We start from the raw sequence: 57250 nt of genomic DNA, 5'->3' as shown, positions 1-57250 counted from the left end.
TCTTGGCCGCGGCGGTCGCCCCCGCCAGCACGACATTGACCAGACTTTCGCCGACGATCAGCCCCGAGGCCAGAATCACCCCCAGCCGTCGCACCAGCGCGGCCTGTCCCGGATTTTTGGCGCGCCGGTCGGCATGGGCTTCATACAGATGCCCGGCCACCGCGCCGATGATCACGATGCTGATCGTGCCTGGCGGGATATAGCCGCCAAACGCAATGGCCAGCGGCGGCAGGCGCAACGCCCAGCGCCGTTCAAGCAGCGTGTCGAGCGCGATGAACCCGACGCCCAGCAAGGCGCCGCTGCCCAGCAGCGACCAGTCGAGCGTGCCACCGATGAATTGCCCCGCCAGCGTGGCGATCAGCACCGCCTGCGGCGCGGCCAGCGCCTTTGGCCCCGCGCCCGCCACCCCGGCATAGCCATAGGCATGGCCCAGCAGCACCATGATCGGCGGAATCACCAGCGACCCCGCGATTACCCCGATGATCAGCGCCACTTGCTGCCGCCACGGGGTTGCCCCGACCAGCTCGCCGGTCTTCAGATCCTGCAGGTTGTCGTTGGCGATCGTCGCCACGCCCAGCACAAAGCCCGCCACCAGCAGCGACAGCGCGATCAGCGCGGGCCGCGCCTCGATCCCCAGCCAGGGTTCGACAGTGATCGACAGCAGCCCCGCCGAACAGATCACGCCGATGATCGCCAGGCTCGATACCGGGCTGTTCGAAGACCCGATCAGCCCGGCCATATAGCCGCAGATCGCCGCCACCATCAGCCCGGTCACCGCGACAAACACGATCCCCGCCACCATCAGCGGCAGTTCCAGCGGCGCCAACGGCGTCCCGGCGATAAAACCATGGATCAGCACGCCGATCGGCACCAGCAACAACACGACCAGCGCGCCGATCCAGCCGAACGACAGATCCTGTTCGGTGCGTTCGAGCGTTTCGCCCGCACGCCGCCGGGTCTGCGCAGCAATCGCCGAAACCACCCCGCCCGCCACCGGCTTTGCCAGCCGTACCAACGTCCACAGCGCGCTGACCGCCAGCGCGGCGGCGAACACAAAGCGGACTTTGTGCCGCCACACATCCATCGCCAGATCGGCAGCGGGCAGATTGGCCGGGTGGAGGATGGTCATCACCGGCACGGCCACGCCCCAGGCCATGACCAGCCCGGTCAGCATAGCCATGCCCGCCGCCAGCCCGATCAGATGCCCCGCGCCGAACAGCGCCAGTTGCATGTTGATCGTCATGCCCGTCGCCGCCGCGCCAAACCGGGCATACCCGGCCACTTCCGAGGCTAGCAGGCGCGTGCCCACCAGTAGCGCCATGATGGCAGACGCGATCGATCCCGTGATCACCGCGCGCAGGCCCAGCCGCGCCTCGGCGGCATCATCGCCGCCTTCGCGTGTCGCCTCGCCGGCGCGCAGCACTTCGGCCGCCGCAACGCCCTCGGGATAGGGCAAGTCCGACCCCGTCACCAGGCTGCGCCGCAGCGGGATCGAATAGACCACCCCCAGCACTCCGCCCGAGGCGCAGATCCAGAACGACGGCCAGAACGGAATATCGACCCAATGCCCGATCATCAGAAACGTCGGCAGGATGAACACCAGGCACGACAGCGTCCCCGCCGACGAAGCGATCGTCTGGACGATGTTGTTTTCCAGAATGCCCGAACTGCGAAAGGGCCGGAGCACCGCCATCGAGATCACCGCCGCCGGGATAGACGACGAAAACGTCAGCCCCGATTGCAGGCACAGATAGATATTGGCGGCGGTGAACACCACGCAGATCAATCCGCCCAGAATGACCCCGCGAAACGACAGTTCGACCGGCTTCGACGCCCCCGCCACCGGTCAGAACCCCAGATCGGCGGCAACACGGTCGAGCGCGGCCGACACCGCCACCAGCAGATCGTCGACTTGCGCGGCGGTGATGATCATCGGCGGGCAGAACGCGATCGCATCGACCACCGCGCGACAGATCACCCCGTTGTCCTGCAGCGCCTTGTTGACCATGCCGCCAAGCTGGCCCGGCACTTCGAGCGCACGCTTGGCGGCTTTGTCGGTGACCAGTTCGATCGCCGCGATCATGCCCACCCCGCGCACTTCGCCAACCAGCGGATGATCGGCCAGCGCGGCCAGCCCGGCGCGCAGCCGCGCGCCCTGCAAGGCGCAATTGGCAACCAGGCCGTCTTCCTCGATGATGCGCAGGCATTCGAGGCTGACCGCAGTCGCCACCGGATGCCCGGCGGCGGTAAACCCATGGCCCAGCGTGCCAATCCGCGCGCTCTCATCCATCACCGGCCCCAGCACGCGCTCATTGGCGATCAGCGCGGCGATCGGCATGTACGAGGATGACAGTTGTTTCGACACGATCATGATGTCGGGCCGGATGCCATAAGTCTCGCACCCGAACATCGTGCCGGTGCGGCCAAACCCGTTGATCACTTCATCGGCGACCAGCAGGATGTCATATTTGGCCAGCACCGCCTGGATCTTGTCCCAATAAGTCGCGGGCGGCACCACGACCCCGCCTGCACCCATCACCGGTTCACCCCAGAAGGCGGCAATCGTGTCGGGCCCTTCGGCCTGGATCAGCGCGTCCAGTTCTTCGGCGCGGCGAGTGGCGAACTGTTCCTCGGTTTCGCCGGGCAGCGCATCGCGCCAGTAATGCGGGCTGCCGGTGTGCAGCACGCCCTCGATCGGCAGATCGAACGACCGGTGGTTGTTGGGCAATCCGGTCAGGCTGGCCGCGGCGAGCGTGACCCCGTGATAGGCGCGCTGGCGCGAAATCAGCTTTTTCTTGTCCGGCTTGCCCAGCGCATTTGAACGGTACCAGATCAGCTTGATCGCGCTGTCGTTGGCTTCGGAGCCGGAATTGGTGAAAAACGCCTTGCTCATCCCGCCGGGCGTGAGGTGCGATGTCATCGTCACCAGCTTTTCGGCCAGATCGATCGCGGGGCCGTGCGATTTGTGGGTGAACGTGTGGTAAAACGGCAGCTTTTGCATCTGTGCCACGGCGGCATCGATCAGGCGTTGTTCGTTGAACCCCACGCCCACGCTCCACAGTCCGGACATCGCCTCGATATAGCGTTTGCCCTCGCTGTCGAAGACATAGATGCCCTCGCCGCGCTCGATCACCAGCGGCCCGGTCGCTTCGTGCAACCGGGCGTTGGTATAGCTGTGCAGGTGAAAACGGATGTCACGGGCTTCGGCCGAGTTCGGCGCGCAATCGATGGTTTCGGTCATGCGCGCCAACATGGGGAAATTGGCGCGCGATGGCTATGCCCTATTTTTCACCCGCGCGGTCGGCCCACAGCGGGCGGTGCAGTTCGAACAGATCGGTTGCGCGGGCATAGAACCCGCTGCCGTGGACACGGCCCACCAGATGCATCGCCGGGGTGTCGATGCGACGCGACGCGGGGTTGTAGAATTCGTCCTGCACATGAAAATGCAGCACCTGGCCGATCACCAGCGTGGTCGCGCCAATATCCTCGGCCTGATAGACCCGGCATTCCATCGCCACCGGGGCGGTGGCAATACGCGGCGGTGCAATCGCCAGTGAGGGCGTGGTGGCCAGGTCCGCCAGCGCAATTTCATCGACGCCGGGCGGGGCATCGATGCAGGTCAGGTTCATTGCCGGGGCGTCGGCCTCGCACACCAGATTGACCACGAATTCGCCCGTTTCCAGCACGTTGGCGGCGCTGTCTTTGTGCGTGCCATCGGCGCGGCGCATCATGCCGATCACCAGGATCGGCGGATCGGCGCCCATCATATTGAAAAAGCTGTAGGGCGCGGCATTGCGCACGCCCGTTGCCGACTGGCTGGTGACCCAGGCAATCGGGCGCGGGGTAATGGCAGAGGCCATCAGGCGATAGCGATCGGTGGCCGAAACCTGGCTGAAATCGAAATGCATGCATGATATCTAGGAACGCGGGGCTGCGATGTCATCCCCGCCGCGCCGCCCAATCGGGCCAGCCAGACGAAAGGACCCGATGCGACGTCTTGCCACGATCATCGCGCTGCTGCTGGCAACACCAGTGGCCCATGCCGCCACCGCGCCCGATTGGCGCGCCGGATTGCAGGACTTTGCCACCAGCCATTTCCGCCATCCGGCCTGGGGCTGGCAGCACAGCCGCCGCGACTATGCGCTGGCGCGCGAACTGGCCCGTGAAGATGGCGTCGCGATCGACGACGACGTGCTGTTTGCCACCGCGTGGATCCACGACATCGCCGCGTTCGTGCCGTGGGAGGACAAGGACCCGCACCACGACCATAGCGATGTCGGCGCCGACAAACTGGGCGATGTGCTGCTGCGACTGGGTTTTCCCGCCACCAAGATCGAGGCGGTGCGGGCGGCCACCCGCACGCACATGTTCTATCGCAAGGCGGTCGGGCCCGAGGCGGTCTATCTCCACGATGCCGACGCGCTCGACTGGCTGGGCGCGATCGGCGTGGCGCGGATCATCGCCACGGTGGAACACGGCAACCCGCCGACCACCCCGCCCGATCCCGATGCCGCACCCGATCTGCCCGCCGCCGTGGCGCAGATCGAACAGAATCTGAAAGATGTGCCGCCGGGTGTCCAGTCGCCTGCCGCGCGCGCACGCGTGCCCGCACTGGTCGCCGAAGCGCGCGCGTTTCTGGCCCGGCTGCGGACTGAATCCGAAGGCGGCGCGGCGCTCTAACCGCGCCCGCGGTACGACGCGACGCCCTGATCGGGCACCCACAGCCCTTCGGGCGCGGTGCCCGATTGCCAGAACACGTCGATCGGGATGCCGCCGCGTGGATACCAGTATCCGCCGATGCGCAGCCAGCGCGGCGCCATTTCGGCAAACAGCCGCTCGCCGATGCCCACGGTCACGTCTTCGTGGAAACCCGCATGGTTGCGAAACGCGCCGAGAAACAGCTTGAGCGACTTGGATTCGACGATCGTCGCGCCCGGCGCGTAATCGATCACCAGGTGGGCGAAATCGGGCTGCCCCGTCACGGGACACAAAGAGGTGAATTCGGGCGCGGCAAAACGCACCAGATAGAGCGCGCCAGTGCGCGGATTGGGCACATAATCGAGCACCGCCGCCTCTGGCGAGGCGGGCAAGGCGCTGGGTTGACCCAGATGCAGGGGGTTCAATTCGGGCATGATGGATCCTTTCGCGCTGTCGCCCATGCCGATTGTGGGGCATTCCGGCAAGCGGCCAGGGGTGAAACTGCCTCGACGGTTGCCATACGAGCGTTTAAGAGTCGGACTCGAAACGCGCGAAAGGGCGCGTTTCGAAGTCGGCACCGGCCCGCTCCCCCACCCGACCACCCACAGGGTACTATCGTAGGGTGGTCGGGTGGGGGAGCGGGCCGGTGCCGACTTCCCGACACGGTAGTGTCGGGTCAGACGCTGAACTGACGGCACAAAATACGGGTCGACGCAGACAGGAGCAACAGGACAGATGGATTCGCTGGTTACCACCGCATGGCTTGCCAACGAACTGGGCGCGAGCGACTTGCGCGTGGTCGATGCGACCGCGTTTCTGCCCGAACATGGCCGCGATGCCGGCGCCGAATACGAAGCGGGGCATATTCCCGGCGCAGTGTTCATGAATCTGGACGAACTGGTCGACAGCCAGGCACCCTTTGCCAACACGCTGCCCTCGGCGGAAAAATTTGCCAGCCGCATGCAAAGCCTGGGGCTTGGCGATGGCAGCCGGATCGTCGTCTATGATGACAGCCCGATCCATTCCTCAACCCGCGCCTGGTTCATGCTGACGCTGTTTGGCGCGCAGAATGTCGCGCTGCTCGACGGCGGCATCACCAAGTGGAAAGCCGAAGGGCGCCCCCTGGCACAGGGCCGCGAGCATCTGCGCCACCGCCATTTCACCGTGTGGAGCGACGACCGCCAGCTCCGCAACAAGGATCAGGTGCTGGCCAACATCACCAGCCAGGCCGAACAACTGGTCGATGCGCGCGCCGCCGCGCGGTTTTCCGGCGACATGCCCGAAACCCGCCCGGGCCTCGCCAGCGGCCATATCCCGGGCGCGCGCAACCTGCCCTATGCCAGCCTGTTTGCCGCCGACGGCACCTGGAAAGCGTCCGGTGAGCTGCGCGCCGCGTTTGCCGCCGCCGGGATCGATCTCGATCAGCCGCTGATCGCCAGTTGCGGATCGGGGATGACTGCCAATGTCGTGCTGTTTGCCGCCCATCTGCTCGGCAAGGACGATATTGCGCTTTACGATGGCAGTTGGGCGGAATGGGGCGCCGATGCCACCCTGCCGATAGAAACCGGCCCGGCCAGGTAACCCCGCCCCGCCTGGCCGCCTGCTATTTGCGATGGCCGACGCAATAGTACCCGCCGCCGGGAAACGCCGCGCCATCGGCACCTTCGGCCCGGGTGTGATACCCTTCCGGACGGAACCGTTTCTTGTCGGTATCAAGGCTGGCACAGACTGTTCGCGCGTGCGCTTCATCGCCGGGCCGTATCGGGCCGAAACTGCCGACATGTTTCCAGACCGGGATATGGTCCTTGTTGACCACCAGACGTGGGGGAATGCCGCCTTCGCTGCTCCCCGGATGCGCCACACAGGCGCACATCGCGGCAAGTGGCAACAAAGACAGCACGTATTTGCCAGTCATAACGACTCCTGAAACTGCGAGATCATTTTATACAGGCGGCATTTGGAGATATATTTTCGACATATATCAAACACACAGAAACGATCGCGATGTAGTATCGCGATCGATTAAAGCCGCCACTGTGCGCTGCGTCCGGTTTCATGCCATCACTCGACACCGGGCGGGTCAAGGCGCACCGGTGCACCTTGGGATCAGTCGAGCAACCGAACGAAACAATATTTACGGCGACTTGCCCGTATCGGCCACCGACACGACCGCCGCCGTCAACGCGGCGAGGCCGAAAAGATAGGCAAGGATGCTCGTTTCTTCCGCAACGCCTGCACCAGCGAAGCCTCCACCAATTCCCGGCTCTGCCGCAACCGACGGCACACTCAAAGCAAGTGTAGATGCAATCGCAATTGCCACGACATTTCTTGATAATCGCACCGAGACCTCCGTAGAATCGATTTAAATTTAATATAATACAACACAATATTTCGCCGATGACAATTTCGAAAATTGCAAATACCAGTTAATTTTTCATCGTCATATAAGTACACATTTCAGCCATACACTGCATAAAATTATAAATGCTCAATCCAAAATCCGAGTTAAGACAAGCTTTACTCTGCCAACCCGTCATTCCGCCACATCCTGTCGGCACATCGTCGTCCACGCCCCCTTGCCAATCCCCGCGCCGCGCCCGCCTCGACACGCAGCGCGCAACAACAGGCGCGACGCAATCCCGCCAAACCGCCGCACGCGCGGTTGTCTTTGCGCGCCAATCCTGCTTTGCACGGGGCCATGGACGGCAACGATGACAGCACACTGGGCCCCGGCACACGCCTGACCGCGGCGGGACGACGCGCGGAATGGACCGGAACACCGGGGCATCCCGGCGCCGTGGTCAACCCGCCGGTATGGCGCGCCAGCACGCACCTCTATCCCGATATGGCCGCCTTGCGCGCGCATCCCGCCAATGCCGACGGCCTGTTCTATTACGGGCGGCGGGGCGCACCGACGCAATGGGCGCTGGCCGATGCGCTGACCGCGCTGGAACCCGGCGCGGCAGGAACGGTGCTCTATCCTTCGGGGGTGGCGGCGATTGCCGGGGTGCTGCTGACCGTGCTGCGGCCGGGCGACGTGCTGTTGATGACCGACAACGCCTATGAACCCAGCCGCGTGATGGGGCGCGGGTTGCTGCACGATCTGGGCATCGAAACGCGGTGGTTCGACCCGACCGATCCGGCCAGCCTGACCGCGGCGCTGTGCCCGCGCGCGCGCGCCGTGCTGATCGAAACGCCGGGCAGCCTGACCTTTGAGATGACCGATGTGCCGCGTGTGGTCGAAGTGGCCCGTGCGCACGGACTGGTCAGCGTGATCGACAACACCTGGGCCAGTCCGCTGGGTTTTGCCGCGCTGCCCCACGGGGTCGACATCACCATCATGAGCCTGACCAAGCATGTCGGGGGCCATTCCGATGTGATGATGGGATCGGCCAGCGCGGGTGCCGACTGGTACCGCAAATTGCGGCTGCGTGCACAGGGTCTGGGCATCGTGGTCTCGCCCGACGATGCCGCGCTGATGCTGCGCGGGTTGCGCACGATGGATCTGCGCCTGCAACGCACCATGGCATCGGCACTGGGGCTGGCGCAATGGCTGGCCAGGCGGCCAGAGGTTGCCCATGTGCTGTGTCCGATGCTGCCCGGCGCGCCGGGGCACGATCTGTGGGTGCGCGATTTCACCGGTGGGTGCGGGCTGTTCAGCTTTGTGCTCAAGGGCGGCAGCAGTGCGGCACGCGATGCGCTGATCGACGCGCTGGCGCTGTTCGGCATCGGCTATAGCTGGGGCGGGTTCGAAAGCCTGGCCACACCGGTCGATCCCGCGCCGATCCGCACCGCCGGTGCCTGGCCGCCGGCACATTGGGACGCGGCCGACCGGTTCGGCGTGCGACTTGCTGTGGGGCTGGAAGACGCCGCCGACCTGATCGCCGATCTCGACCGCGCGCTGGCGGTGTGGCGCAACGCCAGCGGGACAGCGGCATGACCGGCACACCCCACCCGATCGCCGTGCCGGTCCATGCGGTGAAGGCGCATTTTCACGCGGTAAACGCGCAATTGCACGACTGGTTCGATACGCTCGACGATATCAGCATCGATGTCGGCAAATACCACATCTCGCTGGCCACCGCGTTGTGGATGGTGACCGTGGTACTGTTCGCGCTAATCAGCGCGCGCGTGGCCGGCAGTGTCGCGCGGCGGCTGTTGCGGCGGATCAAGGGGCTCGATTCGGCGCAGACTTCGCTGGGCGACAAGATGATCACGCTGGCGGTGTGGACGTTCGCCTTTTTCGCGACGATCGACACGCTGGGGATCAGCCTGACCGCGTTCACGGTGTTTTCGGGCGCCTTCGGGCTGGCCATCGGGTTCGGCCTGCAGACGACGGCCGGCAACCTGATCGCCGGGATCATCCTGCTGCTCGACCGGTCGATCAAGCCGGGCGACGTTGTCGCGGTGACCAGCGGCAGCACAACGACGATGGGCGTGGTCAACAAGATCGGTATCCGCGCAATATCGGTGACCACGCTCGACAACCGCGAATACCTGATCCCCAACCAGAACCTGATGACCAGCCAGGTCGAAAACTGGTCCTATTCGTCGCGCCGGGTGGCAGTGTCGATCCCGATCAGCGTCGCCTATGGCAGCGATATCGACATGGTCGAAGCGCTGCTGCTCGAAGCGGCGGCGGCCGTGCCGCGCGTGCTGGCCGATCCGCCGCCCAGTGTGGCACTGGTCACGCTGGGGCCCAGCGCGATCGACTGGTCGATCAGTTGCTGGATCAACGATCCCGAAAACGGCATCGGCGGCATTCGCTCGGAGGTGCTGAAAAACACCTGGCACTTGTTCCGCGAACGCGGTGTGGAAATCCCCTTCCCGCAACAGGATGTGCACTTGCGCGATTCCGACGGAATCAGGCGATTGGCGCGCGCGTTGTTGCAACAACCGGATGAAGCGCCGGATACTGCGGAACGCTAAAGCTGTTCTAGCCGGGGCGATAGGCATTCTCGCTGGCGAGTACGGGGGCGAGCCCCCATCTGCCGCTGCATGACCCAGCACCCCGCCCATTCCGGAATCGCGCCTGTCGGCACCGTCCATCTGGTCGGTGCGGGCCCCGGCGATCCCGATTTGTTGACGCTGCGCGCGGCGCGGCTGATCGGCAGTGCGCGCGTGATCGTGCACGACGGGCTGGTCGATCCGGCCATTCTGGCGCTGGCGCGCGATGATGCGCGGCTGATCTCGGTCGCCAAGAGCCGCGCTCGCCACACCATGGCGCAGGACGATATCAACGCGCTGCTGGTGCGCGAGGCACTGGCGGGGCACGATCTGGTGCGGCTGAAAGGCGGCGATCCGTTCGTGTTCGGGCGCGGCGGCGAAGAGGCAGAGGCGTGCCGCGCCGCCGGTGTGCCGGTGACCGTGGTGCCGGGGATCAGCGCGGCCATGGGCGCGGCGGCGGCGTCGGGCATTGCGCTGACCCACCGCGATGCGGCCTCCACCGTGTCGTTCGTCGCCGGACAGTGCAAGGGGTTGAGCGATCAGGACTGGACCGGGCTGGCCGGCAAAGGCCGCACGCTGGTGATCTATATGGGCCTGGCGACGGCGGCGGCGATCACCGACAAGCTGATCGCCGATGGCCTGTCGCCCGAAGTTCCGGTGGCGGTGATCGAAAACGCCACCCGGCCCGGCATGCGCGTGTTGCGCGGGGTGCTGGCCGGGCTCGACACGATCGTGTCACGGCACCGGGTCAAAAGCCCGGCGCTGATCATCATCGGCGAAGTGGCCGCGCGCGAGCACGCGGGCCAGCTTGCCCATATTGCGGAGAGCGTGCTGTGAGCGCTGAGCGTTTCAAGATTCTGACCGGCAACGACCTGCTGACCGGCGATGTAACCTGGTGGACCGGCAGCAACTGGTCACGCCATGTCAACGATGCGGCAGCGCTGGGCGAGGATGCCGCCACGATCATCGCCGTCGAAGAGGCCGCGCGCCGCGTGGTCAGCGCCTATGTGATCGATGCCACCCGCGATGCCGAGGGCGTGCGGCCTGCGCATATCAAGGACCGTGTGCGGGCGGTTGGCCCGACCGTGCGCCTCGATCTGTCGCTGCGCGCCGATGACCCGGCCGCAACCACCTGGATTGCCTGATTTAACGCACGAAAGATCCCGCGATGTACCAGTACGATACCCATGATCAGGCAATGGTCGATGCCCGTGTTGCCGAATTCACCGACCAGGTGACGCGGCGGCTGGACGGTACGCTGAGTGAGGAGCAGTTTCGCCCGCTGCGGCTGAAGAACGGGCTCTATCTGCAATTGCACGCCTATATGCTGCGCGTGGCGGTGCCCTATGGCACGCTCAATTCGCGGCAGATGCGCGTGCTGGGCAATATCGCCGACACATACGACCGGGGCTATGGTCATTTCACCACCCGGCAGAACATCCAGTACAACTGGATCAAGCTGTCGGACACACCCGCGATCCTGGCCGATCTGGCGGGGGTTGGCATGCATGCAATCCAGACCAGCGGCAATTGCATCCGCAACACCACCGCCGACCACTTTGCCGGGGCCGCCGCCGACGAAGTGGCCGATCCGCGCCCTTATGCTGAACTGTTGCGGCAATGGTCGACGTTCCACCCCGAATTCGATTACCTGCCGCGCAAGTTCAAGGTGGCGATCATCGGCAGCGAGACCGACCGCGCCGCGATGAAATTGCACGATATCGGCATCCAGGTGGTGAAGAACGCGGCGGGCGAGGAAGGCCTGCGCATCCATGTCGGTGGCGGCATGGGCCGCACGCCGATGATCGCCCCGGTGATCCGCGAATGGCTGTCGCCGTTGCAGATGGTCAGCTATCTCGAAGCCTGCCTGCGCGTTTACAACCGCTATGGCCGCCGCGACAACAAGTACAAGGCGCGCATCAAGATCCTGGTCCACGAAATCGGCGCGGATGAATACCGCCGCCAGGTCGAGGACGAATTCGCGCATATCCTGACGCTGGGCCTCGAACCGCCCGCCGCCGAGCTGGACCGCATCAAGGCGCAGTTTGCCGACCCCGCATTCGACCCCGCCGCGCCCGACGCGATCGATCGCAGCGATCCCGATTTTGCGCTGTGGGTCGATCAGAACGTGCACGCGCACAAGGCGTCCGGTTATGGCATTGTCACCATCAGCCTGAAGCCGGTCGGCGGCATTCCCGGCGATGCCAGCGCCGACCAGATCCGCCTGATGGCCGACCTGGCGCGCGATTACAGTTTTGACGAATTGCGCGTGACCCATGCCCAGAACATCGTCCTGCCGCATGTCCGCAAAGCCGATCTTTATGCCGTGTGGCAACAGCTTGACGCGGCGGGCCTGGCCACGCCCAACCTCGACCTGATCGGCGATATCATCGCCTGCCCGGGGCTCGATTATTGCAGCCTGGCCAATGCGCGCTCGATCCCGCTGGCGCAGAAGATTTCGCAGCGGTTCGCCGATGTCGAACGCCAGCGCGATCTGGGCGAGCTGAAGCTGAAGATTTCGGGCTGCATCAATGCCTGCGGCCATCACCATGCCGGGCACATCGGCGTGCTGGGGGTCGATCGCAAGGGCGTCGAAAACTATCAGTTGCTGTTCGGCGGCTCCGAAGGTGCGGATACCTCGATCGGCTCGATCATCGGCCCCGGCTTCAGCGAAGACGGCATTGTCGATGCGATCGAACGCGCGACCGGCGTCTATCTGGCCCGGCGCGAGGCGGGCGAACGTTTTCTCGACACCTGGCGCCGTATCGGCAACGCCCCGTTCAAGGACGCAATCTATGGCTGAAACCCTGATCCGGCTGCGCGATGACGCGGCCAGCACAGCCCCCGTGGTGGCGTTTGCCGATCTGTCCGAGGCCGGCAACACCGCCGCCGTGCGCCTGTCGCCGGGCGACGATGCGCGCGCACTGTTGCCATTGCTGGACCAGTTGACGCTGATCGAGGTGGAATTTCCCGCCTATACCGATGGGCGCGGCTATTCGGCGGCAAGCATCCTGCGCGAATATGGCTATACCGGCGAACTGCGCGCGGTGGGCGATGTGCTGGTCGACCAGATCAGCCATTACCGCCGCGTCGGGTTCGACGCCTTTGCGCCCAATCAGCCGATCACGCGCGAAGCGGTGGACAAGGCGATCGCCACCTGGCCCGAAGTCTATCAGCGCACGGTCGACGGGCGTGCGCCGATCTGGGCCGCCAGACATGGCTGACACCGTGCGCCCGGCGAACGTCCGGCGGGTCGATCGCATCGACACCGCGCCGCGTTTCAGCAGCGCCGATGCGATCCGCCTGAACAACCTGTTCCGGGGCACCGACACGCACGACATGCTGCGCACGGTGATCCGCGACGGGCTGGCCGGTGACATCGCGGTGGTGTCGAGCTTTGGCGCGGAAAGCGCGGTGCTGTTGCATCTGGTGGCCGAAGTCGATCCCGCGCTGCCGGTGCTGTTTCTCGACACTTTGAAGCATTTTCCCGAAACCCTGGCCTATCGCGACACGCTGGTGGCGCGGCTGGGGCTGACCGGGGTGCGCGTGCTGACCCCCGATGCCGAGGTGCTGGCCAAAAAGGACGACAAGGGCCTGCGCTGGTCATGGGACCCGGACGGGTGCTGCGAGATCCGCAAGGTCGTGCCGCTGGCGCGCGCGATGGCCGGGTTCGATGCCTCGATCACCGGGCGCAAGGGCTTTCAATCGAGCACCCGCGCCGGCTTGCCGCGCTTTGAAATCGACCAGAGTGACGCCGAGGGCCGGTTGAAGATCAACCCGCTGGCCAACTGGACCCACGACCAGATCGAGGCGTGGTTCGACACCCATGACCTGCCCCGCCATCCGCTGGTCGCACGCGGCTATCCCTCGATCGGCTGCGCCCCGTGCACCAGCAAAGTCGCCCCGGGCGAAGACCCGCGTTCGGGCCGCTGGAAGGGCTGGGACAAGACCGAATGCGGCATCCATGTGCCGGGACAGAACGACGACGACCTGCCGCCGGGGTACGAACCGGCGTTCTGAGCGGGCGTCAGGCGCGAAAGGCCAGCCCCATTTCCTTGAGCAGGCGGCGGTACATCATCGCGCTCATGTCGGCGGGCAGATGCGCCTCGGCCGCAGGGTCGAGCGGCAACAGCACGGGTTGCTGGGTTTCGACCACCATGCGGTCTTCCTCGAACACCCGCGCGTTGAACGCGTGCACATCCTCGACCGGGATATCGTGGTCGAAATTGCGCGCGATCGGCGCAAACATGCGCGTCTGGCCGACCGCAACGGGTGACGCGGCGTTCATGATCACCAGCCGCGCGTCGTGCGGAAAATGGATTTCCAGCGTCGCGGTAAACGGCGGGGTGCAGCGGAAATGGCGCAGCCAGCGGAACCCTGCGGGCCCGGTGTGCGCCGCCCCCGCCGGATAGTTGCCCACCGTGCTCCAGTATTCGGCGTCAAAGCCATAATCGGTGCGGCGCGGGCGATAGGCCGGAACCGCCTGATTTGCAGGATCGGCAAATGTGGCGGTGTGGATAAAGGCAAAGTGCGCGACATCGAGAAAACCCTCGACCTGGCGCCCGGCAAAGCCCGCGATATCGACCGGCGGACAATTGATCTGCTGAAACCCCGGCTCGTCCCAATGCGGCATGGCGGGAATATCGGTCCCCGCCGAAGGATCAAGGCAGGTCCATACCAGGCCATAGCGCACTTGCGCGGGATAGGCGCGCAGATCGAATTGCGCCGGGATCGCCCGGTCCGGATGCGCCGGGATATGCACGCAGCGCCCGCCCGCGCCGAACCGCAGCCCGTGGTACGGGCACACCACGCCATCTTCGGCCATTGTCCCCTGCCCCAGCGGCACGCCGCGATGCGGGCAGAATTCGCTGGCCACCACCACCGCCGCGCCCACGCGATAGACCACCAGCCGCTGATCGAGCAGCCGTACCGCCAGCGGCCCCTTGTCCAGATCGCTGGCCAGCGCGACCGGATACCAGTGTTGCGCCAGAATTGCGCGATCGTCGGGATCGAACGTTGCTTCATGCGACACCACCAGCGGGGCGCCGGTGTGGAGAGGGGTAACAGGGGCGTTCATGCGGCGGTTTCTCTGGCAGGAGGCGATGCATGCACTGTCTCCCACCCTGCCCCATGCGCGCAAACGCAATGAATTGCAGACGACGTTGCAAAAAATCGGTCGGGCGGGTGCCAACGTCAAATTCGCGCCATTTGATCTCTGCCAATGTGATAAGGCCGACGCACGGTCCATACCGTCACCATTCCACCGGAAGGGGATAAGGGCATGACAAAGTTGCTGATCGGCCTGCTCGGCGCCGCCGCGCTGGTCGCGGGCGTACCGGCCCAGGCGCAAATGCATGAGGGCAATCGCGGCGGCGGGTCGCACGCGCCCGGTGGTGGCGCGCCCCGCGGCGCACCGGGGGGCGGCGCGCCACGCGGCGTACCCGGTGGCGGCGCGGAACGCGGTGGGGCCCCGCGCGGCGCCCCTGGCGCTGGTGCGGAACGTGGCGCACCGGGCGGTTTTCGCGACCCGGCCCGCCCGTCCGGCCCCGATGCGGCGCGTGGCATGGCGCATGGCCCCGAATTTCACGGCCGCGCGTTCGGTTCGCTGTCTGCCGACGAGCGCGCGCATTGGGCGGGCGGCGAATGGCGCCATGTGATGCACGGCGGGGTCTATGGCTGGTGGTGGTTTCTCGACGACGACTGGTATTTCTATCCCGACGCGATCTACCCCTATCCCACCTATATCGCCCCGCTGTTGAGCGTGCAGGAAACCCCCGAACCGCCACCACAGACACCCTATTGGTACTATTGCGCCAATCCGGTCGGCTATTACCCCTATGTACCGGCCTGCCCGATCGGCTGGCAGACGGTGCCAGCGGTACCCGACGATGCCCCGCCCGGCGCACCGCCGCCGCCACCGCCGCCGGGACCGCCCGCGCCGGACCAATAATGCGCGCAAGCGTATGAGTGCGCCCAATTTCTTATAGGTCGCAGCGCCCTGACGGCTTGTGCCGCCGGGGCGTTTGCGTATGGATCGGCGGCGATGTCCCAGCCCGCCACCCTGTCCCGGATTGCCGCCGTCGTGCCGGGCAGCGCGTTGCACCACCGGCTGGTCATGGCGCTGGTCAGTGCGGCGCTGTTCATGGAAATCCTCGACGGCACGATCATCACCACCGCGCTGCCGGCCATGGCGCACACGTTCGGCACCACGCCGGTCGCGCTCGATATCGGCGTGTCGGCCTATCTGCTGACAGTCGGGGTGTTTGTCCCGGCCAGCAGTTGGGTGGCCGACCGGTTTGGCGCCCGGCACGTGTTTGCCGCCGCGATCGCGCTGTTCACGCTGGCCTCGGCGCTGTGCGGCATGGCCACCGGGCCGACCATGTTCGTGCTGCTCCGCATCGTGCAGGGCATGGCGGGCGCGCTGATGGTGCCGGTCGGGCGGCTGGTGGTGATGCGGCTGACCGCGCGCGACAAACTGGTCGAAACGCTGGCCGCGCTGATCTGGCCCGCGCTGATCGCCCCGGTGATCGGCCCGCCCCTGGGCGGACTGATCACGCAACTGTTTGGCTGGCGCTGGATATTCTATTTCAACCTGCCGTTGGGGGTGATCGCGCTGGGCGCGTGCCTGTGGCTGATCCCCGATGTGCGCGAAACTGCCCGCCGGTTCGACTGGGCGGGGTTTGCCTATTGCAGCACCGGCCTGTTCGCGCTGCAACTGGGGCTCGAACGCGCCCCGCGGCATGCCGATCCGGTGGCACTGGGGCTGACGCTGGGCGGCACGATCCTGGTGGTGGCGCTGGTGCGCCATTTGCTGCGCGTTCGCCATCCGCTTATCGATCTGGGCGCGTGGCGGGTCACCACGTTTCGCGTGGCGTCGCGCGGCGGGTCGCTGACGCGGATCGCGGTCAATGCCGGGCCGTTCCTGCTGCCGCTGATGTTGCAGGCGGGCTATGGCTTCAGCGCCTTTCACGCCGGGCTGTTCGTGCTGACACTGTTTGTCGGCGATTTCACCATGAAGGGGTTTGTTACCCGCATCCTGCGCCGGTTTGGCCATCGCCCGGTGCTGGTGGTCAACGGGTTTGCCTGTGCGCTCAGCCTGGCCGCGATGGCGCTGATCACCCCGGCCCTGCCGCTGCCGCTGGTAGTGGTGATCCTGGTCGCGCACGGACTGGTGCGCAGCCTGGAATTCACCAGCCTGACGACGCTGGCATTTGCCGATATCGACCGCGACGCGATGGGCGATGCCAGCGGGCTTTACAACACCGCCATGCTGCTGTCGGGGGCCGCCGGGATCACGCTGGCGGCAACCGCGGTCCATGCCGGTGGCGCACTGATCCGGTTGGTTCCCCACCTGCCGCTGGCGGGGCCCGGCGGCGATTACCGGGTGGCGTTCCTGCTGGTTGCGGTGGTGGCGCTGCTGGGCCAGATTGATGCGCTGCGCCTGCCGCGCGGTGCGGGTGATACGCTCACCACATGATCACTTTGGTTTAGCACCGCCCGTATCGATCGATCCTCCGGTGTCATGCGTAACGCGGCGCAAGGTCGATCCTTACCAGTCCGGTTTAGGCAGCATTGCCCATAGGGCACCTGCCAGCAACCGATGCCGGGCGCATCAAGATCGCAAAGACCAGCACCAGATGGCGAGTTCGGCGCATCGTTTTCTCCGCTTTTTCGCCGCGACCAGCGATGACGACACGTCCAAGCCGGTCGCGACGGATCAAGTTTTGCCGCCGCTGACCGCGATCGAGCGTGCGCACCAGCGACTGATCGCCGAAATCGCCGAATTCCTGACTTCGTGTCGCCTGGCCGCGACCACCCACAACCTGCTGATCGCGCATTCGGCGTTCAGCGGCGAAGACCCGCAACTGGCGCGCGCGATCGGGCAACGGCGGCTGTCGGGCCAGACCATCACGCAAGACTGGCTCGACCAGCAGACCACCCTCGAAGATCAGGAAAGCGCGATCCGCACGCTGATCACCCAGCTTGAGGATTCGCTCGACCGCTTTGCCACCACGGCCCACGATGCCCGGGCCAGTGCCGCCACGTGCAACGCCGCGCTGGCCAGCCAGGTCGATCGCGCAGCGGCCCTGCCCGACAGCGTCACTCTGGCCGATGTGCTGGGCCTGGCGCACACCATTCTCGACCACACGCGCAAACTTGAAAGCGACATTCGCGCCAGCGAGCAGGAAATGCGCGGCCTGCGCGAACGGCTGGCGCGTGCGCAGCGCGATGCGGAGGTCGATTATCTGACCGGCCTGCCCAACCGGCGCGCGTTCGAATCCGTGCTCGACCGCCACTATCGCGAGGCCCAGGCCGAAGTTGACAGCCTGTGCGTGGCGTTCTGCGACATCGACAATTTCAAGCGCGTCAACGACAACCACGGCCACGAAACCGGCGACCGGGTGATCAAGGCGGTCGCCGAAGCACTCGACCGGCTGAGCAACCAGCATTGCCATGTCGCCCGTCATGGCGGCGAGGAATTCGTGCTGCTGTTTCGCGGGCTGACCAAGACACAAGTGCGCGAAAAGCTTGACTGCGTGCGCGAAACCTTTGCCGCGCGGCGGTTTGTCAATCGCCAGACCGACGATCCGATCGGCCAGGTGACATTCTCGGGCGGTGTCGCCGACGTGTTTGCCTATACCAACCCGCGCGAAGCGCTGCGCGCGGCCGACGAGGCGCTCTATCTGGCCAAGGCACAAGGCCGCAACGCGGTGATGGCCGCGCCCTGAGAGTGGATCAAAGCATCAGTGTCGCAATCTGGCACATGTCGCCAGAACAGATGCAAAAACATGGTTTATAATTTGACAACAAATCACGCTGGCGCATGGTTCAACCATGGAAACGCGCCTCCTCCTTCCCGTTGTCGTCATCAGCCTGTTGGCAGGTCCGGCGCTGGCACAAGATAACGCCTGTTTTTGCAACAGATCCGGCGACAACACGGTCACCGAAAAAGTCATCACCAGGACTGTGGTGATCGATGACTGCGATTCGGAACCGTCTTGCCGGATTCATGACGGGGGCCACCATCCGTGGCACCCACATCCCTGGCACCCGATCTGGCACCGCCCGGTGGCACCGGTCCACAATCCCGGCAAAGTGATCGACGACAACACCAACCGCCAGATCAGCACGGCGGGCGGCGCGGTCGTCAACATCTACAACACCCCGACCGCGGCCCCCACGCCCGCATCGCCCACGCCCGCGCCGCCTACGCCAGCGCCACCCACGCCTGCAAATCCGTCACCCACTCCCCCCGGACCGAACCCCCAGCCCACCGCATCGCCGGTGGTTCCGGGCACCAACGATATCGTCGTGCTGAACCAGCGCGTCGACGGGTTGACCGTGTGGCTGGCCAATCTGGGCTGGCTGGCCGCGCTGCTGGCGCTGTTGATCGCGATCGGCATCCTGCTGCTGGCGCTGTGGGCCCTGCGCGGATCGCGCCGGGAAACCCATAGCTCGACGACCCATTCCGACGACGTGACCGCCGATCTTGCAGCCCGACTGCGGCAAAGGGACGGCGATTTCGAACGTCTGGCGGAAGAAGTGGCGCTGTTGCGGCGCGGCGGGGCGAACGAGCGCGAAACGCTGGTGCGCACCACGACAGAGCACGATCACACCGCAGCGGGGCACGTGATCGAAGACGCAGGCGTGGCGGTGGCCGCCGCAGCCGCCGGGGCGACGCTGGCGCGCGGCGACCACCCGCGTGAAGCGGCGCGCGACCGGTTTACACGCGATCGCGATCTGGACCACGTGCGCGAGGAAATGACGCGCCTGCGCCTCGAACTGGAACGCCAGCGCGTGGCAAGCACGCCGGTGCACCGGGCGCGCCATGATCATGCCACTGTCGAAACCGCGCCGGTCGTCGAAGACCTGGGCGTGGTTGCAGCGACCACGGTGGTCGAGACAGTGGTTCCGGCGCAGCCCGCACATCACCCGCGCACCCACACGACGCATCCCGCAATCGATGAGACCGACTGGTCGATCCGCCACTATCGCGTGGTGATCGACCAGGCGCGCACCACCCGGCATGACCGCGCCCAGGCCCGTCACGATATCATCCATTACAGCGACCTTATGCTGGCCCGCTATCCCGACGATGCCGAAGCGGTCTGCTATGCGCGCGTCAACAAGGCCGAGGCGCTGGCCGAGGCGGGCCATTACGTCACCGCGCTGGCCGAATGCGAAACGGTGATCGCGCAGCATGCCGCAACCACCTCGCTCGACGTGCGTGCGCACCTGGCGCAGGCCCATTTCGTCAAGGCGACGATCCACGCCCATCGCAAGGATGTGGCGCGGTGCATCACCGCACTTGATGAATGGGCACGCCTGCACGGCAAATTCGACCATCGCAAGGTGGTCGAGGATGACCGTTTCAAGGACATCCTGACCGTTACCGAATTCCAGGTCTATCTGGCGGGCAAAGTCGGCTGAATTATTTCAGCCAGCCCATATCCTTGTACCACGCCGCCGTGGCGTGCAGCCCGATGTCGGTGGCGATCTCGGGCTGCCACAGATCAGCGGGAGGCTGCATGCCCTGGCTGACGGTCCAGTCCGGGTGGCACATGTAGTTGACCCGGTCGAGTGTCAGCTTGGCGCGGTCCTTGCGCCAACTGCGATCGGCCCGCGCCACCCATTCAAGCACCCGGCGGGGCAGTGACAGTGCCAGCGGGCGCTTGCCCACCGCCATGCCGATCGCGCGCGCCATCTCGACATGGCTCCAGCCGCCCGGACGCCCGTCGTCTGGTTCGAACGTCTGGCTGGTCACTGCCTCGCCACCGGGGATCAGCGCCAGCAACAGCCGCGCCAGATCGCCGACATGGATCAGCGAGGCGCGCCCGGCCGGGGGCAATGGCACCACGCCCTTGCGCGCCAGGCGAAACAGTTCGAACATTTCGGTATCGCGCGGGCCATAGACACCCGGCGGGCGCACGATCGTCCAGTCGAGGCTCGACGCCGCGACGATCCGTTCGCCCCGCCGCTTTGACGCGCCATAGACCGACAAGTCGGGCGCGCGCGCGGTCAGCGAGGAAACATGGACAAACCGGTTGACCCCGGCGGTCAGCGCAGCGTTCACCACGTTCAGCGTGCCACGCACGTTGCCCGCTTCGAACCCTGCCGGATCGGGGCTGTTGACCACCCCTGCGATGTGGATCACCACGCTCGACCGCGTGACCAGCCGCCGCAGCGCGCGTTCGTCATCGAGATCGCCCTGCACCCATTCGACCCCGGCGCGCGGTTCCTGCCGCCGCCGCGTCAGCGCGCGCACATCGAGGCCGAGCGCCACCGCCGCATCGAGCACCGCCTGCCCGACAAATCCTGTCGCCCCGGTAATCGCCAGCAAGTCCGACGGGCGCCGTGCGGCCATCAGACGAGCACCAGATGGTCGCGGTGGATCAGCGCCGAACGTGGCGCATAGCCCAGAATATCGGCATGGTCGCGGCTGTTGTGCCCGGCCAGTGCGGCGCATTCGCCCGCATCGTATTCGGTCAGTCCGCGCGCCAGCACTTCACCCGCAGGCCCCAGCACGGCAATCGCATCGCCGCGCATGAAAGTGCCCTCCACCCGCACCACCCCGGCGGCCAGCAGGCTGGCCCCCTGGGACAGCGCGCGGGCGGCACCGGCATCGACATGGACCGTGCCGCGCATCCGCATGCGCCCGCCCAGCCAGGCCTTGCGCGCGGCCTTGCGCGGGCGGGCCAGGAAAACCGTGCCGTTGCCACTGGCCAGCGCACTGCCGATCGGACGATCGGGGCGCCCATCGATGATCGCCAGCGCCATGCCCGCCATCCCGGCAATCTCTGCCGCCTGCAATTTGGATGTCATGCCGCCCGATCCCAGTCCGGACGAAGAACCGGCGGTGGCCATGGCGTGAATGTCGGGGGTTACCCGGCGCACCACCGGGATGCGGGTCGCACCCGGCTGGCGCGGATCGCGGTCGTACAGACCGTCGATGTCCGACAGCAACAGCACCGCGCTCGCCTCGGCCGCCTGCGCCACGCGCGCGGCCAACCGGTCGTTGTCGCCAAAGCGGATTTCTTCGGTCGCAACGGTGTCGTTTTCATTGATCACCGGCACTGCCCCGCGCGCCAGCAGCGTGCCCAACGTCGCGGTAACATTGAGCCAGCGCCGCCGGTCTTCCAGATCATCGAGCGTCAGCAGCACCTGGGCGGCGGTGGCGCCATAGCCGGCCAGCAGTTCGGCCCACAGCCCGGCCAGCGCGATCTGGCCGACCGCCGCCGCCGCCTGCGCATCAGCCAGCGATCCGCGCCCGCCTTTGGCCAGGCCCAGCCGCCGCGCGCCCAGCGCGATCGCGCCCGACGAAACCACGATCACATCCTGCCCGCGCGCACGCGCCTCCGCCAGTTCCCCGACCAGCGCGCTCAGCCAGCCGCGGCGCGGTTCGCCATCCGCGCCGACCAGCAAGGCCGAGCCAACTTTGACGACAAGCCGGGGGGTGAGCGCCGGATCGGCGAGATGGGCAAGCTGCGCGATAGTCATGATCGGGCTGCGCTTAAGCCAAATGCCCGGTCAGGTGAAGCGTCTTGCCACGAACCGAAACCTTTGCGGTTCAATACGGCGACCAGGGGGTGTGATCAGCATCATCTTCCACTTCGCCCGCCGGGCGTTCGGTCGCGGTCGCTGCGGGCAGATGTTCGAGCACCGCATCGAGCAGCGCGTCCATGCCTTTGCCGGTTGCCCCCGAAATCGGGAAGACCTGGTCTGCCCCGGCGGCGATGAGTTCGGCGGCAAACGCGCGCACCAGTTCGCCATCGACCAGATCGATCTTGTTGAGCGCGATCAGGCGCGGTTTTTCATCGAGCCCGGCGCCATAGTTGGCCAGTTCCTCGGCCACCACCTGCATCGCCTCGGCAGGGTCGGTGCCGTTGATGTCGACCAGATGAATCAGCACGCGGCAGCGTTCGATATGACCCAGGAACCGGTCGCCGATGCCGGCGCCTTCGGCTGCGCCCGCGATCAGGCCGGGAATGTCGGCCAGCACGAATTCGCGATGCTTGTGCCGCACCACGCCAAGCTGAGGCCGGGTGGTGGTAAAGGCATATGCGCCCACTTTGGCGCGCGCATTGGTGATCTGGTTGATGAACGTCGATTTGCCGGCATTGGGCAATCCGACCAGCCCCGCATCGGCCAGCAGTTTCAACCGCAGCCACACCCACAGTTCCTGCCCCGGCCAGCCCGGACCCGACTGACGCGGCGCACGGTTGGTCGACGATTTGAAGCTGGCATTGCCGCGCCCGCCATCGCCCCCGCGCAACAGCACCACGCGCTGGCCCACTTCGACCAGATCGAGCAGCACCGTCTCGCGATCATCGTCGAGCACCTGGGTACCCACCGGCACTTTGATCACCAGATCTTCGCCGCCCGCGCCAAAGCGGTTCTTGCCCGCCCCGCCGCCGCCGCGTTGCGCCTTGAAATGCTGGGTATAGCGGAAATCGATCAGCGTGTTCAGCCCGGCCACTGCCTCGAACACGATATCGCCGCCCTTGCCGCCGTTGCCGCCGTCGGGACCACCGTATTCTTCGTATTTTTCGCGCCGAAAGCTGACCGCGCCGCCGCCCCCGGTGCCCGAGCTGATGAAAATCTTGGCCTGATCGAGAAAATGCATTGCCGTTGTCCGCCAATCCGGCCCAAAAAACCCGAGGTTCCCTGCGCAAATGGCAAGAGCCCGCCTCCTGAGCATGGACTCGCTCGCGGAACACCGCGACCGGATCCAGACACAAGATGCAGGCTGGTTCATGATCAGCATGGCATACGGGATATCCCGCCCATGCAACCGTCTACATCGAAACGCTGGTGGAGCCGAGGGGGATCGAACCCCTGACCTCGTCATTGCGAACGACGCGCTCTCCCATCTGAGCTACGGCCCCGTTCCAGTGTTTCGCCGGTCGTTGCCGATGGCCCCGTCAAGGGTCACCCGCACCATCCGGGAGGCGCGCCCTTAGCGCACCCCCGGCCCGCTTGCCAAGCCCCCCCGATCAATATTTTGCACCGTTGGCTGCGTCAGGGCGTGCCCGACGGGACCGCCGGCGGCACTGGGGGTGGCGGCGGCTGCTGCGCCAGCGGCTCGACACTCACGCGGCCGACGCGGCCATACTTTTCTTCCCACGCCGCCAGCGCGTTGCGATACTGGTCATAACGATCGTAGAAATCGTCAAAGACTTTCTCGATCACCGGCACTTTGGCCTCGGCAAAGGCGCCCAGATCTTCGGGTGCCACATTGTCGCCTTCGGTCAGGATCTGATCGACGACATCGCAAAACGCCTGCTTGGTCGGCGGCAGGGCGTAATGGTTGTAGAGCACGGTCAGATAATCGTCGCGCAGCGTTTCACCGCCACGGCCATACTTTTCGCGAAAGGCGTGATCCATGCCGCCATAGACCGTTTTCAGAACTTTGGCATTGCGCACCAGAAACGCGCGATAATGCGGCAGGATCGCGGCATTGGCAGGGTTCAGGCAATCGAGCGCGGCAACCGTATAGGCCGATCGCAAGTTCCACACCAACTGGTTGACCGAAACCTTGCGATTGACGGATTCGCGCTGACCGTCGGCCTGCACTTCGGGCGTGATCATGTTGGGCGCGGCGCCGTCGGGGGGCGTCGGGCGCGGCGGGATCACCACCACAGGCGGCGGCGGCGGGGGTGGCGGCGGCGGGGGCGGGGGTACTTTGTGTGCACAAGATGCCAGCAACATCGCCAGCATGGCGCCCGCCAGCAGGCCCCGGCGGCGGCGCAGCGCACAGCCTGCCGCCCCGGCGATTTGCGGGTGCATCACCTCAAGATTGTTCACGGGCTGTCGCACTCCTTGAAATTGCCCTCATTATCAGACGGCTGAACGCGTTTGTCATACGGGTTCGTTGCGCGCCTGTTCACCATATGCCCGCGTCTTGCACAATGCAAAACACCCGGCAGGATGGTGATCCCGCCGGGTGTGTGTCGTTTGCGATAACCCGATCGCCGAATTCCGCGCAACGGACCGATCAGCGACGATCGCCCATGAAGCGCAACAGCATCAGGAACATGTTGATGAAATCAAGGTAGAGGTTCAGCGCACCCATGATTACCGCTTTGCCCGCCATCGCGGTCCCGGCGACATAGCCGTACTGTTCCTTCAGCTTCTGCGTGTCATACGCGGTCAGCCCGGCAAAAATCAGCACGCCCAGGAAGCTGATGCCCCACGACAGGCCCGGCGAATGCAGGAACATATTGATCAGCGAGGCGATCAGGATGCCGAACAGGCCCATGATCAGGAACGTGCCCATGCCCGACAGGCTTTTCTGCGTGGTATAGCCGAACAGGCTGAGCCCGGCGAAGGCGCCCGCCGTGGCAAAGAACGTCACCGCGATCGAGGCCCCGGTATAGACCAGGAAAATCGACGAGAGCGACAGGCCCATCATCACGCTGAACGCCCAGAACAGCCCCTGCATCGCAGAAGTCGACAAGCGGTTGATGCCAAAGCTCATCACCATCACGAACGCCAGCGGCGCCAGCGCGATGATCCAGCGCAGCGGTGTCATCAGCACCGCTTCGGCCATGCCCGATGCGGCAAACCCCAGCGCAACAATGCCCGACAGCAGCACGCCCGAGGCCATATAGTTGTAAATCGACAGCATGTGACGGCGCAGACCCGCGTCGTAGACATTGCTACGGCCCCAGGTGCCCGACACACTCGACGACGCGCCGAAGCCCGCCTGCGAGGGCTGAGGGTCGTTCCAGTTTGCCATGTGCAACAGCCTTTCGTGTCAAGGGCCGCAAATCGGGCCCACGTCTGCAATATCGTCCCGGTTGCGCCCGCTTTCAAGCGAAACCGGCGAATATTGTGATGCCCCGCCCCGCATTGCGGATGCCTGAACGCTATTTTTACTTAGCGCCCATCTGGCGGATTGCTTCGGCGGTCATTTCCGCGTTGCGATCGCGTGCGGCGCGCAAGGTGTCGATCATCAGGTGGACCAGACGATCGTCGGCATCGAGCACGTTGAGGCCCGCGCGGGTGACGCCGCCCGGGCTGGCCACGCGATTGGCCAGTTCCCCGGGATCATGGGGCGATACCGCGGCCAGTTGCGCCGCGCCTTCGACCATTGCCAGCGCCAGCCGGTCGGCCTGGTCACGCGGCAGGCCCAGCGCCGCCGCGCTGGCCGCGAGCGCATCGATGAACCGATAGACAAACGCCGGGCCCGATCCCGCCAGCGCGGTCACCAGATCCATCGCGGCCTCGTCGGCCAGCCATTCGCCCTGCCCCAGTGGCGCCATCAGCGCATCGGTGGTGGCACGTCCCGCGCCGGTGGCATCGCCAAACAGCGCAATCGGCGATTTGCCGATCGCCGCAGCCAGGTTGGGCATCACCCGGACGATGGCGCCCGCGCCCGCCAATGTTGCGCGCAAGGTGGCCAGATCGACCCCGGCCAGGATCGACAGCACCAGCGTGTCGGCACCAATGTGCGGCACCACCGCCGGTGCCGCCTGGGCCAGTTGCTGCGGCTTGAACCCCAGCACGACAACATCGGCAGGTGCCTCGCCGACCGGCGCCGCGCCCAGCAGGCGCACGCCTACGGGAGCGGAGGCCAGATAGGGGTCGATCACAGTGAAATCGGCCGGATCGATACCGCCCGCCAGCCATCCGGTCAGCATTGCGCCGCCCATATTGCCGCAACCGAACTGAAAAATGCGCAATGCCCGGCCCTGCCTTATGCTTCGCCCACGGCATCGACCAGCGCGCTGGCCAGGGCATCGGCCGGGCTTTTGTCGCCCCACAGTATGAACTGGAACGCCGGATAGAACCGGTCACATTCGTCCACAGCCGCCTCGATCGCCGATTGGGCCTGGCCCAGGCTGAGCAGGCCTTCATCGCCAAGCATGAGCCCGTGGCGATAGAGCAGCACGCCGCCGTTCGACCACATGTCGAAGTGCCCGACCCATACTTGTTCGTTGATCAGCGCCATCACTTCCCAGACTTGCGGACGCTTGTCGTCGGGTACGCGGATATCGGGCAGACACAGCATCTGCAGCACGTGGTCTTCTTCGCGCCAGATGCAGCGGATCTGGTAATTGGCCCAGGAGCCCTGGATTTCGCCATGAATTTCATCGTCGGAAACGAATTCGAACGGCCAGCCGCGCGCCTCGAACAGCGACGCGAGCATGTCGACCGGCGCGGCATCGTCGCGTTCAGCATTGTCTTGGGCAGTCCGCATCATCGGCTCTCCAGTACACAGGTCAGGCCCCGGCAGGCAAGACCCCCGGCCCCGCCCATCACCGCAACCAACCCCGCCGTCGCTTGCCACCGACCTTTCGCGAAGGGATCGACGCTCGGCAATGACAAGCGTCCCACCCCTTTGCGCATAACTCCATAAGCCTGTGCAAAACCTGTGGACATGGGGGTCAAGATCGCATGACCGCGCAATACGGTCCATTCCCTATCCGCTGTGTCGCACGTCTTTTTGACAATTCGCGTTACGGCAACGGCAGGCTGTCGACGGCCTGCCCGGCCGGGCTGGTCCATTCAAAGCCCGACACCCCGTCCTTGCGCAATTCGGCAATGAAATCCTGCGCATCGGCATCGCTGTCGAACGGTCCGGTCAACAGGCGGAAATTGCTGTGCCACGGCGTCAGATAGGGTTTGTGGCCCTTGAGCTTGCGCGCCTTGTGCACCAGCGAGCGCCATTCGGCGGGCATCTTGTCGCGATCGGACCCGGTCAGCACTTCGACCCAGATGCGGCTGGCATAGCGCGCATGCTTGCCGCCCTTGGCCCCGGCCTTTTCGCTGCCTTTTTCGCTTTCGGTGGCCTTATCATGACCTTTGCCCTTGGCCTTGGCCTTGGCGGTCTTGGCATCGTCGTCGCTGTCGCTGTCGCGCGAAACGCCGCCCGGGCCGTCGGGTCGTTCGCCATGGGTGACGGGTGCGCAGGTTTCGCTGTCGGCGCTGTCCTTGTGGCCTTTGCCGTGATGGCCCGCCTTGGCCTTGGCCGCACGGCTGCGTTCCGCCTTGGCTGCGGCGGCCTTCGCCTTGCGCCCCTTGCCGGTGGTTACCGGTTTGCACGGTTCGAGCGCGGCTTCGGCATCGTCGTCCTTGGCGGCCTTGGTGTCTTTGGCGGCCTTGCCGTGAGCGGACTTGCCCTTCGTGTCCTTGCCGCCCCTGGTTTTGCTGGCCTGGGTGTCGTCGTCCTCGTCATCGGTGGCCTTGCCCTTGCCCGCCTTGGCGTGCGCAGCCTTGCCCTTGACGTCCTTTTCCTTGGATTCCTTCTCTTTGGAATCCTTGTCCTTCACGACTGCCGGATGGTCGGACGCAGCATCGCCATGCGCGGCCTTTTCGGCATGGGCTCTGGTGTGTGGCGCCGCGACAGGCTCGGGCCTTGCGGGCACCGGTCGGTCGGGAATTGGCTCGACCACCGGATGGCTGGTCGGCACGGGTTGGGGCACGGTGGCCACGGCCGAGGCGGGCAGTGCAACCGTGGCGATCCCCGAACCGTCGGGTACGGGCGCCGCTGGCGGCGGTGCGGCCATGGCCAGCGGGATGGACGGTGGCGGCGTACCGACCGTGTTGGGGGCAACGCGCCCGGCACCACCATGATGGCCCGACGGCATATCGAGCCGCGACAGCACGGTCGGCTGCGGCACCAGCGGCGACAGCGGCGGCGCCGTATCGGGCGTGGTGGTGCGACTGGCCACGGGCACGTTCGGCGGCCCGGCATAGGCCAGCGCAGTCGGCGGTGGCGGGGGTGGCGGCAGCACGATATCGGGCTGGGCAGGCGCCTGCACGGGCGTTGCGGCCGGCGCGGCGGGAACATCGTGCCCCTTGCGACGGCGCGCGCGCGCGCTGTCCGATACTGGCGCGGCCTGTGCCAAGGCCTGCGGCGGCGCGGCGGGCGTCAGCGGCACGCGCGGATGCGCGGCGGCATAGGCGACCACGCGCGGATCGTCGCGACCAATGTCTGCCGCGCGCGGAAAACGCCCGAGGCTGGCCACCGCGGCCTGTTGTGCCGGGGTCAATTGCGCCATGAAACGCAGATAGGGATCGATTGCAGAGGCCAGATCGGGCGGCATTGTCGCGCGGGTGACCGACACCGCATCGTCCACGCGTCCGGCAATTGCCAGCACGAACACATGCGCCCGCCACGCCGGACGATCCTGCCGCTGAAGCAGCGGCAACAGCGCGAGTTCCGCCCCGCGCCGGTCGCCGCCGATGGCCAGGCTGATCGCCTGGCGCCGGGTCGCCTCGTCGCGCGCGCCGGCATCGTTGCTGCGCGCCAGCACGATACGGTATTGCGCCACCGCATTGGCGTTGTCGCCCACCAGATCGAAGGCCAGTCCACGGTCGAGCGCAAACGTGGCCGCATCGCCGCCTACCTGTTCGGCGGCGGCATACCAGCGCAGCGCTTCGACCGGATCGTCAAGATGCAACCGCGCCCCGGCAATTGCCGCCTTCACCGTCGCATTGGCAGGCGCGATCTGGTCGGCGCGGGTGAAAAAGCCCAGCGCCGCCTCGTTATCGCCCAGCGCGATCGCCGCATTGCCGGCATCGACCAGCGCATCGATGTTGCGCGGGTCCTTGGCCAGCCGCACCAGCGCGGCATTGAGCGCCTTGCCGGCGCTCGGAGCGGTCGGTTCGACCACCGGACGCGACACGCTGGGCGGCGCATCGTCATCGTCGGACACCGGTGGTGGCGGTGCGGCCCGGGCAGGCACACACAGGATCATCATGCCCGCCAGCACGGCCGGAGACATCAGGGCGGAGAACTTGGAAGCGAACCGAATCATTGTCCGCTTCCCTAACGAGAAAGAACCATAGTGGCGCCATCATGCGATGGATGATGGCGCCAGCCGGATGAACCGCAGCGAAGGGCATCAAAGCCCCCCGCCTGGACCTTACTGATTGTTCTGTCGCCCGAGAAAACGCGGAATATTGAGCGCCTTGCCGTCTTCGTCGGCGGCTTCATCCTCGGCCGGACGCGCGCCGCGCGACAAGTTCGCCATGCGTTCGAACAGCGTCGAATTGCCGGCCGCCGGGCGGGCCGGTGCGGGCGCTTCCGGTGCCGGATCGATCGCACGGCCAAACCGGGGCAGGCCTGCAGGTGGCTGTTGCGGAACTTCGCTGAGATCGAGCGTCAGGTCGAGCGGCTCTTCCTCGGGCACTGGCGGGGCGTAGCTGACCACCGGTTCGGGCTCGGGCTCGGCCACCGGCGCGGTTTCAAAGCGCGGCGGCGCGGGCTGGGCCGCTGGTGGTTCGGGCGTAGCGACCGGGGCCTGCGGCGCGCGCGGGGCGATCCCGACCGGCGCGGTCTGCCCGCCACCGGGGAAAGCCGGGCCGCGCGAGCCGCCGATCGTGGCCGGGCGAGAGGCGATTTCCGCCTGTTCGTTGGTCTGTTCGATGCCGGTGGCGACCACCGAAACGCGGATCTTGCCATCGAGATCGGGGTTGAACGCCGAACCCCAGATGATGTTGGCGTTGGGATCGACCAGTTCGCGGATATGGTTGGCCGCTTCGTCGACTTCGAGCAGCTTCATGTCGTCGCCGCCGATGATCGAGATGATCACGCCCTTGGCGCCCTGCATCGACACGCCATCGAGCAAGGGGTTGGCAATCGCGCGTTCGGCGGCTTCGAGTGCGCGGTTGGGGCCTTCGCCTTCGCCGGTGCCCATCATCGCCTTGCCCATTTCGCCCATCACCGAACGCACGTCGGCAAAGTCGAGATTGATCAGGCCCGGCATCACCATCAGATCGGTGATCGACCGCACGCCCTGTTGCAGCACTTCGTCGGCCAGCCCGAACGCTTCCTTGAAGGTGGTTTCGGCCTTGGCCACCAGAAACAGGTTCTGGTTGGGAATGACGATCAGCGTGTCGACATGCTTTTGCAGCTCGGTAATGCCGGATTCGGCGGCGCGCATGCGACGCGCACCCTCGAACAGAAACGGCTTGGTCACCACGCCCACCGTCAGCACGCCCTTGCGGCGCGCCGCTTCGGCAATCACCGGGGCCGCGCCAGTGCCGGTGCCTCCGCCCATCCCGGCGGCGATGAACACCATATGCACGCCTTCGAGCGCGCGTTCGAGTTCGGCCAGGGTTTCCTCGGCGGCGGCACGCCCCACTTCGGGGCGCGCGCCTGCGCCCAGCCCCTGGGTGATGGCGGGCCCGAGCTGGATGCGCGTATCGGCAATCGAATTGTTAAGCGCCTGGGCGTCGGTGTTGACCACCACGAAATCGACGCCTTCGATCCCCGCGCCGATCATGTTGGCAATGGCGTTGCCACCCGCGCCGCCAACCCCGATCACCGTGATGCGGGGCCGCAGCTCATCGATCGACGGCGGTCCGATGTTGATGCTCATGTCGGTCTCCCGGTACGGTTCAGGGTAACGCCCTGCAAAATTCCACTAGTCACGTATGACAGCTTTGGCACGGATCGATTCGTCGAATCAGGGTCAAACACGGCTTTTCCACAGTTGCAGTGCCTGTTTGTGGCCAAACCGTGTCGATTTCGGGCCCTGCCCCCGCCATCGGCGCGCCTGTCGGCGGATGATAGCGCATTTTCAGTCAAAAATATTCTCGCAAGGCGCGCCAGATTCGCGCCACCAGCGCAAAACCGCGATATTCGCCCTCGGGTTTCCACTTGGGGCCGATCGCACGGATATCGACCGGCTCGGCCGCCGCATAGAGCAGCAGGCCGACCAGTGTCGACGAACTGGGCGTGGCATTGCCGGGCGGCAGGCCCAGCATCGTTGGCGGCGAACCGATGCGCACCGGGCGGCCCAGCGCGCCTTGCGCAAAATCGGCCAGCCCCGGCATTTGCGCCCCGCCGCCGGTCAGCACGACTTGTTGTCCGCGTTGCCCGGTAAACCCCATCGCCTTGAGCGCCTTGGCCACTTCTTCGGTGAAATAGCCCAGTTGCTGGGTGATCACCGAAATCAGCTCAGCGCGCGGAATGCGGTTCTTGTCATCGGCATGGCGCGCCACCGGCCCCGCCCCTTCGGGATCGCCCGGCGCGTTGACCGGGATCATCTCGCGATGGTCGGCCGGGCTGGCAATCGCCGAGCCCGACATGCATTTCAGCCGTTCGGCGTGATGGCGGCGAATGCCGAAGGCCGAAGCGATGGCATCGGTGATGTCGCCCGATCCGAACGGGATCACCTGCATGCCCAGCAGCATGCCCGAAACATAGACCGACACAGTGGTCACTTCCGCGCCGAATTCGACCAGTGCGACGCCGATCTCGCGTTCTTCAGGGGTCAGGCAGGCGAGCCCCGCCGCGACCGGCGATCCGACCACCGCGTCGACTTTCAGATGCGCGTTTTCGACCGTTTCCTTCAGATTGCGGATCGGTGCGCCATCGGCCAGCATGACATGGATATCGACCGCCAGCCGTTCGGCATGCAGCCCCTTGGGATTGGGCACGCCATGCGCGCCGTCGAGCGTATAGTGCGCGGGCTGGGCATGGAGCACCTGGCGCCCGTCGGGCTGGATCACTTCACGCCCGGCGATCAGCAGGTGTTCGATATCGTCCTGTTCGATCCGCCGCCCGCCGATCTCGATTTCGACCCGCGCGGTGGTGCTGGCCAGGCCCGCGCCCGCGCAACCGATCCACACCGATTGCACGCTGGCACTGGCGGCCTTTTCGGCGCGCTCGATCGCATCGCGCACGCAATGGGTGGCGGCAACCATGTCGATGACATAGCCGCGCTTGATCCCCGCCGAAGCGCGATAGCCCGACCCGAGCACGACCAGATCGCCGGTTTCCGCCAACCCGGCGATCATCGCCGAGGTGCGGAACGAACCGATGTTCACGGCCGCAAAGACTTTGGTGATACGCGGAATGGCCATCGGGTCAGTCGTGCGCCGTCTTTGCGCCAGCCTCGGCATGGCCGGTCGATTTGGCCGGACCGTCGGCACCCGCCGCCTTGGCGGCCTTGGCCACGGCGGCAGCCTTGGCTTCGGAGGCGACCGCTTCGGCATGGCCGGGCACGCGCAGATAGATGCGATCGGGCACACGCATGTCGAACGCGGCAACTTTGCCGCCAAGCAGCCGGTCGACCCCGTCCATGCGGGCAAAGCTGAGCAAGGCGGCGGCGCCCTCGTCATCGCCTTCGGGCAGGGCCAGCACTTGCCCGGTGCGGAAGGTCAGGTTCCAGCGGCGGTTGCCCACCCATTCCGCCTCTGACACCTGGGTCTTGAGCGCGGGCGCGGCATCGAGCAGCTTTTCCAGCGCACCGACTTCGCCTTCGACCCCTTTGCCCGCCAACACCAGCATACCCTTGGCGCGCGAGGGCGGCACCGCTTCGAGTTCGTGGCCGGTTTCATCGATCAGCACGTAATGCCCGCCATCGCGCAACACCGCGTGGGGGTTGCGTTCGACAATGTCGACCACCAGCGTATCGGGCAATTGCCGCGACACGCGCGCATCCTTGACCCACGGTAGCGACAGCAGATCGTTGCGCAAGGCGGCCAGATCGAGCCGGGTCATCACCTGATCGCGCTGGCCCAGCACTTTTTCATAGATTGCCAGTTCGTTCATGCGGTTGACCCCGCGCAGATCGACACGCTTCACCCGAAACCCGACATTCCCGGCAAACCCGGCCAGATGCTGTTCGGCGAGCGTCGGTACCCCGGCCATCTCCGCCCCGATTACCGCCACCACTCCGACCGTGCCGATGATCGCCACGATCATCAGCCGGTGCAGCGTCTCGTCCGAAAACGGCAGCCAGCGCATCGCCTGATCGACGATATTGCCAGTCTGCTTGCGCGCGGTGGCGACTTTGGTGCGGGCGTTGCGCGTGGCGGTGACGCGCCGCACGCTCTTGCCGCTGCGGCGGATGGTCTGGGCCATGTCAGCGCGCCTCCTTCTTGGCGAACGCCTCGGCGATGATCGCCTCGACCAGGTCGCCGTAATCCATGCCCAGCGCGCGCGCCTGTTCGGGCACCAGGCTGAGCGGGGTCATGCCCGGCTGGGTGTTGACCTCCAGCAGGAACAGCCCGTCGATGCCGCGTTCGTCGTCCCAGCGGAAATCGCTGCGGCTGGTGCCGCGACAGCCGAGCAGGCGATGTGCGCGCAACGCGATGTCGCGGCAGGCATCGGCCACATCGTCGGGGATGTCGGCGGGGCAGATGTGGTCGGTCATCCCGTCGGTGTATTTGGCATCGAAATCATAGAATTCCGATTTCGGCTTCAATTCGGTGACCAGCAGCGCACGATCGCCCAGCACCGCCGTGGTCAGTTCGCGCCCGCGAATGAACGGTTCGGCCAGCAGCGTGTCGAAGGTCTGCCACGGGCCGGGCACGGTGGGCGCGATCGGCTTGCCGTAATTGCCACCCTCGGTCACGATCGCTACCCCGACCGAAGACCCTTCGTTGACGGGCTTCAACACATAAGGGCGCGGCAAAGGGTCGTGGCGATGGATTTCCTCGACATGCACCACGCGCCCGCCGGGCATCGGGATGCCATGCGGCACCAGCGCCTGCTTGGTCAGTTCCTTGTCGATGGCGATGACCGAGGCGGCAAGGCCGGAATGGGTATACGCAAGCCCCATCAGATCCATCATACCCTGGACCGTGCCGTCTTCGCCCGGCGTGCCATGCAGTGCGTTGAACACCACATCGGGCGCACAGGCGGCCAGCACTTGCGCCACATCACGCCCCATGTCGATGCGCGTGACACGATGCCCGCGCGCCTCCAGCGCGTCGGCGACGCCGTTGCCGCTCATCAGCGACACCGGTCGTTCGTTCGACCAGCCGCCCATCAGCACGGCAACATGAAGTTTCGGAAGTGTCACGCCTTACCCACTCGCTTGATTTCCCACACGCTTGATTTCCCACTGCAGATCGACGCCGTTCATCGCCCGCACTTTGTCGCGCACCAGTTCGCCCAGCGCCTCGATCTCGGCACTGGTCGCATCGCCGGTGTTGATCAGAAAATTGGTGTGCTTTTCGCTGACTTGCGCACCGCCCAGCGCCAGCCCCCGGCATCCGGCGCGATCGACCAGTTCCCAGGCCTTGTGCCCGGGCGGGTTCTTGAAGGTCGATCCGCCTGTGCGCGTGCGCAAGGGTTGCGAGGCTTCGCGTGCGGCGGCGATGCGGTCCATTTCCGCCTGGATCGCCGCCGGTTCGCCGGGAACCCCGCGAAACCGCGCTGCAACGACGATCGCGCCTTCGGCGAGATCGGAATGGCGATAGGCATAGCCAAGATCGGCGCATGACAGCGTGACCGCCTCGCCCGATCGCAGTACCACGTTGCAATCGACCAGCACGTCGCGGACCTCGCGGCCATAGGCCCCGCCGTTCATCCGGACGAAACCGCCGACCGTGCCGGGGATCGAGCGCAGGAATTCCAGCCCGGCAATGCCCTGGTCGCGCGCGCTCGACGAGACCAGCACGCCCGACGCCCCGCCGCCGCAATCGAGCGTGACCGCATCGACCGCGCGCACCCCGGCAAAGCTCTTGCCCAACCGCACCACCACACCGGGCACGCCGCCATCGCGCACGATCAGGTTCGACCCCAGCCCCAGCGCCATCACCGGCACATTGGGCGCCAGTGTGCGCAGATAGTCGGCCAGATCGTCCGCATCGGCCGGCTCGAACAGCCATTGCGCGGCGCCGCCGGTCTTGAACCACACCAGCGGGGCCAGCGGGGCCTGCGGGGTCAGTCGTCCGCGCGGGCTCATGCGCGATCCCGCTCGTGCCGGATGGCATCGGCCAGACCCGCCGCCCAGCGGGTGATATCGCCCGCGCCCAGGCACACCACCATATCGTCGGCCTGCAACAGCGGGGCGAGTTCACGCGCCAGCGCCTCGGGCCCGGCAATGGTATGCGCAGACCGGTGCCCGCGCGCCTTGACCCCCTCGACCATTACATCGGAGCTGACGCCCTCGATCGGGGCCTCACCGGCGGCATAGACCGGCGCGGCATAGACCACGTCGGCATCGTTGAAGGCGCCCTGGAAATCCTCCATATGATCGCGCAGTCGGGTAAACCGGTGCGGCTGCACCACGGCGATCACCCGCCCGCGCGCGCCTTCGCGCGCGGCGGCCAGCACCGCGCGGATTTCGACCGGGTGATGGCCGTAATCGTCGATCACCGCGACCGCTCCGCCCTCGATCGCCACTTCGCCGACTTTGGTAAAGCGCCGCTTGACCCCGCCGAACTTGGCAAAACCATCGCGGATCACATCATCGGGCACACCCATTTCGCGCGCCACGGCAATCGCCGCCAGCGCGTTCTGGACATTGTGCCGGCCGGGCATCGGCAACCCGATATCCTCGATGCGGTGGAACGTGCCGTCGCGGCGGCGCAGCACGACGGTAAAGCGGTTGCCGCCGGGCACCGGGGTGACATGTTCGCCGCGCACGTCGGCCTGCGCCGAAAAGCCATACGTGATCACGCGGCGATCGCGCACCATCGGGATAATTGCCTGGACCACCGGATGATCGATGCACAGCATTGCCGCGCCATAGAACGGCACGTTTTCGATGAATTCGACAAACGCCGCCTTGACCCGGTCAAAGCTGCCATAGTGATCGAGATGTTCGGGATCGATATTGGTGACCACCGCGATCGTGCCGTCGAGACGGAGGAACGACCCGTCGCTCTCGTCGGCTTCGACCACCATCCAGTCGCTGTCGCCAAGTCGCGCGTTCGACCCATAGGAATTGATGATGCCGCCGTTGATCACGGTCGGATCGATACCGCCTGCATCGAGCAGGCAGGCGACCATCGAGGTGGTGGTGGTCTTGCCATGGGTGCCCGCCACCGCGACGGTGTTTTTCAGCCGCATCAGTTCGGCCAGCATTTCGGCACGGCGCACCACCGGGATGCGCGCCTCCAGCGCGGCGATCACTTCGGGATTGTCGCGCCGCACCGCGGTCGAGGTGACCACCACAGACGCGCCCGCGACATTGGCGCCGCTGTGCCCGATCATCACCGCGATGCCGCGCGCGCGCAGGCCTTCGACGACATAGCCTTCGGCAATGTCGGAACCCTGCACCGCATAGCCCATGTTGTGCATGACTTCGGCAATGCCAGACATGCCGATCCCGCCGATACCGACAAAATGGATTGTGCCGATATCGACACCGACGCCTTTCACTGGGTTCGCTCCTGGCTGCGCGCCGCCGCCGTGCTGGCAGCGCCTTGCGCGCGCTGCGCCGGGTGGCCGACGCGAATGACATCCATGATCGGCGCACCGCCGAACGATTCGACCAGATCGGCCAGATCGCCGACCGCATTGGGCAACCCGCAGTTCCACGCGGCATGCGCGGCATTGGCCAGCGCATCGGGATCGAGCGCGATCGCCTGCACCTGCTTGGCCAGTTCCTTGGGAGTAAAGCCCGACTGGCGGATCGCGCGTGCCCCGCCCGCCCGCACCAGTTCGCGCGCATTGGCGGCCTGATGATCGTCGGTGGCAATCGGCAGTGGCACCAGGATCGCGGGCCGCCCGACCACGGTCAGTTCGGCAATCGTCGAGGCCCCGGCGCGGCCGATGAACAGATGCGTTTCCGCCAGCCGCGTCGCCATATCCTCGAAATACGTGCCCAATTCGGCGGGGATCTGGTGCGCGGCATAGCGCGCGCGTACGGCCTCGATGTCTTCGGGGCGGCATTGCTGGGTCACTTGCAACCGGTGGCGCAGCGCGGGCGGCAGCACGGCCAGGCCATCGGGCACCACGTCGGCAAGAATCGAGGCGCCCTGGCTGCCCCCGGTCACCAGCACGCGCAGCAGCCCGTCGCTATCGAGCGCGGGAAACGGCTCCTTGCGCAGTGCCAGCACTTCGGCCCGCACCGGATTGCCCACTTGCACCACTTTGCCGGTCCATTTGGGGTGCAACCGGTCGATTTCGGCATAGGCGGTGGCAATCGCATCGACACGGCGCGCCAGCAGACGGTTGACCCGGCCCAGCACCGCGTTCTGTTCGTGGATCACCGTCGGGATGCGCGCCGATTGCGCGGCCAGCAGCGCTGGCAGCGCGGGATAGCCGCCAAACCCGACCACGCACGACGGTTCAAAGCTGTCGAACAGGCGCAGCGCCATTGCGCGCCCCTGCCAGATCGCCCGCAACCCGCGCGCCAGCGTCAGCGGGTTCTTGCCCAGCCGCCCGGCGGGCAGCACATGCGCGGGCAGGAAATCGGGCTTGCCGGGGATGCGCGCGCCGCGATCGTCGGTGACCAGTGCGACATGGTGCCCGCGCCGGTCAAGCTCTACCGCCAGCGCAAAGGCGGGTATCAGATGGCCGCCGGTGCCCCCGGCGGCAAGGACATAGTGGCGCGAAGGATGGCTCATGGCGCAGGGCGTTCCTTTGGATCGAACGTTTCGCGCGACAGATAGGGGTTGCGCCGCGTTATGGCGAGCAGGAAGCCGACCCCCAGCAGCAAGGCGATCGTCGACGATCCGCCATAGCTGATCAGCGGCAGTGTCATCCCTTTCGAGGGAAACAGTTGCAGATTGACCAGAATGTTGATGAACGCTTGTCCCGCCAATTGCGCGGTCAGCCCTGCGGCGGCAAGCACGGTGAACAGATCATCCTCATCGAGCAGGCGCACCAACACACGCACCACGATCGCAGTGTACAGCAGCACGATCACGCCGCACATGATCAGCCCGAATTCCTCGCCGATCACCGAAAAGATATAGTCGGTATGTGCCTCGGGCAGTGCCATCTTGCGCGTGCCCAGCCACAGCCCGGTGCCGCCCCACCCGCCATTGAGCAAAGTGCGCATGGCCAGATCGACCTGGTCGAATTCGCTGCCCCCTGACAGGAACGCATCGATGCGGTGGGTGGCGTTGGGATAGAACAGATAGGCCAGCAACAGCAGCAGTGGCCCACCACCCAGCACGGCCAGGATCTTGCGGCTGGACAGACCCGACAGGCACACCAGCACGAACCACACGCCCAGATAGAGCACCGCCGAACCGAAATCGGGCTGTGCCATCAACAGGGCGAACACCAGCGCGATCAGCAGCAGCGACAGGCCGAGCACCGGAATTTTGGGATCGCGCACCCGCCACGACAGGATCCACGCCAGCGCGATGGCAAAACCGGGCTTGAGGAATTCCGACGGTTGCAGGCTGATCCCGACATTCAGCCAGCGCCGCGCGCCTTTGACCTCTGTGCCGACCAGCGGCACCAGGATCAGGCCGACGATCATCGCCGCGGCCAGGATGATCGCCAGCCGCCGCGCAGTGTCCTTGGGCAGGATCGAGGCGACGAACATCGCCACCAGCCCGACCGCCACAAACCGCAAATGCAGCCAGAAAAAGTGCAGATCGCCCAGCGATTTCTGCGCGGTCGACAGTCGGTGCGCGCTGGCCGGCGACGCGGCAGCAACCGCGATCGCGCCGATCACCACCAGCACCATCACCAGCGCCAGCAGCACGCGGTCGATTTCGCGCCACCAGATCACCAGTTCGCTGCGGCGGCTGCGGCGATAACGGTTGGCGCGCCCGATCACGCGCACCCCGCCATCGCGGGTCGTCACCGGCACCGCACGCGAAGGCGTGGCAGGTATCGTGGCCATCACTGCGCCCCCTGCGGTTGATCGCCGCGTTCGGCCAGCAGCGACATCACGATATTGCGAAAGGCATCGCCGCGCGCCTCGAAATCGCGGAACTGGTCGAAACTGGCGCAGGCGGGCGACAGCATCACCACCTCGCCCGGCCGTGCCGCCGCGATTGCCTGACGCACCGCATCGCACAGCATTTCGCTGCGCGTGACGGGCAGGTGCGGGGCCAGAATCTCGGCAAACCGCTGGCCCGCTTCGCCGATCGTATAGGCGGCCACGACATGATCGAACCACGGCGCGCATTCATCCAGATCGTCGGATTTGGGCAAGCCGCCGCAAATCCAGTGGATGCGCGGATAGGCCGCCAGCGCGGGCGCGGTGGAGGCGGGATTGGTCGCCTTGCTGTCGTTGACGAACAGCACGCCGCCCTGTTCGGCCACGCGTTCCATGCGGTGCGGCAGGCCGACAAAGCTGGCCAGCCCGGCGCGCCACACCGGCGCTGCAATCCCCAGCGCCTCGGCCACGGCGACCGCGATGGCGGCGTTCTGCAGATTGTGCGGCCCCTGCAACGAGGGCCAGTCGGCCTGCCCGCTCAGTTCTGCCGGATCAGGAACGCGCACGTGGGCAAGGGCCTGCCCCGCGATAGCCAGCGTATCGGCATCGCCGCGCCCGAACACCGCCACCTGATCAGGCCGCTGCATCGCGAACAGCCGCGCCTTGGCGGCGGCATAGGCGCCATAGCCATCATAGCGGTCGAGATGGTCGGGGCTGAGATTGATCAGCACCGCAACATCGCAAGCCAGCGAATAGGTCAGGTCAATCTGATAGCTCGACAGTTCGAGCACATAGACACCGCCTGCGGGCAAGGGGTCTTCGCCCAGCACCGGCAGGCCGATATTGCCGCCGAACTGCGCGGGTATCCCGGCGCAGCGGCACAGATGGTGGACCAGCGCGGTGGTGGTCGATTTGCCGTTGGTGCCGGTGATCCCGACCACGCGATGCGGCGGCAGATCACTGCGCATCTGCGCAAACAGTTCGATATCGCCGATCACCGGCACGCCGAACGACGCCGCATGCGCGGCAATCGGATGGCGGTTGAGCGGCACGCCGGGCGACACCACCACGCCGGCAAATCCGGTCAGATCGATAGTCAGCGGGTCGGCCAGCATGGCACGCCCGGCGACCTGCGCGCGCGCCTCTTCACGGCTGTCCCACGCGGTCACGTCTGCGCCGCCTGCCAGCAGACTTTCGACACTGGCCAGGCCCGATCGGGCCAGCCCCAGCACCGCAAAGCGTTGGCCGGCAAGGCGCGTCGAGGTGATCATGCGCTGTTCACCGCACTTTCAACGTGGCCAGCCCGAGCAGCGCCAATACGATCGAGACGATCCAGAACCGGATCACCACGGTCGATTCCTGCCACCCCAACTGTTCGAAATGGTGGTGGATCGGCGCCATACGGAACACCCGTTTGCCCGTACGTTTATAGACAAACACCTGTACGATGACCGAGACGGCCTCCATCACGAACAGCCCGCCGACCACGCCCAGCACGATTTCGTGGTGCACCGACACCGCGATCACGCCCAGCGTGCCGCCCAGCGCCAGACTGCCGGTATCGCCCATGAACACCGCAGCAGGCGGCGCGTTGAACCACAGGAAGGCCAGCCCCGCGCCCATCACGGCCGCGCAGAAAATCGCCAGTTCCCCGGCCTTTGGCACATGGGGAATGCCCAGATAATGGGCATAGTCGGCGCGGCCCGCCAGATAGGCGATGATCGCGAAGGTGCCTGCGGCAATGATCACCGGCATGATCGCCAGCCCGTCGAGCCCGTCGGTCAGATTGACCGCATTGCCCGCGCCGACGATGACGAACGCGGCAAACAGGTAATAGACCGGTCCCAGCGGGATATAGAGGTTGCTGAACACCGGCACATACAGATTGGTGTCGGTGGTGACCAGCGCGACCGCGATCCCGGCCACCACGAATTCGCCCAGCAACCGCAACCGTGCCGACACGCCCTTGTGCGCATACTTGGTGACTTTGTCGTAATCGTCGAGGAAACCGATCATGCCAAAGCCCAGTGTGACCACCAGGCAGGCCCAGACATAGCGGCTGTTCAGATCCATCCACAGCAGCAGCGCGATCGACAGCGCAACCACGATCATCAGCCCGCCCATTGTCGGCGTGCCGCGCTTGGCCAGGTGCGATTGCGGCCCGTCGGCGCGAATCGGCTGACCCTTGCCCTGGCGCAGACGCAACATGTCGATAAAGCGCGGACCGATCAGCAGGCCGATTGCCAGCGCGGTCAACAGCGCCGCGCCCGACCGGAACGACTGATAGCGGATCAGGTTGGTCAGCCCTTCGAAATGAAGCCACTGCGCGAAAATATACAGCATTCAGTTGTCCCCGGGGCCGGTTTTGCCGAAATTCGGGCTGCCCTGTGAAATGGTGCGCTGGGTCAACGCCTTGACCAGCGCGCCCAACCCGACCGAGTTCGACCCCTTGATCAGGATCGCGTCACCGCCTTGTGGCGCCCAATCGGGCGAGCCCAACAGCTCTGCCGCCGTTGCGGCGTCGGGCACGTGGACGAAGTCGATCGTCGGGGCAAGCACCGTAGTGGCAATTTTCCCCAGCGCCTCTGCCAATGCCGCCATTTCCGAGCCAACCAGCACGACCCGGTCCACCCCAGCCTCGATCAGGGGCGCGGCCAGATCGGCGTGATAGCCATCGCTGGCATCGCCCAGTTCGCGCATCGCACCCAGCACCGCCAGCCGCCGCGCGGCGCGCGTGGTGCCCAGCGCGGCAATGGTCACCCGCATCGAGGCGGGATTGGCGTTGTAACTTTCATCGATCAGCAGCGCCGCGCCCGATCCGTCACCGCGTTCGGCCACGATTGCATGGCGCGCACCGCGCCCGGCCAGATCGGCCAATTCGGCCAATGCCAGCCCCGCCGCGCCCAGATCGCCGCCGGCCGCCGCCACCGCCGCCATCACCGCCAGCGAATTGACCACCCAATGCGCGCCGGGCTGCGACACGGTATAGCACAGCTTGCGCGGGCCACCCGCCACGGCGCCAAATTCGGCAGTGACCAGCGTTCCGCCCTGCACCGCAGGCAGCGCATCGATCAGCCGCACATCGGCACCAGCGGCGGTGCCGAACCGGATGACATGCGCGGCATGACGCCCGGCCACTTGTGCCAGCAGAGCCACATGCGGGCTGTCCGCCGGGATGATCGCGGTGCCGCCCGGTTGCAGACCCTGGAAGATTTCCGCCTTGGCCGCGGCAATTGCCGCCTCGCCCGAAAAATGGCCGATATGCGCGGGCGCGATCGTGGTCACGACGGCAACATGCGGGCGGACCAATTGCGTCAGCGTGGCCAGTTCGCCCGCGTGGTTCATGCCCATCTCGAAAATGCCATAGCGGCTGCGCGCGGGCATCCGCGCCAGGCTGAGCGGCACGCCGACATGGTTGTTGTAGCTTTTGACCGACCGGTGCGCCTGCCCCCGGCTCGACCGGTCGAGCGCGGCAAACAGCGCTTCCTTCACCCCCGTCTTGCCCGCCGATCCGGTCACCCCGATCACCCGCGCCTCGGGCAGCAGCCGCGCGCGCGCCGCATGGCCCAGCGCATCGAGCGCGGCCACCGTATCAGCCACGCGCACATGCGGATGCACCGCCGCCTGCGACACCAGCGCGCCCGCCGCACCGCGCAGGAACGCGCCGTCGACAAAACGATGCCCATCGGCCGCTTCGCCCGGCAGCGCGATGAACAGATCGCCCTCCATCACCTCGCGGCTGTCGATGGCGCAACCCGACACGGCAAAATCACCGCCGACCACAGCGCCCCCGGTGGCCGCCGCGATGTCACTGGCGGTCCACAGCGCGGTGCCCGGCGCGTCGTCGGCTTCGACCGGCCAGTCGAGCACGGCGGTCATCCCGTGCACTCCCGCGCCACCGCCACATCGTCGAACGGCAGCACACGCGTGGCATCGCCCCGCCCGATGATCTGACCCTGTTCGTGGCCCTTGCCCGCGATCAGCACGATATCGCCCGCGCCTGCCTCGGCAATCGCCGCCGCAATCGCGGCGCGGCGGTCGCCCACTTCCAGCGCAGTGCCGGTGCAGCCTGCCAGCACCTCGCGGCGGATCGCCGCCGGATCTTCGCCGCGCGGATTGTCGTCGGTCACGATCACCCGGTCCGCCCCCGCGCTCGCCGCCGCGCCCATCGGCGCGCGCTTGCCCGGATCACGATCGCCGCCCGCGCCAAACACCAGGATCAGTCGCCCTGCGACATGCGGGCGCAGTGCCTCGCACGCGGCGGTCAGCGCATCGGGGGTATGGGCATAGTCGATATAGACCGGCGCACCCGCCGCACTGATCGCGGCGCGTTCCAGCCGCCCACGCACCGGCTGCAGCCGTGCCAACGCCTCGAACGTGCGATCGGGATCGCCACCGGTGGCCAGCACCAGCCCGGTCGCAACCAGCGCATTGGCCGCCTGATAGGCACCGATCAGCGGCAGCGTCAGCTTGCGCGTGGTGCCCGCATGGACCAGTTCGAGCACCTGGCCCAGCAAAGTGGGCGTGCGCGCGGCCAGGCGGATCGTCTCGCCCGCCGCACCGACGGTCACCAGTGTCAGTCCGCGCGTGCGCGCGTGGTCGATCGCCTGTGCGCTCCACGCATCGTCGGCCCAGATCACCGCCGCGCCGCCATCCATCACCACTTCGTCGAACAGACGCATCTTGGCCGCGAAATAGGCCTCCATCGAGGGGTGATAATCGAGGTGATCGCGCGAAAGGTTGGTAAACGCGCCCGCTGCCACCGGCAGGCCCTCGTTGCGATACTGGTCAAGCCCGTGGCTCGACGCTTCATAGGCCAGATGGGTCACGCCTTCGCGCGCCAGGCCCGAGGCATTGGCCAGAAACGTGACAATATCGGGCGTGGTCAGCCCGGTCGACACGCTTTCATCGGCGGTGGTCACCCCCAGCGTGCCGATCGACGCAGACCGGTGCCCGGCCATGTGCCATAGCTGGCGCGTCATCTCGACGGTCGAGGTCTTGCCGTTGGTGCCGGTCACCGCCACCACCGTGGCGGGCACGGGGGTGAAAAAACGCGCCGCGATTTGCGCAAACACCTGGCGCGGCTCGTCTGCCGCCAGATGCACCGCACCTTTGACGGTGGCCTGGGGCCGTGCCACCACCGCGACCGCGCCCGAAGCGATCGCCGCCGCAATGAAATCCTCGCCATTGAAGCGCGCGCCGGGAAAGGCGCCGAACACCGTGCCGGGGGCAACCTTGCGATGATCGATGGCAAAGCCGGTCACGTTCGCGTCGGCGCCGGCCAGCGCGGACAGATCATCACCAACCAGGCTTGCCAGCTTCATTCACCCTCTCCATTGGCCACGAGCGGTGTCAGATCCGACACATCGACATCCCGCCTGCCATCGGGCACGACGCCAAGCAAGGGGCCGATGCGCGGGACCACGCGCCCGACCACCGGGGCGGCATTCCACGCCGCCGTGCGCTGGCCCGAAGTCGACTGGTTGGCCTGCGGCTCGTCGAGCATGGCGATCACCACATAGCGCGGCTTGTCCATCGGGAACGCGGCGGCAAACGTGGCGATCACCGCATGCTTGTTCTTGTAGCCCGATCCGTTGCTGCCGGCCTTTTCAGCGGTGCCTGTCTTGCCACCGACGCGATAGCCGGGTGCGTTGGCCGAGCGCCCGGTGCCATCGACCACGATCAGGCGCAGCAACTGGCGGATGCGTGCGCTGGTCGAGGCCTGGAACACCCGGCGGCCTGCCGAGGCATGCGCCGGATCCACCTTGAACAGCGTCGCCGGGCGCCAGATCCCGCCGTTGACCAGCGCGGCATAGCCTTGCGCCAGATGCAGCGGGGTGACCGCCAGGCCATGGCCGAAACCGACCGTCATCGTGCGCAGGCGCGGCCAGTCACCCCTGGGCCAGATCGGAAAGCCCTTGGCCGGCAATTCGATATTGGCGCGCTGGTTCATGCCCAGCGCGATCATCGTGTCGCGCAGTCTCTGCCCGCCCAGCTTGTCGGCAATTTCCGCCGCGACGATGTTCGACGAATGGATCAGCGTTTCGGGCACGTTGAGCGTGGCGCCGTAACTTTCGTGATCGTGGATGGTATAGCCATCGACTTTGAGCGGCGTGGCCGGGTAGCGCACGGCCATGTCGGTCACCACCCCGGCCTCGATCGCGCTGGCGATGGTGAACGGCTTGAACGTCGAGCCCAGTTCATAGACTTCGTTGGTGGCGCGGTTCTTGACGTGGTCGTTGTCCGCCAGATCGCTGCGGTTGGGATCGAAACTGGGCAGCGAGGCCAGCGCGATCACTTCGCCGGTGTCGACATCGAGCACGATGCCCGCCGCGCCCTTGGCATGGGTCAGCAGCATTTCGTGCGCCAGTTCGTCTTCCATCGCGCCTTGCGCACGTGAATCGATCGACAGCGCCACCGGTTCCGACAGGTGCGCCTTGTCGGTCAGCCGCGCATTGAGATAGGCCTCCATCCCCAGCTTGCCCTTGCCATCGGCATCGACAAAGCCCAGCACATGCGCGGCCAGCGTGCCCTGCGGATAGAACCGCTGGATCTCGCGCGGGAATTCGAGCGCGGGTTCACCCAGCGCAAACACCTTGTTGGCCTCTTCGGGCAGGACCCGGCGGCGCAGATAAGTGCCTTTGCCCGCCTTCAGCCGGGCGAGCAGGTCGTCATAATCCTCGCTCGGAAAGATCTGCACCAGCGCGCGCGCCACTTCCTCGGGCGTCTTGACCAGCGGCAGCCCTTTTGATCCCAGCGCCTTGGGATCGAACCACAAGGAATAGGCGGGAAACGCGCGTGCCAGCGGCACGCCGTTGCGATCGGTGATTTCGGCACGCGGCGGCGCCAGCCCATCGCCAGCGGCGCCCTCGGCGGGATTTTGTGCGCCCAGCCCCAGTTGCGCGATGCGCACGAACGCGGTCAGCGCGAAAAACGCAAAGCCGACCACCACCCACACCAGCCGCAATTTGGCAGTCAGCAACGAACGCTGGCGCAAGTTGGCAAAGTGCAGGCGACCGGTCGCAGAGGCCGTGGAAATCGCGTTGGAAAGGACCGGCTGGGGGCGGGTGGCGTTCACTTGACCGTCTTTGCATCCTTCAGGGCGAGCTTGATCAGCGGGGATCCCGATGCATGGCCGACACCCGCCCGGCGGTGCGTATCGGCCCCGGCCAGACGCGCGCCACTGGCCGACCGATCATGCGATGGCACGGTGCGCGTGGCAACCGCATGCCGTGCCTTGTCCCCGGATGCCTTATCGCCCGATGCCTTATCCCCTTTTGCCAACTTGTCTTTGGACGCCTTGTCCTTGACCGGCTTGGCCTTGGCGAGTTTGCTTTTCGCGTCCTTGCCCACCTTGTGCGTGCCGGTGGCGGCATGGGGCACGGTGCCCAACCGATCGCTCAGTGTGGCAAGGCCCGCGGACCTGGCGGCGGGCGCATCGGCGGCCTCATGCGTGGGCCGGGCGGCCGGGGCGCTGTTGTCGGCGGCACCGGTCGGCTTGCCGGTCATCGGCGACACCATCGCCGGAAACACCGCCGCCGCCACCACGCTGTCGTCGGCGCTGGCTACGCGGATCGGCGCGGGCGCGTCGGGCTCGATCGGTTTGGCATAAGCGGCCAACTGGCGCTCATTGTCGAGATATTGCGCCGACGTGGGCGCGACATAGCCGAATTCGACATCGTTCCACGCCTTCAACTGCTGCTGATTGGCGCGGGTTTCAAATTCGGTTTCGAGATACATCGTCTCTTGCCGCAGGGCGATGATCCGCGCCTGCGACTGGTGCACCTGGCTGCGCAAGGCGTTGACGCGGAACGCCAGCACCATCACCAGCGCGGCACAGACCACCAGCGTGGCGATCCAGCCCATCGAGCGCAGACGTCGGGCGGTCATGAACATGCCGCAATCTCCCCCGGATGGCGCGCGGGGGCATCGCTGCGGATGGCCCAGCGCAATGTGGCTGAACGCGCGCGCGGATTGCGCGCCAATTCCGCCTCACCCGGCCGGATCGCCGGGGACGGCTTGCCGAATGCCGGGGCCTGTGCCCGGGCCTGCATCGGCAGATGGCGCGATCCGGCGGGCATCATGCCCGACGCTTCGCGCAGAAACTGTTTGACCATGCGGTCTTCGAGCGAGTGGAACGTGACCACCGCCAGCCGCCCGCCCGGCGCCAGCAGGGCCTCGGCGGCGGCCAGCCCGGCGGCCAGTTCGTCGAGTTCGCCATTGATATGGATGCGCACCGCCTGAAAACTGCGCGTGGCGGGGTCCTTGGGCATGCCGGGATGCCAGCCCAGCGCGCGCCGCACGACATCGGCAAACTGGCGCGTGGTGGTCAGCGGGCGCGCCGCCACCACCGCGCGGGCAATCCGCCGCGACTGGCGCTCCTCGCCGTAGCGATAGAGCACGTCGGCGATCGCCGCCTCGTCGGCGGTGTTGAGAAAATCGGCGGCGCTCGGCCCATCCTGCGCCATGCGCATGTCAAGCGGCCCGTCGGTGGAAAAGGCAAACCCGCGCTGCGCCTGGTCGAGCTGCATCGAGCTGACGCCGATGTCGAACACCACGCCATCGATCTGCCCCACGCCCGCATCGCGCAAGGTTTCGCCGATTTCCGAAAAGCGGCGATGATGCAGCACCAGCGCGGGATCATCCCCCAATGCGGCGGGCAAGGTGCGCCCGGCGGCGATCGCATCGGGATCGCGGTCAAACGCATGGACCCGCGCGCCATGCCCGATCAGCGCCAGCGTATAGCCGCCCGCGCCGAATGTACCGTCGGCGATCACCGATCCCGGCACGGGGTTCAGCGCGGCGACCACTTCATCGAGCAGGACGGGGATGTGCAATGCAGTCATTTCCGGCGTCCTTTTGCCGCGCCGCTGTTGATCAGCGAGCGGCACGTCGCCTTGGCGCTGCGCCAGCCATCGCCCATCGTGAACAGCACGTCGGGCGCCCAGATGGTGAACTGGCTGTCGCCGCCATGAAAATAGAGCGCATCGCCGGCCTTGATCTCGTCACCGAGATAATCGGGCAGGATGAACCGGCCGGATTCGTCGAACTTGGTGCGGACAAATCCCCCCAATTGCGAGGCGCGCTCATCGCGATCGAACGGTTCGCCGCGTTCGAGCGCGACGCGTTCCTCGTGCAGGATCTGATCGGCAAAACCATCGGCGCGCGACAGGCCAAAGCCCACCAGACAGGGATATTTGTGATGAAAATCAAGGCACAGGATGGGGACATTGTCCGACGCGGCAAGCACGGCGCCGCGAAAGTCGGTGGGCAGGACAAAGCGACCCTTATCGCCGCGTGGCGATATGCCATTGCCCCAGTATTTTGACGGAACACCCGCCACCCGCTGACCCCCGGCCTTGCGCAACAAACAGCCCCGCGACCTGCCGCGCGTGGTCACGCGGCAGTTCATCCCCCACGGATGCGCCAAGGAATTCGTCCCGATGACATGGTCTTAACTCGGGATAATGCGGGCTACAACGGGAAATTACGGGAGATTGCGGATAAACCTTGATTCTACGTGGTGTTTCGCAGCCCAGACAGGCCCCGAACTATGCCAAAGTAACCTCTTGGCAACCATGCAAGCGCGCGAAAATCCACGGAATACAGGCGATTGGAAAATGCCCGCCGCATCGGAGTCAAAAGTTTCCCGTAATTTCCCGCTATCGCCCCGAGACACGCCAAATCGCCCCGCGACTCGGCGCGAGGCAGGCGCGTCACGGCGCCGCGATCAGTGGGTGGGTTCGGCTTTGCCCGGCTTGTGCGCGGCGGTGGTGGCCGCGACGGGAACTTCGGGGGCAACGCCCAGGTCGGCCAGCGGATCGTTGGCGGGCGAGGCGCTGGCATTGCCGGACGGTTGCGCGGCGACCACGCTGCGATCGGCGGTGGCCACGCGTTGCATGATCACGCTGGCCAGGCTGACCAGCAACAGCATCGCGGCCAGCCCGAACATGCCCACTTGCAGGCGGTGCACCGCTTGCGCGCGCATGTCGCGCGATCCGGGTTGCACTGCCGGGCCGCTGCCCTGATCCGCCGCGCCACCGGAAAAACCGCCGGACGTCTTGCGCAAGTGCTTCAGCCGTTCGGATGTCCTGCTGAAAATCGCCATAATTGCGCGATATATCCTATCCGCGCAGCCAGGGAAAGACCGGCAGCCCTTTCGATTCGAGCCACTGCGCGTTGTACAGCGATGACAGATAGCGAAAACCGGTGTCGCACAGGATCGTCGCGACCCGGCTGCCGCGCCCCAACTGTTTGGCCAGCGCGACCGCCCCCGCCACATTGATGCCGCTCGACAGGCCCAGGCACAGGCCTTCTTCGGCGAGCAGGCGAGTGACCCAGTACAGCCCTTCTTCGTCGGAAATGCGGAATTGCGTGTCGACCGGCGCGCCTTCCAGATTGGCGGTGATCCGCCCCTGCCCGATCCCTTCGGCCACCGACGAGCCTTCGGCGCGCAATTCGCCGTGGGCATAATAGTTGTATAGCGCCGCGCCGTGCGGATCGGTCAGCGCGATGGTCACGCGTTCGTCGAACGCCTTCAGCCCCAGCCCGACGCCCGCCAGCGTGCCCCCGGTTCCGGCAGCGCAGGTAAACCCGTCGATCCGGCCTTCGAGCTGTTGCCACAGTTCGGGCGCGGTGCTTTCGACATGGGCGCGGCGGTTGGCGATATTGTCGAACTGGTTGGCCCAGATCGCGCCCTCGGTCTCTTCGGCCAGGCGGCGGCTGGTATGGACGAAATGTCCGGGGTTGGAAAACGGTGCGGCGGGCACCAGCACCAGTTCGGCCCGCAACGCGCGCAGTGTGTCCATCTTTTCGCGTGACTGGGTTTCGGGCATGACGATCACCGTCTTGTAGCCCAGCGCATTGGCAACCAGCGCCAGTCCGATGCCGGTGTTGCCCGCCGTGCCTTCGACAATCGTGCCGCCGGGCGCCAACAGGCCCCGCGCTTCGGCATCACGCACGATCCACAGCGCAGCGCGATCCTTTACCGAGGCGCCGGGGTTGGCGAATTCGCACTTGCCATAGATCTCCGCCCCGGCGGCTTCGCTGGGGCCCTTGAGCCGGACCAGCGGGGTGTTGCCGATAAGCGAAAGCGTGTCGTTGAGCGCAAGTGTCATGGTCATGCCCATTCAGGTAGGAAAGACCCGGCCCGACGGCAACGCAAAAAGCCTATCGCGCGCGAAAGATCGCCCACTGCACCCCGGGTCAGCCCAGAACGCGCAGCACCGTCCCCCACAGCACCAGCGCCGCGCCAAACGCCACCACCGATGGCGCAACCAGCGCACTGTCGACCAGCCCGGCGATCCCCAGCGCCGACATCAGCGCGGCGGACTGATAATAGAGCCGCACCGGCAGCCCGCGCGCCAGCGGCACGAAATGCAGCCCCACGACCAGGCAGATCGCCGCCAGATAGAGATCGGGCCGCCCAAATCTGGCGCAGATGTTGATGGCGACAAATATCCCCACCCCCTCAACACCGCTCCACACACCCACCAGCTTGCCGATGCGCGCGCCCTCTTCGGCCGAGCGCAGCGCAAGGCCACGACTGCGGCGCCCCACGATCGCGATCAGCGCGGCCGTGATCACCACCGGAACGGCGATCCACGCCTGCGCAGCCCCGGCGGACAGCAGCCCGAGCACCGCCCAGATCGCGCCGAACACGCTCAGGATGATGGGCCCTGCCGGACCTGTCGATTTCAGCGAACCCGCCATGGCATTTCCCCCGATCAATCCCGCGCGGCGCGAATCGCCGCCCCCGCCGCAAAGGGCGCCACCGCCAGCGCCACCAGACTGGCCGCCGCCAGCAGCACCAGCCCGTTTTCGCCGCCCGGCTGCAACGACCCCGCGCCAAAGATCAGCAGCGGCACCGCCAGCGGGATCAGCAACAGCCCGCCCAGCGCCGCCCCGGCGCGCAGGCCCGCCGTCAGCGCGGCGATCGTCACGCCGATCGCTGCCAGCCCCGGCGTACCCAGCAACAAGCCCAGTTCCAGCCGCCACAACTGTTGGCCATCGATCGCCAGCAGCGCCGCCGCGATCGGCGTGGCCAGCATCAGCGGCACGCCAAAACACAGCCAGTGCGCCACGATCCGCCCCAGCATCACCGCCTCTTCCGACAGGCCGCGCAGCGCCCACTGGTCGAAAAACCCGCTTTCCAGATCGGGCTCGATCAGCCGGTCGAGCGGCAGGATCGCCGCCAGCAGCGCCGCCACCCAGATCACCCCCGCCCCGGTGCGCGCCAGCAACCGCGCATCGGGCCCGACGCCAAACGGATAGAGCATCGCCACCGCCAGAAAGAACAACAGCGGCAGCACCGCGCCGCCCCGCCCGCGCGATCCACCCAGCAACAGCGCGCAATCGCGGCGAAAGATCAGCGCCAGCCGGCGCGGCGCGGTCATGGCACATGCTCCAGCAGCGGCAGCACCGCCAACCCGCCCAGCGCCAGCGGCTGGTGCGAGGCGATCACCGCGATGCCCCCGCTGGCGCGATGCGCCTCGATCGCGGCCTGCGCCACGGTGGACCAATGCGCGTCGAGCCCGTTCAGCGGTTCATCGATCAGCCAGATCGCCGCCCCGCTGGCCACCATGCACGACAGCGCGGCACGCTTGCGCTGCCCGGTCGACAGATAGCGCACCGGCACATCGCCCAGATCATCCAGCCCGAACCGGTCATCGCCCGCCACCACGCCATCGATGCGTTGCCAGAATGCCAGCGCGGCGCCCAGCGGGCGGTGGGCGTCCAGCGGCAGATGCTCGTCCGACAGCGCGATTGCGCCGCTGGCCTCCACCCGCCCGGCATAAGGCCGCATCAATCCGGCCAGAATGCGCAACAGGCTGGATTTGCCGATGCCGTTGGGCCCGGCCAGGTGCAGCGCATCGCCCGACCCCAGCGCAAAGCCCACCCCGCGCAACAGCACCCGGTCGCCCCGGCGGCAGGCAAGATCATCGGCGGCAAGACGACACGGTTGCATCGCATCAGCCGATAGGGGAAACGGGGCACGCGAACAACCGTTGCAGGAAACAATGCCCATGCCCATCGCCCCCCTTTCCACCGCCGAACGCGATGCCGCGCTGGCCACCCTGCCGCACTGGACTTTGGGCAGCGATGGCCTGTCGATCAACCGCACGCTGGTGTTCGACGATTTTGCGCAAGCCTTCGGCTTTATGGCCCGCGTCGCGCTGGTCGCCGAAAAGGCCGACCATCACCCCGAATGGTTCAATGTCTACAACCGCGTCGAAATCCGCCTGACCACCCACGACGCCGGCGGCCTGTCGCAACGCGACGTGGCGCTGGCCCGCGCGATCGACACATTCGTGGCGCAATAATCCCATGCACCCCCACACCCGCGCCCTGATCGCGGCATCGGCCTGCGCGGTGATCACCGGCCAGAAAGTCGCCGGACTGTACGACCACACCGCGCGCGAACACTTGTGCATTGCCGCCGAATGCCGGGGTACCCGCCTGCAAGGCCACGACGAAGCCCGCGCCGCCACCTTCGGCGGCACCCTGCCCGATCTCTACGACAATGCCGACCGCGCGTTCATCTCGCTGAGCGTCAACGGCACCCGCGCCACCGGCCACGACCACGGATCGAACAGCGCCTATGTCGCCGATGTCACCGACCGCGTGATCCAGCTCTACGATTACAGCCAGAACGCCTGGTTCGCGTTCGAGGCCCAGCGCGCGGAGGATGGTGCGGCCGCAAACGATTGAGCCGCGCGCGCCGATCAGGGCGTGATCCCCATCGCCTTGAACGTCTCGACGACGCCCGCATCCAGCTTGGCCGCGGCGGCAAGATCGGCCTGGCCCCTGGCCTTGTCACCTTGTCGAAGATAGGCAATGCCCCGGCCATAGAGCGAATGGATTTCGCGTGGTGCCAGGCCAAGCGCCTGATCATAGGCGGCAATGGCCTCGGCATTGTGCCCCAGCCGCAATTGCACAAAACCGAGACTGTCGAGCACCGCCGCGCTTTTGGGCAACAACGCCACGGCGCGGTTGCAATCGGCCAACGCGGTGGTGAGGTCGAAATTCGCTGTGGCAGCACTGTAACACAGGCTGTTGAAATACCCCCCGTTCTTCATCGCGGTGGCATAGCCGCGCACTTCGGCAAAGCTTTCGCGCGCCTTGTCGGGCTTGCCTGCGCGCGCATAGGCGCCGCCAATGGCAATCGCCTGCTGCATGTTCGGCTCGGCATCGGCGGGAGCCAATGCGGAGATCGCCTGCAGCGTGGCGATCTGCGCTTCGTAATCGTTCTTTTCGCCCTGCCAGTCGGCGAGCATGCGCAAGGCATTGATGTTCTTCGAGTCCAGTTTCAACGCGGCGTCGATGTCCTGCTTGCGCCCTGCCATGTCGCTATGGGGCAAACAGCGCACGCGATTGAGATAGGCGATTACTGTCGGTTCAACCGCGAGAGAGGCGCCAAATGCGACAGTACCCTTGGCGCGCAGGTCGAGCGAACAATAGACCACGCCCGCCATTGCCAGCATATAGGGCTGGCGAGGCATGACGGCCATCATGCGGTCGGCGACGGCAACGGCATCGGCCTTGCGGCCTTGCGACTGGTAGACATTGGCCAGCGAGACATAGATCATGCCGACATTGGGCTGCAGCGCGATCGCCGCCTCGTCATTGCGCTGCGCGCAGACATAGTCGCGCTGGCGCCTGCATTGCTCGGCCATGCCCCATTTCAGCCAGGGCATGAAATTGATCTGCGGCCCGTCGCGAGGATCGTGTTTTGCCTGTCCAAGATAGTATTCGGTGACCAACTTGCCATTTGGCACCTCGGGGGCCAGGGCAAGGGCCGCCGCTGCGTCGGCCTGGGCCTGCGCGCCCATGCCAGACGCCGCCTCGAACATCGCCCGATTCACCAAGGCCTCGGCCGATCGCGGAAAAGCGGCGGCATAGCGCTGGGCCTCGGCCAGACCGCCCTTGGCATCGTTAAGCGTCACATAGGCCTGAAGATGCGCGCGGTATCCGTTTTCCGTCTTGTCGATGGGAGTCGCCAGCAAAGTCCGGGCATCATCATCGGTCACTGCATAACGCTTGCCATCGACCATGATATCGACCGTGCCATCGGCCAGCGCTCTCAGATCATCGTTGGCGGCCAGTGCCTCCGCATAGGGCAGTTCTGCCGCCAGTGGCCGCTGCCGGGTGACCATCGTCACGCGATTTCCGGCAATCTCGATATGCCGATAGATGGCAATGCGCGCCAGTTCACGATCGACATTGGGGCCGCTGATCGAAAACCCCTTGCCGTCATTGGGCAGAAGCACGGTTTCGCGATATTCGGCATAATCGGGAAAGTTCAGCGAAAACGGCGCATCGCTGTCGGGCCCGGTCTGGCGCCGGAAATCGCTGTGCCAGCCCACCGCCACGCCATCGAGTTCGTAGCGTCGATCGCCGTTTCCGGCATCGTTCCACGCCATATGCGCGGTGCCGTCCATCGCCAGCCGTTCGGTCCGCGTGTCGCTGTCCCAGACTTCGGTGACTTTGTTCGGCGTAACGAAATCGTACTTTGTCGTCCAATAGTTGCGCAATTGCTGGTCGAGCGCGCCCTTGGACACCGCAGCGATAACCGCGTGCATGGCAATTCCGGCATCGCCGGTGAACGTCGCATCAGCATGGGCGATGGCGGGCGCCATAATACCCTTGCTGGCGTCGAGTTGCAGGTTGTGCACCGAACTGGGCACGGTCTTGGGCGCAACCACCAGCGCTTCAAGCGCTCCGCCTGCCGGTTTGAGCGGCAAGGCCCAGTGGAAATCGGGCACGGTCAGTTCGGCCAGATGGCTGTCGCCCAGTCGCGTGCCATCGAGCCAGTAGACTTTGCCCGCGATCGTCGCGCGGACGATCACATGATCGAATTGCGAAACATTGGGCAGCCGCTTGTCCAGCCCGTCGCCCAGACGCGTGCTGACCAGCGCGCCTTCGCCCGGAATGCCCAAACCATCGAGCAGGGCCAGCAGCAGCACCGTCTTGGCCTTGCAGTCGCCAAACCGCCGCTGCCACGTCTCGTCGGCCTGTGCAGGGCGCAAGTTGCCATCGTTAAGGCCAATATAGAGATATCGGACGTTGTCCTCGACCAGTTTCAGGGCCAGGCCTGCGCGTTGGGCCGGATCGGACGTGGCCGCCTTGATCCGCGCGATTTCGGCGTGGAGCGGCGAATCCGGCTTGATCTGCCGCGCGGTCGCGAACAGCGGCGCGAAAATCGCGCTGACCGTGGCCCAGTCGGGATAGTCGCTCAGTTCGATCAGCCGCCCCATCTGATAGCGCGGCGGCGCGCCCTGCGGCATCACCAACGGCTCGACCGGCCCGGCGGTCAACGCGATACCGGTCGGTGTGACGGTGGGGTTGACCGGCAGGTTCTGGCTGTGGATCACCACATGATCGTCGGCGCTCCATTGCGCGGATAGCCCCAGTTGCGCAACATTCCCCCCGGTTCCGGCATCGAGCGCCAGATCGTGATGCCCCTTCAGCAACGGCTCTGTGCGTTCAATGGTCCAGGCGGATTCGATGATATCGCCCACCTGCAAGCCCGTAATCGGCATGGTGGCTGTGAGGATTCCGTTGAGTGCGGCGAATTCAAGGTTCTGTTCGCGGCGCAGCACGGTGAACTGTTGCGGCCCCAGAACGTCGATGACTTTGTCGCCCCGGCGTATGCGCAACCAATGAACGATCACCCGATCGGTGTCGGGTTTCCACGCCACAGCAAATGTGCCCAGCGCGGTCAACGCCTCGGGCTTGGCCACTTGCAGCGCGGCGGAGGTGAACGTGCGGGTCGTGTCGCCCTGAAACGACACTTGCACATCCTTCAACAGCACGTGAAGCGCCGCTGAATCCTGCGGCACCGACGCAACCGGCGGATTGAGCGGCTTGATCCAGGGCGCGGGCGCGCCCAGTTCGGGTTTGTCCGCCGCATTGGCAATGCCGTGAAACAACAGACCCGACGCAACGACCGCCAGAAAACGCCACCCCATATCCTGCTCCGGTCTCAGTCAAGCCCGATCCCGACACTGGCGCCGATCCGGGGCGAAGTCCAGCCGCCGACCCGGTTAAGCTGTTGGACAATCGGGATCATCCCAAAGGCCGCCCCGATGCCCGGTTGCGGTTGCATATCAGCCCCGGCAGAGAGCGGGCGGAGTGGACGGCGGGCCATTCGCCATCGAGCGCTTCGGTGACGCAATACGCGCGTCCCCAGGATGGGCGTCCTTGAAAGTCGGGTGATTGCCTGACCCCGCCGCATTTTGCATAAGGACGCCATGAAGAAAGATGCCGCACTCGCCAGGCTGAGGCCATTCGAGCGCCGCTTGCGAGAGCTTGGCATCAGCGCGCTTTACCTTTTCGGATCGACAGCACGCGATGAAGCGGGCGAGGCGTCGGACCTTGACCTGCTGTTTGAATACGATCCGTCGCGTCCGTTCAGCCTGTTTGACCAGGCAGGCGCCATGTTGGAATTGTCTGATGGTCTGGGCGCGAAAATGGACCTGGTTTCCCGGCGTGGTCTGCGCGGTCGCGTGCGTGCACGCGTCGAACGCGAAATGGTGCGCGTGTTCTGATGGCCGACGTGCGTGACACGCTGGATGACCTCGCGTTGCTGATCGCCCGTGCCGAGCATTCGGTCACGAACCGCACGTTCGATGAACTTGTCGCGAATGACGAAGCGTACGATGCCCTGACCTATCGGCTGGCCATGATCGGGGAAACCTGCAAGAAAAGTCCCGACGAGATCAAGGCCCGCCATCCGCATGTGCCGTGGCGGGAAATGGCCACATTTCGCAATTTTGCCAGCCACGACTATTTCGGTGTCGACGCGAACCTGGTCTGGCAGGCCGCCAGAAGTCTCGGACCGGTCAAAGCCATCATGCTTGAAGAAATCGCGCGGATGGAATGAGGCGTGGGCCACTGGGAAGCCGCGCATGATGGTGCGGTTAACGTCCTTCGGTATACACCTCAATTGCGGAAGAAACTGCCGCTCGATTCGTCCGTCCGAACCAACCTATGGTTCAGGAGCCGAGATGCGTAAACTGTCCCCGGAATTCCCCGGAATTCCTAAGGAGCCGAGATGCGTAAAC

Annotated in this window: 54 protein-coding genes and 1 tRNA gene (1 of these 55 cut by a window edge); 17 read left to right on the top strand and 38 right to left on the bottom strand. The window is 66.0% G+C overall.

Going from position 1 to position 57250, the window contains the following annotated elements; translation table 11 throughout:
• The 3 genes in view from AQZ49_RS17315 to AQZ49_RS17305 are tightly spaced (at most 40 nt apart) and all read right to left on the bottom strand, a layout consistent with a single transcriptional unit that may run on beyond the window.
• Nucleotides 1-1843, bottom strand: the 5' portion of a protein-coding gene (locus tag AQZ49_RS17315; RefSeq protein ID WP_067618574.1) for an OPT family oligopeptide transporter. It extends 152 nt beyond the left edge of the window; 1843 of the gene's 1995 nt are visible here — the first part of the coding sequence; it begins with the start codon at nt 1841-1843; its stop codon lies beyond the left edge, outside the window.
• A 3-nt stretch (nt 1844-1846) separates the two neighbouring features.
• Complete coding sequence (locus AQZ49_RS17310; protein ID WP_067618780.1) at nt 1847-3241, bottom strand: aspartate aminotransferase family protein; 1395 nt, start codon at nt 3239-3241, stop codon at nt 1847-1849.
• 40 nt (nt 3242-3281) lie between these two features.
• Nucleotides 3282-3908: a flavin reductase family protein gene (locus AQZ49_RS17305; RefSeq protein ID WP_067618572.1), complete on the bottom strand. Its 627-nt coding sequence runs from the start codon at nt 3906-3908 to the stop codon at nt 3282-3284.
• A gap of 79 nt (nt 3909-3987) precedes the next feature.
• On the opposite strand from AQZ49_RS17305, the gene AQZ49_RS17300 reads away from it, so the two are divergent.
• Entirely contained in the window at nt 3988-4680 is a 693-nt protein-coding gene (locus AQZ49_RS17300; RefSeq protein WP_067618569.1) for an HD domain-containing protein, read from the top strand.
• Here the strand turns inward: AQZ49_RS17300 and queF are convergent.
• On the bottom strand, nt 4677-5132 hold the full coding sequence (gene queF, locus AQZ49_RS17295; RefSeq protein ID WP_067618777.1) for a preQ(1) synthase: 456 nt from the start codon (nt 5130-5132) through the stop codon (nt 4677-4679). The genes AQZ49_RS17300 and queF overlap by 4 nt on opposite strands.
• 301 nt (nt 5133-5433) lie before the next feature.
• Between queF and sseA the strand changes: the two genes are divergently transcribed.
• The gene (gene sseA, locus AQZ49_RS17290) at nt 5434-6279 is read left to right on the top strand and encodes a 3-mercaptopyruvate sulfurtransferase (RefSeq protein ID WP_067618566.1); all 846 of its coding nucleotides are present in this window, start codon (nt 5434-5436) and stop codon (nt 6277-6279) included.
• Between the two features lie 22 nt (nt 6280-6301).
• On the opposite strand, the gene AQZ49_RS17285 is transcribed toward sseA, so the two are convergent.
• On the bottom strand, nt 6302-6613 hold the full coding sequence (locus AQZ49_RS17285; RefSeq protein WP_067618563.1) for a hypothetical protein: 312 nt from the start codon (nt 6611-6613) through the stop codon (nt 6302-6304).
• Nucleotides 6614-6832: 219 nt separating this feature from the next.
• Nucleotides 6833-7018, bottom strand: a complete 186-nt coding sequence (locus AQZ49_RS22410) for a hypothetical protein (RefSeq protein WP_156428369.1) — start codon at nt 7016-7018, stop codon at nt 6833-6835.
• A 378-nt stretch (nt 7019-7396) separates the two neighbouring features.
• Here AQZ49_RS22410 and metC point away from each other — a divergent pair, with 378 nt between their 5' ends.
• The 7 genes from metC (at nt 7397) to AQZ49_RS17250 (ending at nt 13665) form a co-directional block, all read left to right on the top strand.
• Nucleotides 7397-8638 carry a cystathionine beta-lyase gene (metC, locus tag AQZ49_RS17280; RefSeq protein ID WP_067618560.1) on the top strand — a complete coding sequence of 414 codons (1242 nt, stop codon included), beginning with the start codon at nt 7397-7399 and terminating at the stop codon, nt 8636-8638.
• The gene (locus tag AQZ49_RS17275) at nt 8635-9627 is read left to right on the top strand and encodes a mechanosensitive ion channel family protein (protein WP_082701879.1); all 993 of its coding nucleotides are present in this window, start codon (nt 8635-8637) and stop codon (nt 9625-9627) included. The genes metC and AQZ49_RS17275 overlap by 4 nt, the downstream gene beginning before the upstream one ends.
• Before the next feature lie 69 nt (nt 9628-9696).
• Nucleotides 9697-10482 carry a uroporphyrinogen-III C-methyltransferase gene (gene cobA / locus AQZ49_RS17270; RefSeq protein ID WP_067618557.1) on the top strand — a complete coding sequence of 262 codons (786 nt, stop codon included), beginning with the start codon at nt 9697-9699 and terminating at the stop codon, nt 10480-10482.
• Nucleotides 10479-10790, top strand: coding sequence for a DUF2849 domain-containing protein (locus tag AQZ49_RS17265; RefSeq protein WP_067618554.1), 312 nt, complete (start codon nt 10479-10481; stop codon nt 10788-10790). The genes cobA and AQZ49_RS17265 overlap by 4 nt, the downstream gene beginning before the upstream one ends.
• Before the next feature lie 23 nt (nt 10791-10813).
• On the top strand, nt 10814-12448 hold the full coding sequence (locus AQZ49_RS17260; RefSeq protein ID WP_067618551.1) for a nitrite/sulfite reductase: 1635 nt from the start codon (nt 10814-10816) through the stop codon (nt 12446-12448).
• Entirely contained in the window at nt 12441-12869 is a 429-nt protein-coding gene (locus AQZ49_RS17255) for a DUF934 domain-containing protein (protein ID WP_067618548.1), read from the top strand. The genes AQZ49_RS17260 and AQZ49_RS17255 overlap by 8 nt, the downstream gene beginning before the upstream one ends.
• Nucleotides 12862-13665 carry a phosphoadenylyl-sulfate reductase gene (locus tag AQZ49_RS17250; protein ID WP_067618545.1) on the top strand — a complete coding sequence of 268 codons (804 nt, stop codon included), beginning with the start codon at nt 12862-12864 and terminating at the stop codon, nt 13663-13665. Before AQZ49_RS17255 ends, AQZ49_RS17250 begins: the two co-directional genes overlap by 8 nt.
• A 7-nt stretch (nt 13666-13672) precedes the next feature.
• Here AQZ49_RS17250 and AQZ49_RS17245 read toward each other — a convergent pair whose 3' ends face one another.
• Entirely contained in the window at nt 13673-14722 is a 1050-nt protein-coding gene (locus AQZ49_RS17245; protein WP_067618542.1) for an aromatic ring-hydroxylating oxygenase subunit alpha, read from the bottom strand.
• A 204-nt stretch (nt 14723-14926) separates the two neighbouring features.
• On the opposite strand from AQZ49_RS17245, the gene AQZ49_RS22640 reads away from it, so the two are divergent.
• From AQZ49_RS22640 to AQZ49_RS22635, 4 genes are all read left to right on the top strand, one after another.
• A complete protein-coding gene (locus AQZ49_RS22640) occupies nt 14927-15595 on the top strand; it encodes a hypothetical protein (protein ID WP_067618537.1) in 669 nt (222 codons plus the stop codon).
• Nucleotides 15596-15688: 93 nt separating this feature from the next.
• Nucleotides 15689-17122, top strand: a complete 1434-nt coding sequence (locus tag AQZ49_RS17235) for an MFS transporter (RefSeq protein ID WP_082701863.1) — start codon at nt 15689-15691, stop codon at nt 17120-17122.
• A 160-nt stretch (nt 17123-17282) separates the two neighbouring features.
• Nucleotides 17283-18374, top strand: a complete 1092-nt coding sequence (locus tag AQZ49_RS17230) for a GGDEF domain-containing protein (RefSeq protein WP_082701862.1) — start codon at nt 17283-17285, stop codon at nt 18372-18374.
• A gap of 340 nt (nt 18375-18714) precedes the next feature.
• Complete coding sequence (locus AQZ49_RS22635; RefSeq protein ID WP_197411103.1) at nt 18715-20076, top strand: hypothetical protein; 1362 nt, start codon at nt 18715-18717, stop codon at nt 20074-20076.
• 1 nt (nt 20077) lies between these two features.
• Here AQZ49_RS22635 and AQZ49_RS17220 read toward each other — a convergent pair whose 3' ends face one another.
• The 30 genes from AQZ49_RS17220 to ccmA form a co-directional block, all read right to left on the bottom strand.
• On the bottom strand, nt 20078-21010 hold the full coding sequence (locus AQZ49_RS17220) for an NAD-dependent epimerase/dehydratase family protein (protein WP_067618531.1): 933 nt from the start codon (nt 21008-21010) through the stop codon (nt 20078-20080).
• Nucleotides 21010-22143, bottom strand: coding sequence for a glutamate 5-kinase (proB, locus tag AQZ49_RS17215; protein WP_067618528.1), 1134 nt, complete (start codon nt 22141-22143; stop codon nt 21010-21012). The genes AQZ49_RS17220 and proB overlap by 1 nt, the downstream gene beginning before the upstream one ends.
• Before the next feature lie 70 nt (nt 22144-22213).
• Nucleotides 22214-23269: a GTPase ObgE gene (gene obgE, locus AQZ49_RS17210; protein ID WP_067618525.1), complete on the bottom strand. Its 1056-nt coding sequence runs from the start codon at nt 23267-23269 to the stop codon at nt 22214-22216.
• Between the two features lie 186 nt (nt 23270-23455).
• Nucleotides 23456-23531 (bottom strand) — tRNA-Ala (locus tag AQZ49_RS17205).
• A gap of 133 nt (nt 23532-23664) precedes the next feature.
• The gene (locus AQZ49_RS17200) at nt 23665-24450 is read right to left on the bottom strand and encodes a hypothetical protein (RefSeq protein WP_067618522.1); all 786 of its coding nucleotides are present in this window, start codon (nt 24448-24450) and stop codon (nt 23665-23667) included.
• Nucleotides 24451-24640: 190 nt separating this feature from the next.
• Complete coding sequence (locus AQZ49_RS17195; protein WP_067618520.1) at nt 24641-25384, bottom strand: Bax inhibitor-1/YccA family protein; 744 nt, start codon at nt 25382-25384, stop codon at nt 24641-24643.
• 136 nt (nt 25385-25520) lie between these two features.
• The gene (locus AQZ49_RS17190; RefSeq protein ID WP_067618517.1) at nt 25521-26330 is read right to left on the bottom strand and encodes a pyrroline-5-carboxylate reductase family protein; all 810 of its coding nucleotides are present in this window, start codon (nt 26328-26330) and stop codon (nt 25521-25523) included.
• Nucleotides 26331-26344: 14 nt separating this feature from the next.
• On the bottom strand, nt 26345-26851 hold the full coding sequence (locus tag AQZ49_RS17185; protein ID WP_067618514.1) for a type III secretion system chaperone family protein: 507 nt from the start codon (nt 26849-26851) through the stop codon (nt 26345-26347).
• Nucleotides 26852-27107: 256 nt separating this feature from the next.
• The gene (locus tag AQZ49_RS17180; protein WP_067618510.1) at nt 27108-29411 is read right to left on the bottom strand and encodes a tetratricopeptide repeat protein; all 2304 of its coding nucleotides are present in this window, start codon (nt 29409-29411) and stop codon (nt 27108-27110) included.
• 108 nt (nt 29412-29519) lie between these two features.
• Nucleotides 29520-30977 (bottom strand): cell division protein FtsZ, encoded by a 1458-nt coding sequence (gene ftsZ / locus AQZ49_RS17175; RefSeq protein ID WP_067618508.1) that lies wholly within the window; start codon nt 30975-30977, stop codon nt 29520-29522.
• Between the two features lie 205 nt (nt 30978-31182).
• Nucleotides 31183-32466 carry a cell division protein FtsA gene (gene ftsA / locus AQZ49_RS17170; protein WP_067618505.1) on the bottom strand — a complete coding sequence of 428 codons (1284 nt, stop codon included), beginning with the start codon at nt 32464-32466 and terminating at the stop codon, nt 31183-31185.
• Between the two features lie 4 nt (nt 32467-32470).
• Complete coding sequence (locus AQZ49_RS17165; protein ID WP_067618501.1) at nt 32471-33469, bottom strand: cell division protein FtsQ/DivIB; 999 nt, start codon at nt 33467-33469, stop codon at nt 32471-32473.
• A gap of 1 nt (nt 33470) precedes the next feature.
• Entirely contained in the window at nt 33471-34412 is a 942-nt protein-coding gene (locus AQZ49_RS17160; protein ID WP_082701861.1) for a D-alanine--D-alanine ligase, read from the bottom strand.
• Between the two features lie 3 nt (nt 34413-34415).
• Nucleotides 34416-35300, bottom strand: a complete 885-nt coding sequence (gene murB / locus AQZ49_RS17155) for a UDP-N-acetylmuramate dehydrogenase (RefSeq protein WP_067618498.1) — start codon at nt 35298-35300, stop codon at nt 34416-34418.
• On the bottom strand, nt 35297-36721 hold the full coding sequence (gene murC / locus AQZ49_RS17150) for a UDP-N-acetylmuramate--L-alanine ligase (RefSeq protein ID WP_067618495.1): 1425 nt from the start codon (nt 36719-36721) through the stop codon (nt 35297-35299). Before murC ends, murB begins: the two co-directional genes overlap by 4 nt.
• Nucleotides 36718-37911 carry an undecaprenyldiphospho-muramoylpentapeptide beta-N-acetylglucosaminyltransferase gene (gene murG, locus AQZ49_RS17145; RefSeq protein WP_067618493.1) on the bottom strand — a complete coding sequence of 398 codons (1194 nt, stop codon included), beginning with the start codon at nt 37909-37911 and terminating at the stop codon, nt 36718-36720. Before murG ends, murC begins: the two co-directional genes overlap by 4 nt.
• Nucleotides 37908-39146 (bottom strand): FtsW/RodA/SpoVE family cell cycle protein, encoded by a 1239-nt coding sequence (locus AQZ49_RS17140; RefSeq protein WP_082701860.1) that lies wholly within the window; start codon nt 39144-39146, stop codon nt 37908-37910. Before AQZ49_RS17140 ends, murG begins: the two co-directional genes overlap by 4 nt.
• On the bottom strand, nt 39146-40456 hold the full coding sequence (gene murD / locus AQZ49_RS17135; protein ID WP_067618490.1) for a UDP-N-acetylmuramoyl-L-alanine--D-glutamate ligase: 1311 nt from the start codon (nt 40454-40456) through the stop codon (nt 39146-39148). The genes AQZ49_RS17140 and murD overlap by 1 nt, the downstream gene beginning before the upstream one ends.
• A 7-nt stretch (nt 40457-40463) precedes the next feature.
• On the bottom strand, nt 40464-41528 hold the full coding sequence (gene mraY, locus AQZ49_RS17130) for a phospho-N-acetylmuramoyl-pentapeptide-transferase (RefSeq protein ID WP_067618487.1): 1065 nt from the start codon (nt 41526-41528) through the stop codon (nt 40464-40466).
• A complete protein-coding gene (murF, locus tag AQZ49_RS17125) occupies nt 41529-43064 on the bottom strand; it encodes a UDP-N-acetylmuramoyl-tripeptide--D-alanyl-D-alanine ligase (protein ID WP_197411101.1) in 1536 nt (511 codons plus the stop codon).
• Entirely contained in the window at nt 43061-44509 is a 1449-nt protein-coding gene (locus AQZ49_RS17120; protein ID WP_067618481.1) for a UDP-N-acetylmuramoyl-L-alanyl-D-glutamate--2,6-diaminopimelate ligase, read from the bottom strand. The genes murF and AQZ49_RS17120 overlap by 4 nt, the downstream gene beginning before the upstream one ends.
• Nucleotides 44506-46263 carry a peptidoglycan D,D-transpeptidase FtsI family protein gene (locus tag AQZ49_RS17115; RefSeq protein WP_067618478.1) on the bottom strand — a complete coding sequence of 586 codons (1758 nt, stop codon included), beginning with the start codon at nt 46261-46263 and terminating at the stop codon, nt 44506-44508. The genes AQZ49_RS17120 and AQZ49_RS17115 overlap by 4 nt, the downstream gene beginning before the upstream one ends.
• Entirely contained in the window at nt 46260-47081 is an 822-nt protein-coding gene (locus AQZ49_RS17110; RefSeq protein WP_067618475.1) for a hypothetical protein, read from the bottom strand. The genes AQZ49_RS17115 and AQZ49_RS17110 overlap by 4 nt, the downstream gene beginning before the upstream one ends.
• A complete protein-coding gene (gene rsmH, locus AQZ49_RS17105) occupies nt 47072-48031 on the bottom strand; it encodes a 16S rRNA (cytosine(1402)-N(4))-methyltransferase RsmH (RefSeq protein WP_067618472.1) in 960 nt (319 codons plus the stop codon). Before rsmH ends, AQZ49_RS17110 begins: the two co-directional genes overlap by 10 nt.
• Complete coding sequence (locus AQZ49_RS17100; RefSeq protein WP_231739285.1) at nt 48028-48615, bottom strand: division/cell wall cluster transcriptional repressor MraZ; 588 nt, start codon at nt 48613-48615, stop codon at nt 48028-48030. Before AQZ49_RS17100 ends, rsmH begins: the two co-directional genes overlap by 4 nt.
• Nucleotides 48616-48915: 300 nt before the next feature.
• Entirely contained in the window at nt 48916-49293 is a 378-nt protein-coding gene (locus AQZ49_RS17095) for a hypothetical protein (protein WP_067618466.1), read from the bottom strand.
• A gap of 16 nt (nt 49294-49309) precedes the next feature.
• Nucleotides 49310-50308 (bottom strand): cysteine synthase A, encoded by a 999-nt coding sequence (locus AQZ49_RS17090; RefSeq protein WP_067618761.1) that lies wholly within the window; start codon nt 50306-50308, stop codon nt 49310-49312.
• A gap of 82 nt (nt 50309-50390) precedes the next feature.
• The gene (locus AQZ49_RS17085; protein WP_067618463.1) at nt 50391-50897 is read right to left on the bottom strand and encodes a hypothetical protein; all 507 of its coding nucleotides are present in this window, start codon (nt 50895-50897) and stop codon (nt 50391-50393) included.
• Between the two features lie 14 nt (nt 50898-50911).
• A complete protein-coding gene (ccmB, locus tag AQZ49_RS17080) occupies nt 50912-51580 on the bottom strand; it encodes a heme exporter protein CcmB (protein WP_067618460.1) in 669 nt (222 codons plus the stop codon).
• On the bottom strand, nt 51577-52152 hold the full coding sequence (gene ccmA / locus AQZ49_RS17075; RefSeq protein WP_067618457.1) for a heme ABC exporter ATP-binding protein CcmA: 576 nt from the start codon (nt 52150-52152) through the stop codon (nt 51577-51579). The genes ccmB and ccmA overlap by 4 nt, the downstream gene beginning before the upstream one ends.
• Before the next feature lie 58 nt (nt 52153-52210).
• Between ccmA and AQZ49_RS17070 the strand changes: the two genes are divergently transcribed.
• The gene (locus AQZ49_RS17070; protein ID WP_067618454.1) at nt 52211-52507 is read left to right on the top strand and encodes a 4a-hydroxytetrahydrobiopterin dehydratase; all 297 of its coding nucleotides are present in this window, start codon (nt 52211-52213) and stop codon (nt 52505-52507) included.
• Between the two features lie 4 nt (nt 52508-52511).
• Nucleotides 52512-52895, top strand: a complete 384-nt coding sequence (locus AQZ49_RS17065) for a hypothetical protein (protein WP_067618451.1) — start codon at nt 52512-52514, stop codon at nt 52893-52895.
• Between the two features lie 14 nt (nt 52896-52909).
• Here the strand turns inward: AQZ49_RS17065 and AQZ49_RS17060 are convergent, their stop codons facing one another.
• Nucleotides 52910-56155: a DUF3857 domain-containing protein gene (locus AQZ49_RS17060; protein ID WP_067618448.1), complete on the bottom strand. Its 3246-nt coding sequence runs from the start codon at nt 56153-56155 to the stop codon at nt 52910-52912.
• Nucleotides 56156-56437: 282 nt separating this feature from the next.
• Here AQZ49_RS17060 and AQZ49_RS17055 point away from each other — a divergent pair, with 282 nt between their 5' ends.
• Nucleotides 56438-56734, top strand: coding sequence for a nucleotidyltransferase family protein (locus tag AQZ49_RS17055; RefSeq protein WP_067618444.1), 297 nt, complete (start codon nt 56438-56440; stop codon nt 56732-56734).
• On the top strand, nt 56734-57069 hold the full coding sequence (locus AQZ49_RS17050) for a HepT-like ribonuclease domain-containing protein (RefSeq protein WP_067618441.1): 336 nt from the start codon (nt 56734-56736) through the stop codon (nt 57067-57069). The genes AQZ49_RS17055 and AQZ49_RS17050 overlap by 1 nt, the downstream gene beginning before the upstream one ends.
• The last annotated feature ends 181 nt before the right edge of the window (nt 57070-57250 follow it).

Source organism: Novosphingobium sp. FSW06-99 (genome assembly GCF_001519065.1).
Lineage (GTDB): Bacteria > Pseudomonadota > Alphaproteobacteria > Sphingomonadales > Sphingomonadaceae > Novosphingobium.
Note: the sequence above shows the minus strand (reverse complement) of the source record. Positions and strands in the feature narration are given on the sequence as shown.

Bases quoted from the DNA above. Each gene is read 5' to 3' on its own strand.
- AQZ49_RS22640 (WP_067618537.1), top strand. From the start codon at position 14,927: ATGACAAAGTTGCTGATCGGCCTGCTCGGCGCCGCCGCGCTGGTCGCG.
- AQZ49_RS17085 (WP_067618463.1), bottom strand. From the start codon at position 50,897: ATGGCGGGTTCGCTGAAATCGACAGGTCCGGCAGGGCCCATCATCCTG.
- queF (WP_067618777.1), bottom strand. From the start codon at position 5,132: ATGCCCGAATTGAACCCCCTGCATCTGGGTCAACCCAGCGCCTTGCCC.
- AQZ49_RS17060 (WP_067618448.1), bottom strand. From the start codon at position 56,155: ATGGGGTGGCGTTTTCTGGCGGTCGTTGCGTCGGGTCTGTTGTTTCAC.
- AQZ49_RS17275 (WP_082701879.1), top strand. From the start codon at position 8,635: ATGACCGGCACACCCCACCCGATCGCCGTGCCGGTCCATGCGGTGAAG.
- AQZ49_RS17245 (WP_067618542.1), bottom strand. From the start codon at position 14,722: ATGAACGCCCCTGTTACCCCTCTCCACACCGGCGCCCCGCTGGTGGTG.
- AQZ49_RS17140 (WP_082701860.1), bottom strand. From the start codon at position 39,146: ATGGCCACGATACCTGCCACGCCTTCGCGTGCGGTGCCGGTGACGACC.
- AQZ49_RS17250 (WP_067618545.1), top strand. From the start codon at position 12,862: ATGGCTGACACCGTGCGCCCGGCGAACGTCCGGCGGGTCGATCGCATC.
- AQZ49_RS17120 (WP_067618481.1), bottom strand. From the start codon at position 44,509: ATGAAGCTGGCAAGCCTGGTTGGTGATGATCTGTCCGCGCTGGCCGGC.
- AQZ49_RS17165 (WP_067618501.1), bottom strand. From the start codon at position 33,469: ATGGCCCAGACCATCCGCCGCAGCGGCAAGAGCGTGCGGCGCGTCACC.
- AQZ49_RS17110 (WP_067618475.1), bottom strand. From the start codon at position 47,081: ATGTTCATGACCGCCCGACGTCTGCGCTCGATGGGCTGGATCGCCACG.
- murB (WP_067618498.1), bottom strand. From the start codon at position 35,300: ATGAGCCCGCGCGGACGACTGACCCCGCAGGCCCCGCTGGCCCCGCTG.
- AQZ49_RS17310 (WP_067618780.1), bottom strand. From the start codon at position 3,241: ATGACCGAAACCATCGATTGCGCGCCGAACTCGGCCGAAGCCCGTGAC.
- AQZ49_RS17065 (WP_067618451.1), top strand. From the start codon at position 52,512: ATGCACCCCCACACCCGCGCCCTGATCGCGGCATCGGCCTGCGCGGTG.
- ftsZ (WP_067618508.1), bottom strand. From the start codon at position 30,977: ATGAGCATCAACATCGGACCGCCGTCGATCGATGAGCTGCGGCCCCGC.
- AQZ49_RS17305 (WP_067618572.1), bottom strand. From the start codon at position 3,908: ATGCATTTCGATTTCAGCCAGGTTTCGGCCACCGATCGCTATCGCCTG.
- AQZ49_RS17185 (WP_067618514.1), bottom strand. From the start codon at position 26,851: ATGATGCGGACTGCCCAAGACAATGCTGAACGCGACGATGCCGCGCCG.
- AQZ49_RS17095 (WP_067618466.1), bottom strand. From the start codon at position 49,293: ATGGCGATTTTCAGCAGGACATCCGAACGGCTGAAGCACTTGCGCAAG.
- AQZ49_RS17050 (WP_067618441.1), top strand. From the start codon at position 56,734: ATGGCCGACGTGCGTGACACGCTGGATGACCTCGCGTTGCTGATCGCC.
- AQZ49_RS17220 (WP_067618531.1), bottom strand. From the start codon at position 21,010: ATGGCCGCACGGCGCCCGTCGGACTTGCTGGCGATTACCGGGGCGACA.
- cobA (WP_067618557.1), top strand. From the start codon at position 9,697: ATGACCCAGCACCCCGCCCATTCCGGAATCGCGCCTGTCGGCACCGTC.
- AQZ49_RS17285 (WP_067618563.1), bottom strand. From the start codon at position 6,613: ATGACTGGCAAATACGTGCTGTCTTTGTTGCCACTTGCCGCGATGTGC.
- mraY (WP_067618487.1), bottom strand. From the start codon at position 41,528: ATGCTGTATATTTTCGCGCAGTGGCTTCATTTCGAAGGGCTGACCAAC.
- rsmH (WP_067618472.1), bottom strand. From the start codon at position 48,031: ATGACTGCATTGCACATCCCCGTCCTGCTCGATGAAGTGGTCGCCGCG.
- AQZ49_RS17180 (WP_067618510.1), bottom strand. From the start codon at position 29,411: ATGATTCGGTTCGCTTCCAAGTTCTCCGCCCTGATGTCTCCGGCCGTG.
- murD (WP_067618490.1), bottom strand. From the start codon at position 40,456: ATGATCACCTCGACGCGCCTTGCCGGCCAACGCTTTGCGGTGCTGGGG.
- murF (WP_197411101.1), bottom strand. From the start codon at position 43,064: ATGACCGCCGTGCTCGACTGGCCGGTCGAAGCCGACGACGCGCCGGGC.
- AQZ49_RS17055 (WP_067618444.1), top strand. From the start codon at position 56,438: ATGAAGAAAGATGCCGCACTCGCCAGGCTGAGGCCATTCGAGCGCCGC.
- AQZ49_RS17230 (WP_082701862.1), top strand. From the start codon at position 17,283: ATGGCGAGTTCGGCGCATCGTTTTCTCCGCTTTTTCGCCGCGACCAGC.
- AQZ49_RS17255 (WP_067618548.1), top strand. From the start codon at position 12,441: ATGGCTGAAACCCTGATCCGGCTGCGCGATGACGCGGCCAGCACAGCC.
- murG (WP_067618493.1), bottom strand. From the start codon at position 37,911: ATGAGCCATCCTTCGCGCCACTATGTCCTTGCCGCCGGGGGCACCGGC.
- ftsA (WP_067618505.1), bottom strand. From the start codon at position 32,466: ATGGCCATTCCGCGTATCACCAAAGTCTTTGCGGCCGTGAACATCGGT.
- AQZ49_RS17235 (WP_082701863.1), top strand. From the start codon at position 15,689: ATGTCCCAGCCCGCCACCCTGTCCCGGATTGCCGCCGTCGTGCCGGGC.
- ccmB (WP_067618460.1), bottom strand. From the start codon at position 51,580: ATGACCGCGCCGCGCCGGCTGGCGCTGATCTTTCGCCGCGATTGCGCG.
- AQZ49_RS17070 (WP_067618454.1), top strand. From the start codon at position 52,211: ATGCCCATCGCCCCCCTTTCCACCGCCGAACGCGATGCCGCGCTGGCC.
- AQZ49_RS17300 (WP_067618569.1), top strand. From the start codon at position 3,988: ATGCGACGTCTTGCCACGATCATCGCGCTGCTGCTGGCAACACCAGTG.
- obgE (WP_067618525.1), bottom strand. From the start codon at position 23,269: ATGCATTTTCTCGATCAGGCCAAGATTTTCATCAGCTCGGGCACCGGG.
- ccmA (WP_067618457.1), bottom strand. From the start codon at position 52,152: ATGCAACCGTGTCGTCTTGCCGCCGATGATCTTGCCTGCCGCCGGGGC.
- AQZ49_RS17195 (WP_067618520.1), bottom strand. From the start codon at position 25,384: ATGGCAAACTGGAACGACCCTCAGCCCTCGCAGGCGGGCTTCGGCGCG.
- AQZ49_RS17260 (WP_067618551.1), top strand. From the start codon at position 10,814: ATGTACCAGTACGATACCCATGATCAGGCAATGGTCGATGCCCGTGTT.
- AQZ49_RS17090 (WP_067618761.1), bottom strand. From the start codon at position 50,308: ATGACCATGACACTTGCGCTCAACGACACGCTTTCGCTTATCGGCAAC.
- proB (WP_067618528.1), bottom strand. From the start codon at position 22,143: ATGACTATCGCGCAGCTTGCCCATCTCGCCGATCCGGCGCTCACCCCC.
- sseA (WP_067618566.1), top strand. From the start codon at position 5,434: ATGGATTCGCTGGTTACCACCGCATGGCTTGCCAACGAACTGGGCGCG.
- metC (WP_067618560.1), top strand. From the start codon at position 7,397: ATGGACGGCAACGATGACAGCACACTGGGCCCCGGCACACGCCTGACC.